This window comes from Terrabacter terrae (assembly GCF_039529575.1).
GTDB lineage: Bacteria > Actinomycetota > Actinomycetes > Actinomycetales > Dermatophilaceae > Terrabacter > Terrabacter terrae.
Genome location: NZ_BAAANB010000003.1, coordinates 172,336 through 228,461, shown reverse-complemented (window position 1 = coordinate 228,461; position 56,126 = coordinate 172,336). Strand labels below are relative to the sequence as shown.

At 71.6% G+C, this 56,126-nt stretch carries 56 protein-coding genes, 3 tRNA genes and 1 riboswitch (2 of these 60 only partly in view); of the genes, 42 read left to right on the top strand and 17 right to left on the bottom strand.

The genetic code is table 11. The annotated features are described in order from the left end of the window. Nucleotides 1-2,220, bottom strand: the 5' portion of a protein-coding gene (gene pepN / locus ABD194_RS06420; protein WP_343989193.1) for an aminopeptidase N. It extends 360 nt beyond the left edge of the window; the window shows 2,220 of its 2,580 coding nt (coding positions 1-2,220); it begins with the start codon at nt 2,218-2,220; its stop codon lies off the left edge, out of view. A gap of 149 nt (nt 2,221-2,369) precedes the next feature. On the opposite strand from pepN, the gene ABD194_RS06415 reads away from it, so the two are divergent. The 4 genes from ABD194_RS06415 to trmB are packed head-to-tail and all read left to right on the top strand — an operon-like array spanning nt 2,370 to nt 5,531. Then, nucleotides 2,370-3,017, top strand: a complete 648-nt coding sequence (locus ABD194_RS06415; RefSeq protein WP_343989191.1) for a mycothiol-dependent nitroreductase Rv2466c family protein — start codon at nt 2,370-2,372, stop codon at nt 3,015-3,017. Between the two features lie 44 nt (nt 3,018-3,061). Beyond that, nucleotides 3,062-3,547 carry a ribose-5-phosphate isomerase gene (locus ABD194_RS06410; RefSeq protein WP_343989189.1) on the top strand — a complete coding sequence of 162 codons (486 nt, stop codon included), beginning with the start codon at nt 3,062-3,064 and terminating at the stop codon, nt 3,545-3,547. Between the two features lie 41 nt (nt 3,548-3,588). Continuing rightward, nucleotides 3,589-4,704 (top strand): PP2C family protein-serine/threonine phosphatase, encoded by a 1,116-nt coding sequence (locus ABD194_RS06405; protein ID WP_343989187.1) that lies wholly within the window; start codon nt 3,589-3,591, stop codon nt 4,702-4,704. A 59-nt stretch (nt 4,705-4,763) separates the two neighbouring features. Further along, complete coding sequence (trmB, locus tag ABD194_RS06400) at nt 4,764-5,531, top strand: tRNA (guanosine(46)-N7)-methyltransferase TrmB (protein WP_343989185.1); 768 nt, start codon at nt 4,764-4,766, stop codon at nt 5,529-5,531. A 67-nt stretch (nt 5,532-5,598) separates the two neighbouring features. Here the strand turns inward: trmB and ABD194_RS06395 are convergent. Continuing rightward, a tRNA-Pro gene (locus ABD194_RS06395) sits at nt 5,599-5,675 on the bottom strand. Nucleotides 5,676-5,823: 148 nt separating this feature from the next. On the opposite strand from ABD194_RS06395, the gene ABD194_RS06390 reads away from it, so the two are divergent. Next, nucleotides 5,824-5,894, top strand: a tRNA-Gly gene (locus ABD194_RS06390). Between the two features lie 105 nt (nt 5,895-5,999). Here ABD194_RS06390 and ABD194_RS06385 read toward each other — a convergent pair. Next, entirely contained in the window at nt 6,000-6,950 is a 951-nt protein-coding gene (locus ABD194_RS06385; RefSeq protein ID WP_343989183.1) for a DUF1996 domain-containing protein, read from the bottom strand. Between the two features lie 117 nt (nt 6,951-7,067). On the opposite strand from ABD194_RS06385, the gene ABD194_RS06380 reads away from it, so the two are divergent. Next, nucleotides 7,068-7,364, top strand: coding sequence for a DUF2087 domain-containing protein (locus ABD194_RS06380; protein ID WP_343989181.1), 297 nt, complete (start codon nt 7,068-7,070; stop codon nt 7,362-7,364). Between the two features lie 38 nt (nt 7,365-7,402). Here the strand turns inward: ABD194_RS06380 and ABD194_RS06375 are convergent, their stop codons facing one another. Beyond that, nucleotides 7,403-7,918: a hypothetical protein gene (locus ABD194_RS06375; protein WP_343989179.1), complete on the bottom strand. Its 516-nt coding sequence runs from the start codon at nt 7,916-7,918 to the stop codon at nt 7,403-7,405. Nucleotides 7,919-8,057: 139 nt separating this feature from the next. On the opposite strand from ABD194_RS06375, the gene tig reads away from it, so the two are divergent. From tig to ABD194_RS06335, 8 genes are all read left to right on the top strand, one after another. Then, nucleotides 8,058-9,407: a trigger factor gene (gene tig / locus ABD194_RS06370; protein ID WP_343989177.1), complete on the top strand. Its 1,350-nt coding sequence runs from the start codon at nt 8,058-8,060 to the stop codon at nt 9,405-9,407. A gap of 166 nt (nt 9,408-9,573) precedes the next feature. After that, nucleotides 9,574-9,870 (top strand): hypothetical protein, encoded by a 297-nt coding sequence (locus ABD194_RS06365; RefSeq protein WP_343989175.1) that lies wholly within the window; start codon nt 9,574-9,576, stop codon nt 9,868-9,870. 218 nt (nt 9,871-10,088) lie between these two features. After that, complete coding sequence (locus ABD194_RS06360) at nt 10,089-10,727, top strand: ATP-dependent Clp protease proteolytic subunit (protein ID WP_343989173.1); 639 nt, start codon at nt 10,089-10,091, stop codon at nt 10,725-10,727. A 33-nt stretch (nt 10,728-10,760) separates the two neighbouring features. Continuing rightward, nucleotides 10,761-11,414: an ATP-dependent Clp protease proteolytic subunit gene (locus ABD194_RS06355; RefSeq protein WP_343989171.1), complete on the top strand. Its 654-nt coding sequence runs from the start codon at nt 10,761-10,763 to the stop codon at nt 11,412-11,414. A 115-nt stretch (nt 11,415-11,529) separates the two neighbouring features. After that, complete coding sequence (locus ABD194_RS06350) at nt 11,530-11,784, top strand: acyl-CoA-binding protein (protein WP_343989169.1); 255 nt, start codon at nt 11,530-11,532, stop codon at nt 11,782-11,784. Between the two features lie 402 nt (nt 11,785-12,186). Continuing rightward, nucleotides 12,187-12,594, top strand: a complete 408-nt coding sequence (locus ABD194_RS06345) for a hypothetical protein (RefSeq protein ID WP_343989167.1) — start codon at nt 12,187-12,189, stop codon at nt 12,592-12,594. A 171-nt stretch (nt 12,595-12,765) separates the two neighbouring features. Further along, nucleotides 12,766-14,043 (top strand): ATP-dependent Clp protease ATP-binding subunit ClpX, encoded by a 1,278-nt coding sequence (gene clpX, locus ABD194_RS06340; RefSeq protein ID WP_343989165.1) that lies wholly within the window; start codon nt 12,766-12,768, stop codon nt 14,041-14,043. A 99-nt stretch (nt 14,044-14,142) separates the two neighbouring features. After that, complete coding sequence (locus ABD194_RS06335) at nt 14,143-14,739, top strand: hypothetical protein (RefSeq protein WP_343989163.1); 597 nt, start codon at nt 14,143-14,145, stop codon at nt 14,737-14,739. A gap of 29 nt (nt 14,740-14,768) precedes the next feature. Here ABD194_RS06335 and ABD194_RS06330 read toward each other — a convergent pair whose 3' ends face one another. The 7 genes from ABD194_RS06330 to ABD194_RS06300 form a co-directional block, all read right to left on the bottom strand. Then, nucleotides 14,769-15,359 (bottom strand): hypothetical protein, encoded by a 591-nt coding sequence (locus ABD194_RS06330; protein WP_343989161.1) that lies wholly within the window; start codon nt 15,357-15,359, stop codon nt 14,769-14,771. 2 nt (nt 15,360-15,361) lie between these two features. Then, a complete protein-coding gene (locus ABD194_RS06325; RefSeq protein WP_343989159.1) occupies nt 15,362-16,675 on the bottom strand; it encodes a DUF58 domain-containing protein in 1,314 nt (437 codons plus the stop codon). 6 nt (nt 16,676-16,681) lie between these two features. Next, the gene (locus tag ABD194_RS06320) at nt 16,682-17,683 is read right to left on the bottom strand and encodes an AAA family ATPase (RefSeq protein ID WP_343989157.1); all 1,002 of its coding nucleotides are present in this window, start codon (nt 17,681-17,683) and stop codon (nt 16,682-16,684) included. A gap of 3 nt (nt 17,684-17,686) precedes the next feature. Further along, nucleotides 17,687-18,280: a hypothetical protein gene (locus ABD194_RS06315; protein ID WP_343989155.1), complete on the bottom strand. Its 594-nt coding sequence runs from the start codon at nt 18,278-18,280 to the stop codon at nt 17,687-17,689. Continuing rightward, nucleotides 18,277-19,077, bottom strand: coding sequence for a DUF4129 domain-containing protein (locus ABD194_RS06310; RefSeq protein ID WP_343989153.1), 801 nt, complete (start codon nt 19,075-19,077; stop codon nt 18,277-18,279). The genes ABD194_RS06315 and ABD194_RS06310 overlap by 4 nt, the downstream gene beginning before the upstream one ends. A 101-nt stretch (nt 19,078-19,178) precedes the next feature. Next, nucleotides 19,179-21,833: a valine--tRNA ligase gene (gene valS, locus ABD194_RS06305; protein WP_343989151.1), complete on the bottom strand. Its 2,655-nt coding sequence runs from the start codon at nt 21,831-21,833 to the stop codon at nt 19,179-19,181. Nucleotides 21,834-21,950: 117 nt separating this feature from the next. Next, nucleotides 21,951-23,225 carry a DUF2207 family protein gene (locus ABD194_RS06300; RefSeq protein WP_343989149.1) on the bottom strand — a complete coding sequence of 425 codons (1,275 nt, stop codon included), beginning with the start codon at nt 23,223-23,225 and terminating at the stop codon, nt 21,951-21,953. Between the two features lie 78 nt (nt 23,226-23,303). Between ABD194_RS06300 and ABD194_RS06295 the strand changes: the two genes are divergently transcribed. The 13 genes from ABD194_RS06295 (at nt 23,304) to ABD194_RS06235 (ending at nt 37,689) form a co-directional block, all read left to right on the top strand. After that, a complete protein-coding gene (locus tag ABD194_RS06295) occupies nt 23,304-24,077 on the top strand; it encodes a lysophospholipid acyltransferase family protein (protein ID WP_343989147.1) in 774 nt (257 codons plus the stop codon). Nucleotides 24,078-24,171: 94 nt separating this feature from the next. After that, nucleotides 24,172-24,945 (top strand): TIGR03936 family radical SAM-associated protein, encoded by a 774-nt coding sequence (locus ABD194_RS06290; RefSeq protein WP_343989145.1) that lies wholly within the window; start codon nt 24,172-24,174, stop codon nt 24,943-24,945. A gap of 209 nt (nt 24,946-25,154) precedes the next feature. Then, on the top strand, nt 25,155-28,538 hold the full coding sequence (locus ABD194_RS06285) for an Rne/Rng family ribonuclease (RefSeq protein WP_343989143.1): 3,384 nt from the start codon (nt 25,155-25,157) through the stop codon (nt 28,536-28,538). A 142-nt stretch (nt 28,539-28,680) separates the two neighbouring features. Continuing rightward, on the top strand, nt 28,681-28,989 hold the full coding sequence (gene rplU / locus ABD194_RS06280; protein WP_045190103.1) for a 50S ribosomal protein L21: 309 nt from the start codon (nt 28,681-28,683) through the stop codon (nt 28,987-28,989). Between the two features lie 47 nt (nt 28,990-29,036). Continuing rightward, nucleotides 29,037-29,306: a 50S ribosomal protein L27 gene (gene rpmA / locus ABD194_RS06275; protein ID WP_030200289.1), complete on the top strand. Its 270-nt coding sequence runs from the start codon at nt 29,037-29,039 to the stop codon at nt 29,304-29,306. Between the two features lie 134 nt (nt 29,307-29,440). Further along, nucleotides 29,441-30,970 (top strand): GTPase ObgE, encoded by a 1,530-nt coding sequence (obgE, locus tag ABD194_RS06270; protein WP_343989135.1) that lies wholly within the window; start codon nt 29,441-29,443, stop codon nt 30,968-30,970. Nucleotides 30,971-31,098: 128 nt separating this feature from the next. Continuing rightward, entirely contained in the window at nt 31,099-32,223 is a 1,125-nt protein-coding gene (locus ABD194_RS06265; RefSeq protein WP_343989134.1) for a sensor histidine kinase, read from the top strand. A gap of 53 nt (nt 32,224-32,276) precedes the next feature. Beyond that, nucleotides 32,277-33,035: a LytR/AlgR family response regulator transcription factor gene (locus tag ABD194_RS06260; RefSeq protein ID WP_343989644.1), complete on the top strand. Its 759-nt coding sequence runs from the start codon at nt 32,277-32,279 to the stop codon at nt 33,033-33,035. After that, nucleotides 33,032-33,499 carry a hypothetical protein gene (locus ABD194_RS06255; protein ID WP_343989132.1) on the top strand — a complete coding sequence of 156 codons (468 nt, stop codon included), beginning with the start codon at nt 33,032-33,034 and terminating at the stop codon, nt 33,497-33,499. Before ABD194_RS06260 ends, ABD194_RS06255 begins: the two co-directional genes overlap by 4 nt. A 16-nt stretch (nt 33,500-33,515) precedes the next feature. After that, the gene (locus tag ABD194_RS06250) at nt 33,516-35,045 is read left to right on the top strand and encodes a sodium/solute symporter (protein WP_343989130.1); all 1,530 of its coding nucleotides are present in this window, start codon (nt 33,516-33,518) and stop codon (nt 35,043-35,045) included. A gap of 333 nt (nt 35,046-35,378) precedes the next feature. Continuing rightward, complete coding sequence (locus tag ABD194_RS06245; RefSeq protein WP_343989642.1) at nt 35,379-35,666, top strand: DUF485 domain-containing protein; 288 nt, start codon at nt 35,379-35,381, stop codon at nt 35,664-35,666. Continuing rightward, entirely contained in the window at nt 35,663-37,312 is a 1,650-nt protein-coding gene (locus ABD194_RS06240) for a solute symporter family protein (protein ID WP_343989128.1), read from the top strand. Before ABD194_RS06245 ends, ABD194_RS06240 begins: the two co-directional genes overlap by 4 nt. 92 nt (nt 37,313-37,404) lie before the next feature. Continuing rightward, the gene (locus ABD194_RS06235; RefSeq protein WP_343989126.1) at nt 37,405-37,689 is read left to right on the top strand and encodes a hypothetical protein; all 285 of its coding nucleotides are present in this window, start codon (nt 37,405-37,407) and stop codon (nt 37,687-37,689) included. A gap of 34 nt (nt 37,690-37,723) precedes the next feature. Here ABD194_RS06235 and proB read toward each other — a convergent pair whose 3' ends face one another. Continuing rightward, entirely contained in the window at nt 37,724-38,836 is a 1,113-nt protein-coding gene (proB, locus tag ABD194_RS06230) for a glutamate 5-kinase (protein WP_343989124.1), read from the bottom strand. Between the two features lie 118 nt (nt 38,837-38,954). Between proB and ABD194_RS06225 the strand changes: the two genes are divergently transcribed. The 4 genes from ABD194_RS06225 to ABD194_RS06210 all read left to right on the top strand — a co-directional run bounded on the left by ABD194_RS06225 (nt 38,955) and on the right by ABD194_RS06210 (nt 42,807). Then, complete coding sequence (locus tag ABD194_RS06225) at nt 38,955-39,623, top strand: GntR family transcriptional regulator (protein ID WP_343989122.1); 669 nt, start codon at nt 38,955-38,957, stop codon at nt 39,621-39,623. 72 nt (nt 39,624-39,695) lie between these two features. After that, entirely contained in the window at nt 39,696-40,715 is a 1,020-nt protein-coding gene (locus ABD194_RS06220) for a 1-aminocyclopropane-1-carboxylate deaminase (protein ID WP_343989120.1), read from the top strand. A 60-nt stretch (nt 40,716-40,775) separates the two neighbouring features. Next, nucleotides 40,776-42,059 carry a glutamate-5-semialdehyde dehydrogenase gene (locus ABD194_RS06215; protein ID WP_343989118.1) on the top strand — a complete coding sequence of 428 codons (1,284 nt, stop codon included), beginning with the start codon at nt 40,776-40,778 and terminating at the stop codon, nt 42,057-42,059. Nucleotides 42,060-42,105: 46 nt separating this feature from the next. Continuing rightward, entirely contained in the window at nt 42,106-42,807 is a 702-nt protein-coding gene (locus ABD194_RS06210) for a class I SAM-dependent methyltransferase (RefSeq protein WP_343989116.1), read from the top strand. Nucleotides 42,808-42,925: 118 nt separating this feature from the next. Here the strand turns inward: ABD194_RS06210 and ABD194_RS06205 are convergent, their stop codons facing one another. After that, a complete protein-coding gene (locus ABD194_RS06205; protein WP_343989114.1) occupies nt 42,926-43,999 on the bottom strand; it encodes a glycosyltransferase family 2 protein in 1,074 nt (357 codons plus the stop codon). Between the two features lie 168 nt (nt 44,000-44,167). On the opposite strand from ABD194_RS06205, the gene ABD194_RS06200 reads away from it, so the two are divergent. The 5 genes from ABD194_RS06200 to ABD194_RS06180 all read left to right on the top strand — a co-directional run bounded on the left by ABD194_RS06200 (nt 44,168) and on the right by ABD194_RS06180 (nt 46,347). Next, nucleotides 44,168-44,419 (top strand): hypothetical protein, encoded by a 252-nt coding sequence (locus ABD194_RS06200; RefSeq protein ID WP_343989112.1) that lies wholly within the window; start codon nt 44,168-44,170, stop codon nt 44,417-44,419. A gap of 17 nt (nt 44,420-44,436) precedes the next feature. Beyond that, nucleotides 44,437-45,096 (top strand): nicotinate-nucleotide adenylyltransferase, encoded by a 660-nt coding sequence (nadD, locus tag ABD194_RS06195; protein ID WP_343989640.1) that lies wholly within the window; start codon nt 44,437-44,439, stop codon nt 45,094-45,096. A gap of 8 nt (nt 45,097-45,104) precedes the next feature. After that, nucleotides 45,105-45,512: a ribosome silencing factor gene (gene rsfS, locus ABD194_RS06190; protein ID WP_343989110.1), complete on the top strand. Its 408-nt coding sequence runs from the start codon at nt 45,105-45,107 to the stop codon at nt 45,510-45,512. A 28-nt stretch (nt 45,513-45,540) separates the two neighbouring features. Further along, nucleotides 45,541-46,191 carry a histidine phosphatase family protein gene (locus ABD194_RS06185; RefSeq protein ID WP_343989108.1) on the top strand — a complete coding sequence of 217 codons (651 nt, stop codon included), beginning with the start codon at nt 45,541-45,543 and terminating at the stop codon, nt 46,189-46,191. 83 nt (nt 46,192-46,274) lie between these two features. Further along, a tRNA-Ala gene (locus ABD194_RS06180) sits at nt 46,275-46,347 on the top strand. A 62-nt stretch (nt 46,348-46,409) separates the two neighbouring features. Here the strand turns inward: ABD194_RS06180 and ABD194_RS06175 are convergent. Further along, nucleotides 46,410-47,564, bottom strand: a complete 1,155-nt coding sequence (locus ABD194_RS06175; protein WP_343989106.1) for a glycosyltransferase family 4 protein — start codon at nt 47,562-47,564, stop codon at nt 46,410-46,412. 107 nt (nt 47,565-47,671) lie between these two features. Then, on the bottom strand, nt 47,672-49,849 hold the full coding sequence (locus ABD194_RS06170; protein ID WP_343989104.1) for an amylo-alpha-1,6-glucosidase: 2,178 nt from the start codon (nt 49,847-49,849) through the stop codon (nt 47,672-47,674). 125 nt (nt 49,850-49,974) lie between these two features. Further along, nucleotides 49,975-50,039, top strand: a riboswitch (guanidine-III (ykkC-III) riboswitch). Nucleotides 50,040-50,049: 10 nt separating this feature from the next. Here ABD194_RS06170 and ABD194_RS06165 point away from each other — a divergent pair. From ABD194_RS06165 to ABD194_RS06145, 5 genes are all read left to right on the top strand, one after another. Next, complete coding sequence (locus ABD194_RS06165; RefSeq protein WP_343989102.1) at nt 50,050-50,364, top strand: DMT family transporter; 315 nt, start codon at nt 50,050-50,052, stop codon at nt 50,362-50,364. Beyond that, nucleotides 50,364-50,696 carry a DMT family transporter gene (locus tag ABD194_RS06160; protein ID WP_343989638.1) on the top strand — a complete coding sequence of 111 codons (333 nt, stop codon included), beginning with the start codon at nt 50,364-50,366 and terminating at the stop codon, nt 50,694-50,696. Before ABD194_RS06165 ends, ABD194_RS06160 begins: the two co-directional genes overlap by 1 nt. Nucleotides 50,697-50,864: 168 nt before the next feature. Continuing rightward, nucleotides 50,865-52,052, top strand: coding sequence for a neutral zinc metallopeptidase (locus ABD194_RS06155; RefSeq protein WP_343989100.1), 1,188 nt, complete (start codon nt 50,865-50,867; stop codon nt 52,050-52,052). An 83-nt stretch (nt 52,053-52,135) separates the two neighbouring features. Beyond that, entirely contained in the window at nt 52,136-52,747 is a 612-nt protein-coding gene (locus ABD194_RS06150) for a hypothetical protein (protein ID WP_343989098.1), read from the top strand. 165 nt (nt 52,748-52,912) lie between these two features. Next, nucleotides 52,913-53,245: a 2TM domain-containing protein gene (locus ABD194_RS06145; RefSeq protein ID WP_343989096.1), complete on the top strand. Its 333-nt coding sequence runs from the start codon at nt 52,913-52,915 to the stop codon at nt 53,243-53,245. A 7-nt stretch (nt 53,246-53,252) separates the two neighbouring features. On the opposite strand, the gene ABD194_RS06140 is transcribed toward ABD194_RS06145, so the two are convergent. Together ABD194_RS06140 and ABD194_RS06135 are read right to left on the bottom strand one after the other, a co-directional pair. Continuing rightward, nucleotides 53,253-54,161, bottom strand: a complete 909-nt coding sequence (locus ABD194_RS06140) for a hypothetical protein (RefSeq protein WP_343989094.1) — start codon at nt 54,159-54,161, stop codon at nt 53,253-53,255. A gap of 79 nt (nt 54,162-54,240) precedes the next feature. Then, nucleotides 54,241-54,615: a thioesterase family protein gene (locus tag ABD194_RS06135; RefSeq protein WP_343989092.1), complete on the bottom strand. Its 375-nt coding sequence runs from the start codon at nt 54,613-54,615 to the stop codon at nt 54,241-54,243. Nucleotides 54,616-54,867: 252 nt separating this feature from the next. Here ABD194_RS06135 and leuS point away from each other — a divergent pair, with 252 nt between their 5' ends. Beyond that, nucleotides 54,868-56,126: the start of a leucine--tRNA ligase gene (leuS, locus tag ABD194_RS06130; RefSeq protein ID WP_343989091.1), read on the top strand. It continues 1,681 nt past the right edge of the window; 1,259 of the gene's 2,940 nt are visible here — the first part of the coding sequence; its start codon is at nt 54,868-54,870; its stop codon lies off the right edge, out of view.

Here is a 56,126-nt window from a genome sequence, read left to right as displayed (position 1 = left end):
GGCGGTGGGCCGGGCGGCCAGCGCCTCGGCGGCACGCTCCCGGCCCGTGGAGGTCGGGTCGCGGTCGAGCTCGGCGGCGATCTCCAGCTCGTCCGCCGCGCCCAGGGCCGCCAGGGCCTTCGTGAAGGTCCAGCGCAGCTCCGTGTCGACGCTGAGGCCCGGGAGGGACTCCTCGCCCGTGAGCAGCGCCCGCAGCCGGCCCTCGTCGGCCGGGTCGGCGGTGCTGCCGGCCCACGCCTCGACGAGCTGGAACTGGGCGTCGCTGCCGGCCTCGGCGGACTCGGCGAGCGAGCGCAGCGACGACGACAGCAGCGCCGAGACCTCGGAGCGGTGCTCCGGGGCGGTGTAGAGCCGTGCGGCCGTGGACGCCTGGCCCAGCAGGACGCGCAGGAGGGTGGAGTCGGTCTCGCCCGGCAGCGACTCGAGCACGAAGCGCACGAAGTCACGCGCCGGCATCTCGGCGTCGCGGGTCATGTCCCAGGTCGCACCGAGGACGAGGGAGCGCGGCAGCGAGTCGGGAAAGCCCCGCGGGAGCGACAGCGCCGTCGCGAGGGAGCGCTCGTCGAGGCGGATCTTGCCGTAGGCGAGGTCGTCGTCGTTGAGCAGCAGCAGGTCGGGCTGCTCCTGGCCGACCAGCTCGGCGATGTCGCTGCGCTCACCGGCGATGTCGACCTCGTCGTAGCCGATGCGCTCCAGCACGTCGCCCTCGGCGCCGGTCGCGCTCCGGACGGCATACCGCCCGATGCCGATGCGGTGCGGACGCAGCGTCGGGTGCTCGGCGGTCGCGGACTGCGTGATGGCGAACGAGCTGTAGCGGCCCTCGCCGTCGACCTCGAAGACGGGGCGCAGGGTGTTGACGCCGGCCGTCTCGAGCCAGAGCTTGCTCCACTCGGTCAGCTCGCGGCCCGAGGACTTCTCGAGCTCGCCGAGCAGGTCGGCGAGGGTCGTGTTGCCCCAGGCGTGCTTCTTGAAGTACTCGCGCAGCGCGGCGACGAAGGGCTCCCGGCCGACGTACGCGACGAGCTGCTTGAGCACGGACGCGCCCTTCGCGTACGTGATGCCGTCGAAGTTGACCTCGACGTCCTCGAGGTGGCGCATGTCGGCGGCGATCGGGTGCGTCGAGGAGAGCTGGTCCTGCGTGTAGGCCCACGCCTTCTCGGCAGTGCCGAAGGTCGTCCACGCGCTCGTCCACTCGGTCGCCTCGGCCTGGCACGTCGTCGACGCCCACTCGGCGAAGGATTCGTTGAGCCAGAGGTCGTCCCACCACTTCATCGTCACGAGGTTGCCGAACCACATGTGGGCCAGCTCGTGCAGGATCGTCAGGGCGCGGCGCTCGATCTTGGCCTCGGAGACCTTGGAGCGGAAGACGTAGACCTCGACGAAGGTCACGGCGCCGGCGTTCTCCATCGCGCCCATGTTGTACTCGGGCGTGAAGATCTGGTCGTACTTCTCGAAGGGGTAGGGCTGGTCGAACTCCTCCTCGAAGAAGGCGAAGCCCTTCTTGGTGCAGTCGAAGATGTTGTCGGCATCGAGGTACTGGGTCAGCGACCTGCGGCAGAAGACACCGAGGGGCACGACGCCCTTGCGCGTCTGCACCTCGTCGCGGACCTCGTCGTACGGGCCGGCGATGAGGGCCGTGATGTACGAGGAGATGCGCTGCGTGGGCTCGAAGGACCAGGTGGCGCGCTCGACGCCGTCGGCGACGCCCGCCGGCTGCGGCTCGGGGGTGGGGGAGTTGGAGATGACCTTCCAGTGCGCGGGCGCAGTCACGGTGAAGCGGAAGGAGGCCTTGAGGTCGGGCTGCTCGAAGACCGCATACATGCGCCGGGAGTCCGGGACCTCGAACTGCGTGTAGAGGTAGACCTCGTTGTCGACGGGGTCGACGAAGCGGTGCAGGCCCTCACCGGTGTTGGTGTAGCGGCCGGTGGCATCGACGGTCAGCTCGTTGACGGCCGCGAGGCCAGGGAGCGCGATGCGGGAGTCCGCGAAGACCTGCGCCGGGTCGAGGTCGACACCGTTGAGCGTGACCCGCTCGACGGAGTCGGCGATGAGGTCGATGAAGGAGTCGGCGCCCTCCTCGGAGCAGCTGAACCGCACGGTGGTGACCGTGTGGAAGTTCTCCGGACCCGTCGTGAGGTCGAGGCGGACGTCGTAGGAGTCGACGCGCAGGATGCTGGCGCGGGCCGCCGCCTCGTCGCGGGTCAGGTTCTTGCCGGGCACGTGGAGACCTCCTGGGAAGGGTGCTGGGGCGCGACGCAGCATCGCTCGGACGGCGTCGTCGCGGGCCATCCTCGCACGGAAGCCCGGGCGGTCCACCACCGGATTTGCCCCCTCTTCGCCACTTCGGTGACAGTGCCATGATGGGCGACATGGCCGATGCGAACGACACCACCGACACCACCCGCGACACCGACCGCGACGCCGTCGAGATGTGGTTCGACCCGATGTGCCCGTGGGCGTGGATGACCTCGCGCTGGCTCATGGAGGTCGAGAAGCTGCGCGACATCGAGGTCACCTGGTCGGTCATGAGCCTCGCCGTCCTCAACGAGCACCGCCACGACCTCGACGCCGCCTACCGCGCCCGCATGGACGAGGCGTGGGGCCCGGTGCGGGTGATCATCGCCGCGGCGGAGGCCCACGGCCCGTCGGTCGTCAAGCCGCTCTACGACGCCATGGGCACCCGCATCCACCTGCGCCGGATGAACGACTTCGACCAGGTCGTCCGCGAGTCCCTCGAGGAGGTCGGCCTCCCGGCGACCTTGGCCAAGGAGGCCCACCACAAGAAGTTCGACGCCGCGCTGCACCGCAGCCACAAGCGGGGGATCAGCCTCGTCGGCACCGACGTCGGTACCCCGATCATCGCGGTCAACGGCGTGGCGTTCTTCGGTCCGGTGGTGACGCCCGCCCCGAAGGGCGAGGATGCGGCCCGCCTGTGGGACGGCTGCGTGCTCGTGGCCGGGACCCCCGGCTTCTTCGAGCTCAAGCGCAGCCGCACCGAGGGCCCCATCTTCGACTGACACCAGCCACCCACCACCAACCCACCACCCGACCAAGGACGGACATGCGCATCCACATCGGCGGCGACCACGCGGCATACGACCTCCACCAGACTCTCGTCACGCACCTGCGCGAGGCCGGGCACGAGGTCGTCGACCACGGCCCCTTCGCCTACGACGCGCAGGACGACTACCCGGTCTTCGTCCTGCGCGCCGCCGAGGCCGTGGCGGCGGATGAGGGCTCTCTCGGCGTCGTCCTCGGCGGGTCCGGCAACGGCGAGCAGATCGCCGCCAACAAGGTCACCGGCATCCGGGCGGCGCTGGCCTACAGCGCAGAGCTCGCGAGCCTCGCCCGCGAGCACAACAACGCGCACGTCGTCTCGATCGGCGCCCGCTTCACGACCGACGAGGTCGCCAAGCAGATCGTCGACACGTTCGTGTCGACGGAGTTCAGCGACGAGGCGCGGCACTCCCGGCGTCTGGGTATGGTCAGCGCGTACGAGAGCACCGGAGAACTGCCGTCCCTGCCCGAGTCGGACGAGGCGCGCTGACGCGTCCCTTCCGCCCGTCCCGATCTGCGCAAGGGAGGCACGTGGTCCTCGACGACAGCATCGTGTCCCGCCGTCGGCGCATCGCGCCCGGGCCGCTGCGCCGGGTCCGCCGGCTGGGAGCATGGCTCACGCGCGCGCCGTGGACCATGGTCGGCGGTTTCGTGCTGCTGATCGCGCTCGCCACCGCCGCGATCCTCGCGTGGCCCAACACGGTCCCGTGGGGCATCTACGGGTTGGTCGTCGTGGCCGCGGGGCTCTTCCTCGAGCCCCGCTTCCTGCTCGTGGTCTACATCGCGCTCTTCCTCGCCCTAGCCGTCACGGGGGCCTACCTCGGCGGATCGAAGAGCGCCACCCTCGGCGCCCAGGTCGTCACCGTCGTGATGATGCTGCTGATGATCTGGCTCTCGCACGCGCGCGCCCAGGTGGGCGTGGTCGGTGTCAGCGGCGAGTCGATGCTCGTCGACATGCGTGACCGGCTCAGGGCGCAGGGTGAGCTGCCGCCGCTGCCGCCGTCGTGGCAGGCGGAGGTCGCGCTCGAGTCGGCCTACGGCGACGGCTTCGCGGGTGACTTCGTCGTGGCGAGCCGGTCCACCGACGGCCGCATGCTCGAGGTGGCGCTCGTCGACGTCTCGGGGAAGGGCCGCGAGGCCGGCACCCGTTCGCTCCTGCTCTCCGGGGCCCTCGGCGGCCTGCTGGGGGAGATGAGCGAGGAGAGCTTCCTGTCCTCGGCCAACAACCACCTGCTCCGCCTGCGGTGGGACGAGGGCTTCGCCACCGCCGTCCACGTGGCGGTCGACCTCGAGACCGGCCGGTTCACGATCGGCTACGCCGGCCACCCTGCCGCAGCACAGTTCGCCGCGGGCTCCGGCCGGTGGCGGATGCTGTCCGGCGGGCGCGGCCCGTTGCTCGGGATCATCGACAGCGCCGTCTACCCGCGAGAGGTCGGGACGCTGCGCCGCGGCGACGCGCTCGTGCTCTACAGCGACGGCGTCATCGAGGCCCGCGACAAGACGCTCGTCGACGGCATCGACCGCATGCTGGGGCGGGCCGAGTCGTTCATCCGCACCGGGTTCGAGGGGCTGGCCCAACGGCTGTGCGACCAGGCGGCCGCCGGACTCGGGGACGACCGGGCCGTCGTCACCATCTGGCGCACCTGACACGTCGGTGGCGTATGCCTGCGGCGAGGCGGGCGCCGGCCGCTCACTACGATGCCGGGGTGAGTGACCAGCCAGACCCAGCCGACTCGGCGCCCACCCCGACTCCCCAGACCACCGCCCGGACCCACGGACCCGACCGCAGGCAGCACGTGGTGCCCGACCTGCCGCCGGGCGTGACGCCGGCGCGCGTGCGCTCGTTCGTGCGCCGGGGCCGGCTCTCCTCGCTGACCAGGGACCGGGTCGAGCGCCTCGCGCCGACGCGTGCGCTGCCCGAGGGGCGCTTCGACGCCGCAACGACATTCGGTCGCAGCGCCCCGGTGGTCCTCGAGATCGGATGCGGCCACGGACACGCGGCCATCGCGTATGCCGCTGCCTTCCCCGAGCACGACATCGTCGCCATGGACGTGCACACCCCCGGGCTGGCCCGCATGCTCGCGAACGCCGACGAGGCGGGCGTGCCGAACCTGCGTGTCGAGATCGGTGACGCCGTGCTGTTCCTCGAGGAACGCGTCGACGACGCCACGTTCGACGCCGTCCACCTCTTCTTCCCCGACCCGTGGCGCAAGAAGAAGCACACCAAGCGACGCTTCGTCAGCCCCGCCAACCTCGACCTGCTCGCGCGGGTGCTGAAGCCCGGCGGTCACGTGCTCGTCGCCACCGACCAGGACTTCTACGCCCAGCACGTTCTCGCCGAGGTGGGTGCGCACCCCCGGTTCGAGGTGCGCCGGACCGAGCGGCCGCAGTGGCGGCCGCGCAACGGCTTCGAGGCCAAGGGGATCGCCGCGGGGCGCACCATCAACGAGCTGCGCCTCGACCGGTTGCCCTGAGCCCACGGCACGAGGGGGAGACGCGCCGGCACCCGGTGCCGACCGGTCTCCCCCCCTCATGTCTCGGTGGTCGGGGTGACAGGATTTGAACCTGCGGCCCTTGCGTCCCAAACGCAATGCGCTACCAAGCTGCGCCACACCCCGCGGTCGTCGAATCGTAGCGGACGAGCGGCACTGCGACCGCGCCGTTGCCCGCACGCCGCCGGCGTCCGCCCGCTCGAGGGTGTCGATTTCGAAGGACCGGACGCGACCCAGTAGGGTGGCGCGCAGGCCATCGGATGACCGAGGCCCTGCGGGCGTAGCTCAATGGTAGAGCCTCAGTCTTCCAAACTGATTACGCGAGTTCGATTCTCGTCGCCCGCTCCGGATCCCGAGCGCTGCTCCGCCGCGCCGAACCGATCACGCGTCGCAGACGACGAGAGCCCCGCCCACCGATGGTGAGCGGGGCTCTCGTGGCAACAGGTCAGGTCACGGGTCGCACTTGGAGGTGCTGTAGGCGCTCGTCTGGGAGACGACGCACGTCTTGAGGAAGTCCCCGAACTCCTTGTCCCGCCACGTCTGCCAGAAGTCGGCGTGCAGCGACCGGCCGTCGCTCGTGCCCATCATCTTGTCCGAGGACAGGGCCACGTCCGTGCCGTTGCCGACGTAGGGGAACTGGATGGTCTCCCGCAGCTCCGCCACGCCGATGGGGTGCGTCGCCGGGCACTTCTTGTTCACCGTGTACGCGTAGTGCGCGTTGTCCCGGGTGTCGCCGTTCTGGGTGGCCGTGTGGTTCGGCCTCACGCCGTCCCAGCAGGAGGGGAAGTCGATGTGTGCGGTGAGCGTGAGGCCGGGCTTGCCGGACAGGCCGGTGCAGTCCGGGATGCTCTGCACGGGCGCCGACCTGGCGCCGGACTTCATCCCGCACGACCAGTTGTAGCGAGTGCCGACCAGGCGGGTGTCGGCCGGGATGGGCTGTGCCGCACCGAAGGTCGTGCCCGCCGCGCTGCGGTAGTAGGCGGTGAACTGCTGGGCCGGCACGAGCTGGCCGGCCTTAGGCCCGGAGACGTAGCGGAGCGTGGGCGTCCAGTAGCCGGCCGAGTCGGCGCTGTAGGACAGGCCGAGGACCTTGCGGCAGTTGTTGGCCTTGCCGACGAGGTCGCCGTAGTTCGCGGCGTTGGGGTTGGCGAGGGAGTGCCAGGCGATGTTGCCGAAGAACTGGTGCTCGTGCATCGACGGGCCGGTGGCGTTGTGGTTGACGATCGGGTCGTAGTAGCCGATCGCCACGGCCGGTTGCCCCGAGACGTCGCACTTGACCTTGCCCAGGGCGGACGCCCCGGTGGCCGGCAGGAGGAGCGCCACGAGGAGGCCCAGGACGACGGCGACCGGCAGGAGCAGGCGCCGCCGGGTCGGGGTGGTGGGAGGGGTTGCATCGGTCATGCGGCCGAAGGCTACCCGACAACGTGTGATATGTACGACTTGTGCCGACGAGGTATGACGCGGTATCGGCACCAAAACGGCTGGACCTCCTGGGCGGTGCGTTCCTACCGTGGCTGCATGTTCCGGCCCGACCTGCACGATGCCCTGCGCGACCGCGACGCGGTGCTGCGCGCGTTCCTGGCTCCCGACGGCTCCCTGACGAGCATCCCCACGAAGATCCGCAAGCGCTTGGTCGTCCTCGACCTGCTGGCGCAGCAGTTCGAGCCGGGGGAGCGGTACGACGAGACAGAGGTCAACAACCGCCTGCGTGCCTTCCACCCCGACGTCGCGGCCCTGCGCCGCTACCTCGTCGAGGAGGGCTTCCTCGACCGCGCCGACGGTCGCTACTGGCGTGCGGGCGGCACGGTCGGCTGACCCGGCGATGTCGCACCGGGCAGACGCCCCTGCAGCGGTCAGCGGAAGCCGAGGGACTCGCTGAGCCAGCTCTCGGCGCCGTCGGCCTCGAGGCCGGCTTCGATGGCCGCGGCCGTGCGCGGGGACGGCCACCCGTGCACCCAGTAGAGGGCGAGGCCACCGGGCAGCGCGATGAGCAGCGGCAGCCACGAGTGCGGCTCGAACACGAACGAGCACGCGAAGGCCACGAGGACCGGGGCCTCGGCCAGAGCGGTGCGCAACGTCGTGGTCGAGGTGAAGTAGCGCAGGCTGGTGGCCTCGGCGTTCTCGCGCGGCAGGCCGTGCGGGAGGGACGGGACGGCATACCCGACCCAGCGGATGAGCGCCGCCGAGCCGACGAGCGTCGCCAGCACCAGCACGACGGCCCACACGGACGGCACCGCCACCGAGGGATCCACGACGATGCGCACCGCGCTGAGCATCAGCGCCCCCATGCCGACCGCGACGGACACGAGCTGGATCGGCCGCAGGGTGGCGTGCTCGGGCGAGGCGAAGGGGCCCGGAAGGCTGCTCATGGCCCCCGAGCATAGGCGGCGGCCACCCGTGGACCGTCCGCGCATTTAGCCATGGGGCGCGCGGCCTATAACATGGTGCGCTGGCCCGTCCGTTCACCGTCGACGACCACGTCGGCACCACCCAATGGAGTAACCCGCAGTGAAGAGTGCGCTCGAGACCCTCAGCCCGACCCGGGTCAAGATGACCGTCGAGGTCCCGTTCGAGGAGCTCAAGCCGAGCCTCGATGCGGCCATCAAGCACATCGGTGAGCACATCCAGGTGCCCGGCTTCCGCAAGGGCAAGGTGCCCGCCCGCATCATCGAGCAGCGCGTCGGTCGCGCCGCCGTCCTCGAGGAGGCCGTCAACAACGCCCTCCCGACCTTCTACGGCCAGGCCCTCGAGGAGAACGAGGTCCGCCCGCTCGGCCAGCCCGAGATCACCGACCTCAAGGTCCCGGCCACCGACGGCGAGGACTTCGTCTTCACCGCCGAGGTCGACCGTCGCCCCGAGATCGAGCTGCCCGACTTCAGCGGCATCGAGCTGACCGTCGACGAGGCCAAGGTCGAGGACGAGGCCGTCGAGCAGCGCCTCACCGACCTCCGCGCCCGCTTCGGCACCCTCAAGGGCGTCGACCGCGCCGTGCAGGACGGCGACTTCGTCTCCATCGACCTGTCCGCCGAGATCGACGGCGAGCAGATCGACGAGGTGACCGGCGTCTCCTACGAGGTCGGCAGCAAGAACATGCTCGAGGGCCTCGACGAGGCGCTCGTCGGCATGACGGCCGACGAGACCAAGCATTTCACCGCGCCCCTGGCCGGTGGCGAGCAGGAGGGCCGGGAGGCCAGCTGCACCGTCACCGTGACCGCCGTCAAGGAGCGCGAGCTGCCCGAGCTCGACGACGAGTTCGCCCAGCTGGCCTCCGAGTTCGACACGCTGGACGAGCTCAAGGCCGACCTCACCGCGAAGGCCGAGGTCGACGCCAAGTTCGCCCAGGGCGTCGCCGCCCGCGACAAGCTCCTCGAGGCCATCCTCGAGAAGGTCGAGGTGCCGATCCCCGAGAGCATCGTCGAGGCCGAGGTGCACAGCCACCTCGAGGGCGAGGGTCGCCTCGAGGACGACGAGCACCGTGCCGAGGTCGACGAGAGCACCCGCAAGGGTCTCAAGACCCAGCTGGTCCTCGACGCCATCGCCGAGAAGGAAGAGGTCAAGGTCGAGCAGCAGGAGCTCATCGAGTTCCTCGTCATGAGCTCGCAGCAGTACGGCATGGACCCCAACCAGTTCGCCCAGTCGCTCGACCAGGAGGGCCAGATCCCCGCCATGGTCGCCGAGGTCGCCCGCCGCAAGGCGTTGGCCACCGTCCTCGAGAAGGTTGCGGTGAAGGACACGGCGGGCAACGTCGTCGACCTCAACCAGGCCGTCCCCGGCACCGAGGGCGACGAGGACGAGGACGTCCAGGACGTCGCCGAGGGCACCGACGAGGCGGCTGCGGAGGAGAAGGCCGACGCCTGACCGTCTCCGCAGAGACTGCGAATGCCGCTGGGCCGGCTCCCGTTCGGGAGCCGGCCCTCGCGCGTCCCCGGAGGCGGGTGGGCCGGGGTTGCCGGCGGCGTCACCCGGGTAGGTGACGGGAGTCGTCGGCGCGACGACGTCCAGCACGACGAGCGAGGAGCCACGGATGAGCAACATCGACGAGTCGGGCGCCGGCATGGCGGACTCCGACATCAACAGCACTCACCCCGACGGCTCGGGCAGCGTCGACACGCAGAGCGCGGTGGAGGGGGCCTCGGGTGACGACGCGGGTCGCGGCAACCTCGACGGCAGCACCCCGGTGGCCGAGCCCCGCGGCCGCTCCCTCGACCAGGCCGGGTCCGAAGCGGGGGGCAACGGCTCCTTCGACGAGGCGGCGCCGGAGGAGAACGGCGCCGAGTCCGACGCCGTGGACGCGGGGCAGGACAACGGCCTGAACGAGTGACCGCCCGCTTCCACGGACCCCGCCCGGCGGCATACGCAGGCGGGGTCCGCCCTGCGCGGGCCCCTGTGGTTGCGTCGGACCGGCTCAGGTTTGTGCGCTCACGGCGAACACGGCGCGGTTCGGGAAATCTGCCCGAGGGGTCGGGCGTTAGGGTCAGTGACGAGCCAGCCGGCGCCACCTCCCGTGGGCAGAGGCTGGATTACTTCGACGATGGAGACATGGTGATTTCGGAGACCTCCGCCAACGGCAACGGCATGCCGGGTGGTCTGGACGACCACATCTACAACCGCCTGCTCAAGGAGCGGATCATCTTCCTCGGGTCGGACGTCCGCGACGACAACGCGAACGCCATCGCCGCGCAGCTGCTGCTGCTCTCGGCCGAGGACCCCGAGAAGGACATCTGGCTCTACATCAACAGCCCCGGCGGGTCGATCTCGGCCGGCATGGCCATCTTCGACACGATGAACTGGATCCCCAACGACGTCGCCACCGTCGCGATGGGCATGGCCGCCTCGATGGGCCAGTTCCTTCTCTCGGCCGGCACGAAGGGCAAGCGCTACGCCACGCCCCACGCCCGCGTCATGATGCACCAGCCCTCGGGCGGCATCGGCGGCACGGCCACCGACATCAAGATCCAGGCCGAGCAGATGCTCTACGTCAAGAAGCAGATGGCCCAGCTCATCGCCGAGCACACCGGCCAGACGCGCGACCAGATCGAGAAGGACTCCGACCGGGACCGCTGGTTCAGCGCGGAGGAGGCCAAGGACTACGGCTTCGTCGACCACGTCTTCAGCCGGTCCGACCAGGCGGTCGAGGGCAAGGGGGTCGGCCAGGCCGACGCCAAGGGCGAGAACTGACCGCGGCCTGACCAGGACTTGGAGAGCACAGACATGAACATCGAACCCACCAACCGCCTCGCGGTCGCCGCTCCGTCGAGCCGCTACATCCTGCCGCAGTTCGAGGAGCGCACCTCCTACGGCATGAAGCGGTCCGACCCCTACAACAAGCTCTTCGAGGACCGCATCATCTTCCTCGGCGTGCAGGTCGACGACGCGTCGGCCGACGACATCATCGCCCAGCTGCTCGTGCTGGAGTCGCTCGACCCCGACCGCGACATCCTCATGTACATCAACAGCCCCGGCGGCTCGTTCACCGCGATGACCGCGATCTACGACACGATGCAGTTCGTCCGGCCCGACATCCAGACGTTCGTCATCGGCCAGGCCGCATCGGCCGCAGCGGTGCTCCTCGGCGCCGGCGCGCCGGGCAAGCGCTTCGCCCTGCCCAACTCGCGCATCCTCATCCACCAGCCGGCGCTCTCGGGCGGCGACTACGGCCAGGCCTCCGACATCGAGATCCAGGCCAACGAGGTGCTGCGCATGCGCACCTGGCTCGAGGACACGCTGGCCAACCACACCGGCCGCACCTCCGAGCAGGTACGCAACGACATCGAGCGCGACAAGATCCTCTCCGCCGAGGACGCCAAGGACTACGGCCTCATCGACCAGGTCCTCGCCTCGCGCAAGGCGTCGCTGGAGGTCTGACCTGCCGCTCGCCTGTCGAGCGCGTATGCCGCAGGGCCGGGTTCCGCTGGAACCCGGCCCTGCGGCATACCTGCTTGGATGGGTCGAACCCGACATCGAGCATGGAGGCCCCGTCATGGCAAGTGCGGAGTTCGACCAGGCGGCCCAGGCCGTCAAGGAGCTCACGACCGACCCCGGCAACGAGGTGAAGCTGCGGCTCTACGGCCTGTTCAAGCAGGCCACGGAGGGTGACGTGACCGGCTCGCGGCCGGGCTTCACCAACCCGGTCGGGCGCCAGAAGTACGACGCCTGGGCCAAGCTGTCGGGCACCTCGCAAGAGGCGGCGCAGGAGCAGTACGTCGCGATCGTCCGCGACCTCACCTCCCCCTGACGCACTCCTCGAAGGCCCGTCGCCCGCCCAGCACCGCGCCATCTGGCGCGATGTCGTGCCCAGACCACGTCGACCGCCACATCAACGGACTACATGGCGGCGTGACGTCGCGTCCCCAAGCCGCCTAGCGGTGTCTCGGCCTGGGAGCTGCGCTCGGGGCGATACCGCCGGCTGGTGCGCGGCGTCTACGTCGCCACGGAGGTGCCGGAGACGCCCTTGGTGATGGCGGAAGCCGGCCTGCTCGTGGCCGGCGCGGGCAGTGTCGCCTCGCACCAGACGGCCGCCAGGGTTTGGGGTGGCGTAGTGCCGGACGACGGGCTGACCCACGTCACGTCGCCAAGGCGTCCACGCGGCAGCGGGATGACGGCCCACCGGCCGAAGCCGGGTCAGCGAGGATCGGTGGTGCGTGGCATCCCCCTCACGACCCCGACGTCGACGTTCCTCGACCTCAGCGACGAGCTCGGGCTCGCGGAGCCGGTGGTGCTGGGGGACTCGCTCGTCCGCGCAGGCCACGCCACTCCCCAGCGGCTGGTCGCGGCGGCCTCCGGCTACCGAGGCAAGGCGCGCCGCCACGCACGAAGGGCGGCGGCGCTGGTCAGGGCGGACGTCGACCCTCCCATGGAGACCCGCGCGCGGCTCCTCATGGTGCTCGCCGGTCTGCCGGAGCCCGTGGTCAACCACAAGGTCCGGGTGGCCCGACGGTGCCATCTGGTCGGGTGGCGAGGAGGACCATGCCCTGCCAGCGCAACGGCTCGCCAGGTGGCGTCACGCGGTGGTGCTGCGTGGAGAAGCGGTTGCCCGCGGGGCTGATTCGAGTGGATCGGTGTTCGAGTGACACGGCCGTCGTTTGTCCGCCATCAGCGGACAAACGGCGTTGCGCGAGCGGGGCTGCCCCTGGCCGTCGTCTAATAGGAGTCGGCCCCAGTCGGGGCCGGCCGGGTGCACCCCAGCGTTCGGCGCCGACGAACCAGGAGCAAATCGGTGGCACGCATCGGAGAAGGCGGAGACCTCCTCAAGTGCTCTTTCTGCGGGAAGAGCCAGAAGCAGGTCAAGAAGCTCATCGCCGGCCCGGGCGTCTACATCTGCGACGAGTGCATCGACCTCTGCAACGAGATCATCGAGGAGGAGCTCGCCGAGAGCAGCGAGCTGGGCCTCGACCACCTGCCCAAGCCGCGCGAGATCTTCGAGTTCCTCGAGAACTACGTCATCGGGCAGGACGTCGCGAAGAAGTCCCTGGCGGTCGCCGTCTACAACCACTACAAGCGCATCCAGGCCGGTGAGGGCGTCAAGCGCGACGACGACCACGTCGACATCGCCAAGTCCAACATCCTGCTCATCGGCCCCACCGGCTCCGGCAAGACGTACCTGGCGCAGACCCTCGCCAAGATGCTCAACGTCCCGTTCGCCATCGCGGACGCCACGGCCCTGACCGAGGCCGGCTACGTCGGCGAGGACGTCGAGAACATCCTGCTCAAGCTCATCCAGGCCGCCGACTACGACGTCAAGAAGGCCGAGACGGGCATCATCTACATCGACGAGGTCGACAAGATCGCCCGCAAGAGCGAGAACCCGTCCATCACGCGCGACGTGTCCGGTGAGGGCGTGCAGCAGGCGCTGCTCAAGATCCTCGAGGGCACGACGGCCTCGGTGCCTCCGCAGGGCGGCCGCAAGCACCCGCACCAGGAGTTCATCCAGATCGACACGACCAACGTGCTCTTCATCGTCGGTGGCGCCTTCGCCGGCCTCGAGAAGATCATCGAGTCGCGCTCCGGCCGCAAGGGCCTGGGCTTCGGCCAGCCGCTGCACAACCCCAAGGACCTCGTCGACAGCTTCTCCGACGTCATGCCGGAGGACCTGCTGAAGTTCGGCCTCATCCCCGAGTTCATCGGCCGCCTGCCGGTGCTGACGACGCTGGCCCCGCTCGACCAGCAGGCCCTCGTCAACATCCTCACCGTGCCGCGCAACGCGCTCGTCAAGCAGTACCAGAAGATGTTCGAGATCGACGGGGTCGACCTCGAGTTCACCGACGACGCCGTCACGGCCGTCGCCGACCAGGCCCTGCTGCGCGGCACCGGCGCCCGCGGCCTGCGCGCGATCATGGAGGAGGTCCTCCTCCCGGTGATGTTCGACGTGCCGAGCGACGACGAGATCGCTCGGGTGGTCGTGACGCGTGAGGTCGTCCTCGACAACGTCAACCCGACGATCGTGCGCCGTGAGGCCGAGCCGCGCGCTCGCCGCCCGCGCAAGGAGTCCGCCTGAGCGTGCGCGCCCTCGTCGCGGTGACCGCGTGGTCACAGGCGTGAGGCGGTCCTGACCGTGGCGGCTCCCTTCCGGCTCGTGGCGGGCCAGCAGGGACCCGTGCAGCAGACTGCGACCACCTGTGGCTCCGCGTCCCTCACGGTCGCCCGCATGCTCGCGGACCCGGCCTTCGCGCAGTGGGTCCGTGACGGCATACCCAGGCAGGCGAGCGACGGCGAGGCGCGCGACCGCCGCACCGCGGCCGAGCGCTTCGCCGCGTACGAACAGGTGGTCATGTCCCGGACCAACGCCCTCGTGGGCGCCGGGCGGCACCTGCAGCTTCCCTGGCCGCGTGCCCTCGGCACGCCGCCGTGGGGTGCCCAGGGTGAGCTCGAGCACGGCGCCGCCGAGCCGGGGGTCGACTACCACGTCACCTGGTTCCGCCACCGCGGCAGGCAGGGTCTCGAGCGTGCGTATGCCGCCCTCCGCGAGCGGGTGCGCGCCGGCCGTCCCGCGCTGCTCTACGTCGGCAACGCCTGGGCGCCGCGGCACGTCGTGCTCGTGCTGCCACCGACGGGTGAGCGCTCGTTCGACGTGTACGAACCGTCGGCTGGTGCCGTGGTCGACCTCCCGGAGCCCGCCTTCGTCGAGCGGCGGCTCGGCGTGGCCGGCTGGGACCTGCCCTGGGCCGCGGTCTGGCACCGTTCCCTCAGCTGACCCGGGTCACCCGTTCAGTCACTCCTCAGTCACTCGTGCTGGGCAGGTGGGCTCGTGCGGACCAGCCACAGGCCCACGGCGACGCCCCCGAGGCCGAGCACGTATGCCGCCGGGGCGATCCCCAGCGAGAACCCGGAGAGCACGCCGGCGAGGACCGCGACCGGCACGGCGGCCAGCAGGGCCACGGCCGTGTGGCGTGCCCACCTGCCCGCCGTCCGTGCAGTGAACGAGCCGGCGGGCGGCGACGACGCCGACAGCGCGGTCGCCGCGTGCGCGACGATGCACCCGGCCGCTGCCGGCAGGGACCACCAGGAGAAGCTGCCGGCCGGGCTCAGCGTGAACCACCCGTAGAGCAGCAGCGCCCAGTAGACCAGGGGTGCGGCCGAGCCGGCCCAGGCCATGGTCAGCAGGGGCAGCAGGACGAGGGCCCACCAGAGGCTGTCGAAGCCGCCGGCGGCGAGGTGGAGGCTGGCGAGGTAGACGAGCACGCCGCCCATCGCGGCCGCCGTCGCGCCGAGCTGGCTGATCGACCACTCGGGACCTGCGCCGAAGTGCAACGTGCGCCGGACGGGCGGTACGACGGCCGGCGTCGCGTGGGGCAGCGATTCGGCTGCGCCCATGGTCACCGCCTCGCCATCCGCGGCGCAGATGCCCGTCGCGCGATGTCACGCAGCACGAGGTCGAGGGAGCCCGGTCCCCGCCAGGGCACCACCGGGACGCCGCGCTGGCGCAGGCTGTGCACCTCCGCGTCGCGCGAGAGCAGCCGCATCCGCCAGGCGAGCGACTGGTAGACGTTGCCCGGGTCGGTGACGAGGTGCTCGGGGAAGGTGTCCACCACGACGACGGTCATGCCCCGCGCGGCGAGCCGGTGGGCAAGGCCCACCATCGTCGGGTCGATGAGCGGGGAGAGGACGAGGCACAGCGCCATGGGGTCGATGCCGCGCACGGCCTGCTCGCCGGTGTCGCGGCGCTCCGTGGCGGGGGAGATGGCCGCGAGGGTGTCGAGCACCCGCCTCAGGTGGTTCGTGCCGGAGCCGACGCCGAGGACGGGCACCTCGGCGGCGCCGACGGTGCGCAGCGTGAGCCGGTCGTTGCTGCGCAGGAAGTGCTCGCTGATGGCGCCGGCCGCCCGCACGGTGACGTCGAGGCTCGTGGGGCGGCCGTCGATGCCCTCGCGCGGGCCGAGGTCGCTGAAGCAGTCGACGAGCAGGAAGACGTGCGCGTCCTCGTCGGTGAAGGTGGAGGTGACGTGCAGTGCACCCGTGCGCATGGAGATCGGCCAGTGGATCCGGCGGAGGCGGTCGCCGGGATGGAAGGGCCGGACGGTGTTGAACTCCGAGCCGGATCCCGGCCGGTTGGAGCGGTTGAGGCCGACGATGCCTCTGGGGTGCGGCGTCGGCGCGCTCGCGTCGAAGGCAGCCGGCAGGGGCAGCGTGGCGGACTCGAGGTCAGGCAGGTCGACCGGCCCGGTGCGGAAGGCGCCCCACGTGCTGGCCAGGGCGATGCTCACCGTGCCGACGCGCCGGCGACCCCACCGCGTGGACCGCAGCCCCAGCGCGGCGACGCCGTCCTCGAGCTCCACGATCCCGCTCGAGGGCTTGCGCTCGACCCAGGGCGCCTGGGCCACGGTGACGACCCCGTGCACGTCCGCCAGCGCCGGCTCGGTGGTGACGCGGAGTCCCGTGGCGGTGCCCTCCCGGAGCGTCGTGTCGCCGAGCCGGGCGGTGCCGGTGACCTCCGTGCCGGGCCGGGCCAGGTGCCCCCACACCGCGGCGACGACGAGCGGCGTGACGATGACGAGCAGGTCCGCGCGTCGCCCGAGGACGGCCGCGATGGCGCCGGCCGCAGCCAGGATGACCGCGCGCTGGTGGGCAGCCGTGGGCTCCCACCCGCCGAGACGACGGGTGGCGACCTGTCGCGGACGCCAGGCGGGCACGAGCGGTCAGCCCGCCGCCGGGCGCTGGGTGGCGCCCTGGGCCAGGTGCTCGCGGGCGGACGGGGCCGCGACCGTTCGCAGCAGGCTCTCGACGACGCTGCGCCCTGACGCGTTGCTCATCCACAGCTCGGGCTTGACCGTGATCCGGTGGGCGAGGACGGGCACGGCGACGGCCTTGACGTCCTCGGGGGTGACGTAGTCGCGGCCGTCGACCACGGCATACGCCCGCGAGCAGAGCAGCAGGCCCAGGGCACCACGCGGCGAGGCGCCCATCAGCACGTCACCGTGGGTGCGGCTGGCGGCGGCGAGGGCCACGCAGTAGCGACCGACCGACTCGTCCACGGCGGTCGCCTCGACGGCGGCCTGCATCGCCAACAGCTGTCCGCCGTCGACGATGCGCTGCAGCTCCTGCTCCTCCCGTCGGCGCGCCATCCGGTTGGACAGGATCTCCCACTCCTCGTCGAGGGTGGGGTAGCCGAACGAGACGCGCATGAGGAAGCGGTCGAGCTGGGCCTCGGGCAGCGGGTAGGTGCCTTCGTACTCGACCGGGTTGGCGGTGGCGAGCACGTGGAAGGGCTGCGGCAGCGGGAACGTGCGCCCCTCGACGGTCACCTGCTTCTCCTGCATGGCCTCGAGCAGGGCGGCCTGCGTCTTGGGCGGCGTGCGGTTGATCTCGTCGGCGAGCAGCAGCCCGGTGAAGAGGGGGCCGGCCCGGAACGCGAACTCGCCGACCCGCTGGTCGTAGATGAACGAGCCGGTGATGTCACCGGGCAGCAGGTCGGGGGTGAACTGGGCGCGCTTGAAGTCCAGGCCGAGCGTCTGCGCGAAGCTGCGCGCGGCCAGCGTCTTGCCGAGGCCGGGGAAGTCCTCCATGAGGACGTGGCCGCCCGCGAGGATCCCGGACAGCACGAGCCGCAGCGACTCGCGCTTGCCCACGACGGCGCGGTCGACCTCGTCGAGGACGGCGCTGCTCAGCTCGCTCACCTGGCGAAGGCTCATCTCGGTCATGGGCTACCACTGCTCGATTCGTCGGAGGATGGGGTCGAGGACCTGGGGGCGGTAGAGGTCCGGTGGCGGGAGCCCGACGAGCAGGTCCCAGAGCTCCGGCGGCGTCACCGACTGGGCCCACCTGGGCTCCTCCTCGGCGACGATGCCGTACTTGGTGAAGAGCCGTTCGCGGACGAGCACCTGCAGCTGCAGGTGGAGGTCGTGCACGATGCTCTCGCGTCCCTCCCGGCGGGTGTCGGCGGCCTCGAGGCGGCCGGCGAGGTTGGTGACGCGGAAGTCGTTGCCGCGGCTGTGGCCGCTGAAGTCGCCGTCGACGAGCGGCCACAGGGTCAGGTGCTGCGGCGCCGTGTGGTCGATGACGTGCCACAGCAGCAGCGCGACGGCCAGCAGGATCGCCAGGAGCACGGGCACGTCGGGGGCCAGGCCCAGGGCTGCGGTGAGCACCGACAGGCCGACCCACGTCAGCACCAGGCCGACGAGGCGCCGGCGCCACGGCCGCAGCGTGGCCCGGAGCGCGTCCAGCCGCGTCGGCTCGGGGCGCACGATCCCGGAGGGGAGCGGCTCCCGAGGACGTATGCCGTCCGGCCGGCTGGTCATGCGCCCTCGTTCCCTGCGTGGCCGGCTCTCCGGCCGGTCGCCTGGCCGTCGGCGGGGGCGCCGGTGGTGCCGCCGGCGTGGGCGGCCGCCTCGGCCGCGCGTTGTTCGGCCTGCCGGGCGGCGACGTGCTCGAGGTCCGCGATCAGCACGCCGAGATCGGCCACGGCGCGCTCGCGGTGGCTCTCGCCGAGTGGGTGGACCGAGAAGCGGGCCTCGCGGTAGAGGGCGGCGAGGTCGTCGAGGCGCTCGGAGTCGACGGGCCACACGCGGATGACCCGCTCGGTGTACTCCCTCGAGGTCTCGGCCGCCAGGCGAGGCAGGCCGGTGGCAGCGGCGGAGGTCTCGAGGCCGATCCACGCGGCGACGATCGCGTTGCGCGGCTCCCCGGTCTCAAGCCCACGCAGGTGGTCCCGGGCGGCGCGGAGCAGCTCGGACGGCACGAGGGGGATGGCGAAGTCAGGCTCCGCGTGGCGTTCGAGCTGGGGGCGACGGCGCAGCAGCGAGCGCACCAGCTGGACGAGGGCCAGGAGGATGACCACCGCCACGAAGACGAGGACGACCTGCAGGAGGACGACCAGCAGCGGCGAGGGGTCGAACGGCGTCGGCTGGCCCGCCGACGTCGGCGCCTGCGTGCTCGTCGACGTCGCCAGCGTCGTGAAGGTCGGGATGGGGGCGCGCGTCTCGGGGTCCACCGGCCGGGAGAGCAGCGGGACGGGTTGCCCCATGGCCGCCACGACGAGCGCGGCCATGACGACGGCACCGCCCGCGATGGTCGCGCCAAGCCCCCGTCTCGACATGCGAGGACCCTAGTGCAGTGTGGCTGCCCGCAGCGGTATTGCCTGCCGATCGTTGCCGTCCCGGGACATCGGGCGGCAACGACCGGCGGGCGGACGTCGCATCAGGCCTGGGCGGGCGCCTTCTCGACGGGGACGAGCTCGGCGTCACGGACCTCGACGGCCTCGCCCTCGGCATACGCCAGCTCGCTGATGCGTCCGGTGGCGCGCAGGTCCGCCTCGGCCGACTGCACGTGGGCGAGGGAGGCCGCCGGGGCGAGCAGCGTCATGCTGCGCACCTCGGCGCGCATGCCGACCTTGGCCTCGGACTTGACCTTGCGAACCCCCGCGAGGGCGGCGCCGACGGAGGCGAGCAGAGCAGGGTCGCCGCCGGACGGAAGGTCCTCGCGCGTCGGCCACGCCTGGCGGTGCACCGAGCCCGCGCCGAACCAGGACCAGACCTCCTCGGTGGCGTAGGGCAGGAACGGAGCGAGCAGGCGCAGCAGCGTCTCGAGCGCGAGGCGCAGGGCGGCGCGGGCGCTGGCCGCGCCTTCAGGGCCCTGGCCGCCGTAGGCGCGGTCCTTGACGAGCTCGAGGTAGTCGTCGCAGAAGGTCCAGAAGAAGCTCTCGGTGGCCTCGAGCGAGCGGGTGTAGTCCCACGCCTCGAAGCCGGCGGTCGCCTTGTCGACGACGTCACCGAGGGCGGCGAGCATCGCCAGGTCGAGTGGGTTGGTCACGGCGGCGTGCAGGTCGCCGTCGACGTCGCCGAAGGAGAGGGCGAACTTGCTCGCGTTGAGCACCTTGATCGCCAGGCGTCGCCCGACCTTCATCTGGCCGGTGTCGTAGGCGGCGTCGGTGCCGAGGCGGCCGGAGGCCGCCCAGTAGCGCACGGCGTCGGCGCCGTTGGCCTTGACGACGTCCTCGGGCGTCTCGGCGTTGCCCTTGGACTTGCTCATCTTCTTGCGGTCGGGGTCGAGGATCCAGCCGCTGATGGCGGCGTTGGTCCACGGCACCGAGCCGTGCTCGTAGTGGGCGCGCACGACCGTGGCGAAGAGCCACGTGCGGATGATGTCGTGGGCCTGCGGGCGCAGGTCCATCGGGAAGACGGCCTTGAACAGCTCGGGGTCGTTGCGCAGGACCGCGCCCTCGCCGACCGGCCAGCCGGCGGCGATCTGCGGCGAGAGCGACGACGTCGCCCACGTGTCCATCACGTCGGGGTCGGCGACGAACCCGCCGGGGACGCCCCGCTGGTCCTCGGTGTAGCCCTCCGGCACGTCGACCTGCGGGTCGACCGGGAGCGCCGAGGTCGGGGGAGTGATCGGGTGGTCGTGGTCGGCCTCGCCGTCGGCGTCGACGGGGTACCAGACCGGGAAGGGCACGCCGAAGAAGCGCTGGCGCGAGATGAGCCAGTCGCCGTTGAGCCCGTCGACCCAGTTGGTGTAGCGCGATCGCATGAACGCCGGGTGGAAGTCGACCTCACCGCCGCGCGCCACGAGGTCGGCCCGCAGGTCGGCGTCACGGCCACCGTTGCGGATGTACCACTGCCGCGAGGTCACGATCTCGAGCGGCTTGTCGCCCTTCTCGTAGAAGTTGGCCTTGCGCTGGGTCTTCTGCGGCTCGCCGTCGAGGTCGCCGGACTCGCGCAGGGCGGCGACGACGGCCTCGCGGGCGCTGAACGTCGTCTTGGTGGCGAGCGACCCGGCATACAGCTCCTCGCCCGGCCCGCCGGCGATCCACTCTGGCGTCTCTGCCTGGAGCCGGCCGTTGCGGGTGATGAGCGAGCGGATCGGCAGCTGCAGCTCGCGCCACCAGATCACGTCGGTGAGGTCTCCGAAGGTGCAGCACATGGCGATGCCGGCGCCCTTGTCCATCTCGGCGCCGCGGTGCGCGAGCACCGGCACCTCGACGTCGAAGAGGGGTGAGCGGACCGTCGAGCCGAAGAGGGGCCGGTAGCGCTCGTCGTCGGGGTGCGCGATGAGCGCGACGACCGACGGGATGAGCTCGGGACGCGTGGTCTCGATGTAGACGGGGTCAGCGCCGTCGCGGTGGAAGGCGACGCGGTGGTAGGCGCCGGGGTAGTCACGAGCCTCGAGCTCGGCCTGGGCGACGGCCGTCTGGAACGTCACGTCCCAGAGGCCGGGGGCCTCGCTCTGGTAGGCCTCGCCGCGCTCGAGGTTGTGCAGGAACGCCTGCTGCGCCACGGCGCGCGAGCGCGCGTCGATGGTGCGGTAGGAGATGTTCCAGTCGAGGCTGAAGCCCAGACGGCGGAAGAGCGACTCGAAGGTCACCTCGTCCTTGACCGTGAGCACGTCGCACAGCTCGATGAAGTTCTTGCGGCTGATCGGGCGCTGGTCGGCTGCCTTGATCGCCTTGCCCTTGGCGTCGACGCCCTCCTCGAACGGCGGCGTGAAACCCTCCTCGTAGGGCAGGCTCGCATCGCCGCGCACGCCGTAGTAGTTCTGCACGCGGCGCTCGGTCGGCAGGCCGTTGTCGTCCCAGCCGATGGGGTAGAAGACCTCGAGGCCCTGCATGCGCTTGTAGCGGGCCATGCAGTCGGTGTGCGTGTAGCTGAAGACGTGGCCCACGTGCAGGCTGCCGCTCGCCGTCGGGGGAGGGGTGTCGATGGCGAAGATCTGCTCGCGCGGGAGCGTCAGGGCCCTCTCGCGGTCGAAGGCGTAGGTGCCCTGCTCGGCCCATACCTGCATCCACTTCTCCTCGAGGCCGTCGAGCGATGGCCGCTCGGGGATCCGCGAGGTCGTGGTGTCAGGTGCGTCAGTCATGCGCCAATCCTTCCATGCGTCGCGGGGTGCCCTCGACCGGCTTTCCGGGGGACGACGGCCCGTCGAAGCGGGCGTATGCCGTGTCGCCGGCTCCATGCGCCGCCTCCGGCGTCGACCTCAGAAGTCGCACCCCGGCAGGTCGCAGCCCGGCAGGTCGCAGCCCGGCGCGTCGCAGCCGTCGCCACAGCCGGGCAGCCCATGGAAGGAGAAGAGCCCGTCGCTCGCGTCGACGAAGCCGTCCACCCCGTCGAGGACGTCGCCCGGGTCGGTGAACCAGGAGGACGCGTCGGTGATGTCTCCGAGCGCGTCCCCCAGTGAGAGGTCGCCGCCGTCCGGACCCGAGCCGCCGAAGTCGTACCAGTCCAGACCGTCGACGTAGTCGGACCAGTGGCTGTCCTTGGCGAGCTCGCGCAGCAGGTCGGCGAAGTGGGCCGTCAGGCCGAACGCCACGGCATACGGCAGGTAGCTCGACAGCAGTGCCCGCTTCTCCTCGAAGCGCAGGCGGTCCGCCTCCGCCGTGGCGAGGTACTCCCGGAAGCCGAGGGCCTCGATGCGCAGGGCGGTGCCCTCCGCGGTCCGCGGCGTGCGTGCCCCGCCCCAGCGGGCGAGGACCACCAGGGCGGCCACCAGCCCGACGAGAACCGGCGTCAGCGACCAGTCGTGCGCCTCGGCCAGGCCGGCGACGACGAGGACGGCGGTGACGAGCACGAGCGGCACGAGGACGGCGAGACCCACCGCGCGGGTCCGGCCGTTGCGGGCCCGCGGGTGACGGGAGTACCAGCCGCGCTCGACCACCTCCCGGTAGAGCCCGATCTGCGCCTCGCGCATCGTCATCGCGAACGAGCCCTTCAGTGCTGAGAGGCGCACGCGGTCGCGACCCTCGAAGACCCGGTCGAGGAGCAGCTGCTCGAACGCGGTGGGCATCTCCTCCGGAGCGGAGGCCGCTCGCCGCAGCTCCCAGTCGCGTGCCCGGGGCTCCTCTCGACCGTCCGTCTCGACGATGTGGAACCAGCCGCGCACGGCCAGGTCCAGCAGGGTCGCGCTGACGTCGTGGGGGTCTGCCACACCGTCGACGACCGTGCCGACCACTCCCGGTCGCACGTCCCGCGGCGGGGCGAAGGCGGGCGCGACCGTGCCCGACCACTCACCGCCGACCACGCGGTGGCGCGGGGCGTTCGCCGGGTCCGGAGGCAACAACCCCGGTGTCACGTCGTCGAACATCTCGTCACGCGCCCGCCACCACTTGACGAGAACCACGAGCCCGGCGAGCAGCAACGGGACGAGGCCGAGCAGGCAGGCCCCGACGAAGGTGTCCCGGTCCACGAGGGCCCGCGTGACGGCATACGGCATGGCGAAGGCGTGCGGCATGGCCGCTGCGACGGTCGCGACCACGTGCCCCCCTGTCCGTCGGCACGGCCCATCCGCCGCATCGATGTGCCGAAGCGTAGCGACGCAGGGCAGAGTGTCCCCATGGAGCCCGTCTACTCGTCCGTCATCGGATTCGCCCGCGCGGTGTTCGCGATGCAGGGGCTGAAGTTCACCATCGTCGGCGACGAGAACGTCCCGCGCGCCGGCGGAGCGGTGATGACGGTCAACCACACCGGCTACATGGACTTCGCCTACGCCGGTCTCGCGGCCCAGCCGTCGGGCCGGCTGGTGCGGTTCATGGCCAAGGACGGCGTCTTCGCCCACCCCGTCAGCGGCCCCCTCATGCGAGGGATGCACCACATCCCGGTCGACCGGACGGCCGGGGCCGCGTCGTACGCCGCCGCCGTCGACGCGTTGCGAGCGGGCGAGATCGTCGGGGTCTTCCCCGAGGCGACGATCTCGCGCTCGTTCGAGCTCAAGGAGTTCAAGACGGGCGCTGCCCGCATGGCCATCGAGGCCGGCGTGCCGATCCTGCCGGTCGTCCTCTGGGGCTCGCAGCGGGTCTGGACCAAGGGACACCCGCGGCACCTGGGCCGCACCAACGTCCCGATCATCATCCACGTCGGGGAGCCGATCCCCGTGGCGCCGGACGCCGACCCGGACGAGGTGACCCGGCAGTACAAGGGCGTCATGGCGGACCTGCTGGCGGTGGCCCGGGCGGCCTACGAACCACTCACCGGCGCCAACCTGAGATACCTCCCCGCGAGCATGGGTGGCACGGCGCCGAGCCTGGCCGAGGCGACCCGCCTCGACGAGGCCGAGGCCGCAGAGCGCCGGCGCCGGGCCGACGAGAGCCGCAGCGCTCCGGGTCGCTGAGGTCGGCCCGGTCGGGTCGGTCCGGTCGGTCCGGTCGCCCGCTCGTCCGGTCGGGGGTGCGAGCGGCCGCCCGCGTCGCCGGTAGCCTTCCCGCATGGCTCGTCAGGCACGTCAGCGCGTTCCCGAGGGTCCGGCGCCGGACCCCGCGGTCCAGAAGCTCCGGATCCGCTACACCAAACGGGGCCGGCTCCGCTTCACCTCGAGCCGGGACTTCCAGCGCGCGCTCGAGCGTGCTCTCCGACGGGCCGACGTGCCGATGGCCTTCTCGGCGGGCTTCCACCCGCACCCGAAGATCAGCTACGCGAACGCGGCGGCGACGGGAACGGCGAGCGAGGCGGAGTACTTCGAGATCTCCGTGACCCAGCGCGTCGACCCCGAGTCGGTCCGGGTGGCCCTCGACCAGGCACTGCCCGGGGGCATCGACATCCTCCAGGTCGTCGAGGCCGCGTCCGGCGCGCTCGCCGACCGGCTCGAGGCCAGCGACTGGGTCCTCGAGTTCGGGGAGCTGCCGCCGGAGGTCCTCGAGAGGGCCGTCGCGGCGCTCCTCGAGCGCGAGACGGCGGAGGTGACGCGCCTGACGAAGAGCGGGCCGCGCACCTTCGACGTCCGAGGCGCCATCGCCTCTGCCCGCGTGCTGGGACCCGGCGAGGAACGGCCGCTCGTGGGCGCGTCCGACGCGAGCGCACCGGACTGTGCGATACTGCGCATGGTCGTACGGCACACCACACCTGCTGTACGCCCCGACGACATCCTGACCGCGCTGCGTGAGATCGGCGACCTGCAGCCTCCGCGCCCACCACTGGTGACGCGACTGGCGCAGGGACCGCTCGACACCGCAAACGTGAGGGTGACCGACCCGTTGGAATGACCTGCCAGGTCATGACGACGAAACGGTTGCCGACCAGGAAGCCGACGGCACTCGAGAACGGGGCCGCGCCCAGCGCGAACCGTCTTCGGGTGTAGCGAGACGACTTCCGTCCCGCCGCACACGCGGCGCGACGACTGCTACCGCACTCGTGCGGTGTCGACGGCCCCGGCCGCGTGTGGGTCGCACCGCACCTGACGGGAGGTTGCCTGATGGCACCCAACGACGACACCAACCCAGGCCAGGACGCCACCCTGTTCGCCGGCGAGCAGGGCATGGCCCCGGAGAGCTCCGACGGCACCACCACGAACGGCACCACCGCCTCGGGCGCCCTGAACAGTGAGGCCCTGAACAGCGAGGCCCCTGCACCGCGCCGCCGTGCCAGCAGGCGGGTCACCAAGAAGGCGTCCGCACCGGCGCCCTCGACCGACTCCTCGGCCGAGCCCTCCGCCCAGCCCTCCGCCGACGCCACGCCGACCGACGAGCCCGCTCCCGCCCCGAGTGCCGGGACGAGCGAGCCCGCCACTGCCTCGCACAGCGCTTCGGCGGCCACGGACGGCGAGCCCCAGCAGCTCCAGGAACCGCAGGAGGCGAAGCGGCCGGCGCGCAAGCGCGCGACGCGCAAGAAGGCCGAGCCGGCCGAGGGCGCCGCACCCGCGGCCCGGACCACGAAGCGCGGCTCACGCGCCAAGGCCGACCGAGCCAGCGCGGCCGTCGAGGAGCTCGTCGCCGACGTGCTCTCCGGCGAGCCGGTCCTCCCGTCACACGGCGGGGACGGCGACCGGTCGCTCCCAGAGCCTGCGGGGGCCGACACCGTCGACCGCAGTGCTCCCGCCGACGTGGAGACGCTCGCGGAGGACGCCGAGACGGACGTGACGCCGGAGGTCGACGCCGAGGCCGAGACGGACGAGGAGCAGACCACGCACGAGACCGAGGCCGAGGCGCCGCGGGCGGTCGTGCCCAGCTTCAGCGTCCTCTTCCAGGCGCCTGACGCGAGCAAGGCCGTGCCCACGCGCCGCCGCCGCGGCGCTCCCGTGCCGGAGGCCGAGGAGCAGGCCCACGAGGCAGCCGTCCCCGAGGAGGAGGAGCTGCACCGGGAGCGCGAGGAGGAGCCGAGGAACGCCGACGGCCGCCCGGACCAGGGGGACGAGCTCGACGAGGAGAGCAGCCCGCGCCGCTCGCGCCGCCGTCGCGGCGGCAAGGGCCGACGCGGGCGTGCCTCCGACGAGGACGACCTGCAGGAGCAGGGCTCCGACTCGGTCGAGCACGAGGACTCGGACGACGAGCGCCAGTCGCGCCAGTCGCGCCGGTCCCGGGACTCCGGTGAGTCGGCAGAGGCTGCCTCCGCGAGCGAGGCGGACGCGGATGGCGACAACGAGTCCGAGGACGCGAACGGCTCGAGCCGTCGCCGTCGTCGCCGCCGCCGGGCCGGCTCCGCGGCCGAGGCAGCCGACGAGACGCCCAACGTCTCCCTACGGGTGCGGCAGCCGCGCGCCCAGAGCGACGAGCCTGTGGCCGTCAAGGGCTCCACGCGCCTCGAGGCCAAGAAACAGCGCCGACGTGAGGGCCGCGAGGCCGGCCGCCGACGCACCATCATCACCGAGGCCGAGTTCCTCGCCCGCCGTGAGGCGGTCGACCGCGTCATGGTCGTGCGCAACAAGGACGGCCGCACCCAGATGGGCGTCCTCGAGGACGGCGTGCTCGTCGAGCACTACATCGACCAGGCCACCAACGTGTCGATGGCCGGCAACATCTACCTCGGCCGGGTCCAGAACGTCCTCCCCTCGATGGAGGCCGCGTTCGTCGACATCGGCAAGGGCCGCAACGCGGTGCTCTACGCCGGTGAGGTGAACTGGGACGCCGCGGGCCTCGAGGCCAACCAGCCCAAGCGCATCGAGCACGCGCTCAGCTCGGGCCAGACGGTCCTCGTCCAGGTCACCAAGGACCCCATCGGCCACAAGGGTGCACGCCTGACCTCGCAGATCTCACTGCCGGGGCGCTACCTCGTCTACGTGCCCAACAGCTCCATGACCGGCATCAGCCGCAAGCTTCCCGACACCGAGCGTGCCCGCCTCAAGAAGATCCTGCGCGAGGTCGTGCCCGAGTCCGCCGGTGTCATCGTGCGCACGGCTGCCGAAGGCGCGAGCGAGGAGGAGCTGCGCGCCGACGTCGAGCGCCTCACCCGCACGTGGGAGGACATCCAGGCCAAGGCGGAAGCGGCGTCGTCCCCCCGCGCCGGCAAGAGCAAGGGCAAGAAGAAGAACGGTGGCTCCGGGTCGGCGAACGCCGGCCAGGCGCCGATGCTGCTGCACGGCGAGCCCGACCTGACCGTCCGGGTCATCCGCGATGTGTTCAACGAGGACTTCAAGCAGCTCGTCGTCGCCGGCGAGCAGGCCTGGAACGAGATCCACCCCTACATCTCGTCGGTCGCGCCCGATCTCGCCGACCGCGTCACGAAGTGGTCGTCCGAGGAGGACCTCTTCACCCACCACCGCGTCGACGAGCAGCTCTCCAAGGCCATGGACCGCAAGGTGTGGCTGCCGAGCGGCGGCTCGCTGGTCATCGACCGCACCGAGGCGATGACGGTCGTCGACGTCAACACCGGCAAGTTCGTCGGCTCGGGCGGCAACCTCGAGGAGACGGTCACCAAGAACAACATCGAGGCCGCCGAGGAGATCGTGCGCCAGCTGCGGCTGCGCGACATCGGCGGCATCATCGTCATCGACTTCATCGACATGGTGCTCGAGAGCAACCGCGAGCTCGTTGTGCGTCGCCTGCTCGAGTGCCTGGGTCGCGACCGCACCAAGCACCAGGTCGCCGAGGTCACCTCGCTGGGTCTCGTCCAGATGACGCGCAAACGTGTCGGGTCGGGCCTGATCGAGGTCTTCTCCGAGACGTGCGAGCACTGCAACGGGCGCGGCTTCATCATCCACACGGACCCCGTCGACAAGGGCGCGCACCCGCACGAGGCGAGCCAGCCGGAGAGCAGCGGCGGCAGCCGTCGTCGTGGCCGCGGCCAAGGCGCCAACGGCAACGGCAACGGCAACGCCGGTGTCAACGGCGGCCAGTCGGCGCCGGCCGTCCAGGCGACCAGCGAAGCCAAGGGCGGCCCCACCGCGGCGCAGATCGCCGCGGCGGCCCACGCAGCCGCCCTCAAGAGCGCGTCCGGCCAGCCCGCAGGGGAGGCCGCCGCGGATGCGGTCGCCGAGGTCCAGGCGCAGGCCAGCGCCGACTCCCAGCCCGAGTCCGAGTCCGTGCCCGAGGCGCAGCCGAAGACCGGCGCCGCCTTCCCCGAGGACGCCGGTCCGTGGTCGGGAGACGACGCCCACGCGAGCGACTCGGGCGACGGCCAGGCCACACAGGGCGGCACGCACGTCGAGCTCGAGTCGGACGACGCCGCGCCTGCCGGCGCCACCACCGAGACCGCGCCCGAGGTGGCTGTCGAGACGACGGGCAGTGCCCCGGTCCAGGCCGCCGTCGACGTCCAGCCCGCCGCCCGCGGTCGGCGTCGTCGCGGCCGTGTGGTGGCCCCGGCGGGCCCGCCGCGTGCCCACGCGGAGTCCGGTGCCGACGAGGAGGGGTCCCACCAGGCCTGACCGGGCCTGACCTGGCCCGACCTCGGTTTGGAGCTGGGAGCTCCCAGCCGGTAATCTTGCTCCTTGGTGCGCCCACCGGGCCCGTGTTGACGGGCCGGTGCCGAAAGCGGCGTCTCCAACCCTGATGAAAGTGAGTTTCACTGTGTACGCGATTGTTCGCGCTGGCGGTCGCCAGGAGAAGGTGTCGGTGGGCGATGTCCTGCTCGTCGACAAGGTGACGGGTCAGCCCGGCGATGCCATCGAGCTCACGCCGCTGCTCCTCGTGGACGGGACCACGGTCACGTCCGACGCCGACAAGCTGTCGAAGGTGTCGGTCAAGGCCGAGGTCGTCAAGGCCGCCAAGGGCCCCAAGATCGTCATCATGAAGTACAAGAACAAGACCGGCTACCGCAAGCGTCAGGGCCACCGTCAGCCGCTGACCCAGGTCAAGATCACTGACATCACCGCGTGATCGACGCCTGACGGCTCGGCACAGAACGTCCTCAAGGAGTAACTGACATGGCACACAAGAAGGGTGCGTCCTCGACCCGCAACGGTCGCGACTCGAACGCACAGTTCCTCGGCGTCAAGCGTTTCGGTGGCCAGAAGGTCAACGCGGGCGAGATCCTCGTCCGTCAGCGCGGCACGCACTTCCACCCGGGTGAGGGTGTGGGTCGCGGTGGCGACGACACGCTGTTCGCCCTCGTCGCCGGCGCCGTGAAGTTCGGCACCAAGCGTGGCCGCAAGACGGTCAACATCGAGCAGCCGGAGACCGCGGCCGCTGAGTGATCGCGTGATCACGCACTGAGCTTTTTCCGGAAGGGCGGGCCCGCGCGGCCCGCCCTTCCGCCTTTCCCGGGCGACCCGGCCTATGCCATCTTGCGTATGCCGTGAGCCCACCTGATCTGGAAGAGTGACCCCCCATGGCAGTGACCTTCGTCGACCGCGTGGTGCTGCACCTCAGCGCCGGAGCCGGCGGCCACGGCGTCGCCTCCGTCAAGCGCGAGAAGTTCAAGCCGCTCGGCGGCCCCGACGGTGGCAACGGCGGGCGCGGTGGCTCCGTCATCCTGCGCGTCGACCCGTCGGCCACGACGCTGCTCGACTACCACCGCCACCCGCACCGCAAGGCCGGCAACGGCGCGCCCGGCGCCGGCGACGAGCGCAACGGCGCCGACGGCGAGGACCTCGTGCTGGCCGTGCCGCAGGGCACCGTCGTCAAGGACCGGTCCGGGCAGATCATCGTCGACCTCGTCGCGATGGGCACCGAGCACGTCATCGCCGCCGGCGGTCGCGGGGGCCTCGGCAACAAGGCCCTCTCCAGCGCGCGGCGCAAGGCACCCGGCTTCGCCCTGCTCGGTGAGCCGGGCGAGGACGTGGAGGTCGTGCTCGAGCTGAAGTCGCTCGCCGACGTCGCCCTCATCGGCTTCCCGAGCGCGGGCAAGTCCTCGCTCGTCTCGGTGCTGTCGGCCGCCAAGCCCAAGATCGCCGACTACCCGTTCACGACCCTCGTGCCCAATCTCGGCGTGGTGACGGCCGGCTCCAGCCGCTTCACGATCGCGGACGTGCCGGGCCTCATCCCGGGGGCCCACGAGGGCAAGGGGCTCGGCCTCGAGTTCCTGCGCCACGTCGAGCGCTGCTCGGTGCTGGTCCACGTCATCGACTGCGCGACGCTCGAGCCGGGCCGCGACCCGATGAGCGACCTCGACGTCATCGAGAACGAGCTGTCCCTCTACGTCCCCGACGCGGACCTCGGCGGGCGACCGCTCGCCGAGCGCACGCGGATCGTCGTGCTCAACAAGGCCGACGTGCCGGAGGCGCGCGAGCTGGCCGAGATGGTCAAGCCCGACCTGGAGGCTCGCGGACTAGAGGTCTTCATCGTCTCAGCCGTGGCCCACCAGGGCCTGCGCGAGCTCACCTTCGCCATGGCCCGCCACGTGGAGGACGCACGCAAGGAGATCGAGGCCGAGGCTGCGATGCCCAAGCGGGTCGTCCTGCGGCCGCGCTCCGTCGACGACAAGGGCTTCACCGTCACGCGCGAGGAAGGCCCCGAGGGCGTCTTCTACCGCGTCACGGGCGACCGGCCCGTGCGCTGGGTGCGCCAGACCGACTTCAGCAACGACGAGGCCGTCGGCTACCTCGCCGACCGCCTGGGTCGTCTCGGCGTCGAGGAGGAGCTGTTCAAGGTGGGCGCCGTCGCCGGCGACACCGTGGTCATCGGCGCGACCGACGACGCCGTCGTCTTCGACTGGGAGCCGACGCTGCAGGCCGGCGCCGAGCTGCTCGGCTCGAGGGGGACCGACCTGCGACTGTCCGAGTCCGCGCGACCGACGCGTGACGAGAAGCGCGAGGCCCAGAAGGACCGCTACGCCGCGCGCGCGGCGACGCAGGAGGAGCTCGAGTCGGAGCGCCGGTCCGGGCTGTGGCACCTCGCCGCCGACGAGGACGACGCCTGACCGCACGCTTCTACGACGTTCCGCATTCCTGGGCCGCCGCCAGCGCTTCGGCGCGCGGGCGACGGCATACGGAAACGGCGTGCAACACGTGCCCACGCGACGTTCCGGGCGCCCTCTAGGGTGTGGCCATGAGCTCGTGGGGCGCGCTGCTGCGTCGCGGTCACCTCGGCACCGAGGCCGACCGCGCCACCTACCGCACCCTGCACACGGCGCTGCTGGCCTCGCCGCCCCTGCGCAGGGGCCTGAGCGCCGCCGCGGCCGAGAAGTCCCTCAAGCACCTGCGCGCCCTGCTGGGTGCCCCGGCCGTGGCGATGACCGACACGTCGGGCCTGCTCGCCTGGGACGGTGGCCGCTCACACCATGCGAGCCAGCCGGCCGTCATCGCCGCCGGCACCCTCGAACACGGTCGCACCACGGTCGTCGACGGGGCCGACGTGGCGTGCGCGGAGTCGTCGTGCGTGGTGCGCCAGGCGATCGTCGCGCCGCTCGGCATCGACGAGAAGGTCGTCGGCACGCTGCAGGTCTTCACCGGCCTGGCGTCGGCGAGCCTGGTGCGGGCGACCGACGAGGTCGCCCGGTGGGTCTCGGGGCAGCTCGAGCTCGCCGAGCTCGACGCCTCACGCAACCGCCTGATGGAGGCCGAGGTGCGCGCCCTCCGCGCCCAGATCAGCCCGCACTTCGTCTACAACTCGCTGACGGCGATCGCGTCGTTCACGCGGACCGACCCCGAGCGGGCCCGCGAGCTGCTCCTCGACCTCGCCGAGTTCACCCGCTACTCCTTCCGTCGGCACGGCGAGTTCACGACCCTGGCCGAGGAGCTGCGCTCGATCGAGGCCTACCTGGTCATCGAGAAGGCTCGTTTCGGCGACCGGCTGCGGGTGACGGTGCGGGTGGCGCCGGAGGTGCTCCCCGTCGTCGTGCCGTTCCTGTGCCTGCAGCCACTCGTCGAGAACGCCGTGCAGCACGGCATCGAGGGCCGCGCGGGTGACGGCGAGGTGAGCATCACCGCCCAGGACGCCGACCACGAGTGCGTCGTCACGATCGAGGACGACGGCGTGGGGGAGGACCCGGAGAGGGTCCGCCGAGTGCTGGCCGGCGACCCGAGCAGCGGGTCGGTGGGACTGGCCAACGTCGACGAGCGCCTCCGCACGGCTTTCGGCGACGACTACGGCCTGGTGGTGGAGACGGCGCCGGGCGCGGGCACGAAGGTGGTCGTGCGGCTGCCCAAGTTCCGGCCGGGGGTGCACCTGTGACCTCCTCCTCCGCCGTGCCACCCTCACCAGCCGGCGCACCGGCCCCGCCGGCGCTGCCCAACGGGGCGCCGCCGCTCCGAGTGCTGGCGGTCGACGACGAGGCGCCGGCGCTCGACGAGCTGGCGTGGATGCTCGGCCGTCACGAGTGCGTGGGGCACGTCGTGCCCGCCGGCTCCGGCGAGGCGGCGCTGCGCGTGCTCCACGAGGAGCAGGTCGACGCGGTCTTCCTCGACGTGCAGATGCCGGGCCTGAGCGGTCTGGACCTGGCGCGTGTCCTCTCCCGCTTCACGACCCAGCCCCCGATCGTCTTCGTGACGGCCCACGAGCAGCACGCGGTCGACGCCTTCGAGCTCAACGTCGTCGACTACGTCCTCAAACCGGTCCGGGACGAGCGGCTCGACCGGGCGGTGCGACGGGTCGTGCGCCAGCTGCACGGGCGCGAGCCCGCCGCGTCGCCTGCCGACGAGAGCATCGTCGTCGAGCTCGGGGGAGTCAGCCGGCTGGTGCCGCGCTCCGAGGTGCTCTTCGTCGAGGCGCAGGGTGACTACGCCCGGCTGCACACGGCCACCGGCAGCCACCTCGTGCGAGTGCCGTTGACGGCCCTGGCGGACCAGTGGCGTGAGGCCGGCTTCGTGCGGATCCACCGTTCGTCGCTGGTGGCGCTCGGGCACATCACCGAGTGGCGCACCGAGGGCGGACGCACGACCGTCGTCGCCGGAGGCCACGAGCTGGTGGTGAGCCGTCGGCACGCCCGCGAGCTGCGTGACCTGCTCGTCGGGCGCACCCAGCCGCTCGGCCGGTCCACGACATGAGCGCTCGCGACCCGTCGCGGCCCGACGGGCCCACCCGACGTATGCCGCCGGCTGCCGACGAGAGGCAGGTCCGGGCTGCCCCAGCCGAGGCCCGCGCGCCCGCACGGTCGCGCGTGCGAGTCACGAGCCCTCGTGCGTCCGCGGCGCGCACCCGCAGGCTGTCGGTCGCGTCGGAGATCGACGAGCAGACGCGAGTGGGCGAGGTCTACATCTCCTCGCTCATGCGCAGCCAGCTGAGGCTCGCGCTCGTGGTCCTGGTCGTGCTGGCCGCGACGCTGGGCCTGCTGCCCCTGGTCTTCCTGACCGTTCCGGCGGTCGCCGAGGTGCAGCTGCTCGGCGTGCCGCTGCCCTGGCTCCTGCTGACGGTCGCAGCCTTCGGGGAGATCATCCTCCTCGGGTGGTTCTACGTTCGGCGGTCCGAGCGCAACGAGGCCACCTTCAGCGACCTGCTCGCCGGCCGGTGAGGCGAAGGGGTCACCGGTGAGCAACTCGGCGAGCGTTGCCGCCCTCGTCCTCGTCTCGATCACGTCGCTGGTGGTCGGCGCGTTCGGGCTGCGCCTCTCACGCACGATGAGCGACTTCTACGTCGCGTCCCGAGGTGTCGGCCCGGTGCTCAACGCCTCGGCGATCAGCGGCGAGTACCTCTCGGCCGCGTCCTTCCTCGGCGTCGCCGGTCTCGTGCTCGCCCGGGGCGTCGACATGCTCTGGCTCCCGGTGGGCTGGACCGCGGGCTACCTGTTGCTGCTCGTCTTCGTGGCCGCCCCACTGCGTCGCTCCGGTGCCTACACCCTTCCCGACTTCGCGCAGCTGCGCCTCGAGTCGGTCGTCGCGCGCCGGATCTCGAGCCTGCTGGTCGTGGCGATCGGCCTGCTCTACCTCATCCCGCAGTTCCAGGGCGCGGGTCTGACCCTGCACACCCTCACGGGCGCGCCGAGCTGGGTGGGCCAGCTCGCGGTGGCGGTGGTCGTCGGCCTCAACGTCCTGCCGGGAGGCATGCGCAGTGTCACGCTCGTCCAGGCCTTCCACTACTGGCTCAAGCTCGTCGCGCTGCTGACGCCGCTCTTCTTCCTGCTCGGCACGGTGGGCGTCCGGGCCGCCAACCCGGAGGTGGGCGCCGTCTTCGTCTCCGACTGGGTCGAGCCGTTGCGGGGCGACAACGCCCTCTACCTGACGTACTCGCTGGTCCTCGCCACCTTCTTCGGCACGATGGGCCTGCCGCACGTCGTCGTGCGCTTCTACACCAACCGCGACGGCCGGGCCGCGCGGCGGGCGACCCTGGTCGTGCTCGTGCTCCTGTCCGGCTTCTACCTGCTGCCTGTGGCCTACGGCGTCCTCGGACGCTACGTCGCCTCCGACCTCGTGGCTGCCGGCAGGGCCGACTCGGTGGTGCTCGAGCTGCCGAGCCGGGTCTTCGACGGGCCGGTCGCCGAGGGACTCACCGCCCTGCTAGCCGCGGGCGCCTTCGCGGCGTTCCTGTCCACGTCGACCGGGCTCGTGGTGTCGGTGGCCGGCGTGTTGAGCCAGGACCTGGTGAGCTGGGGCGCCGGCCATCGCCAGGGGATCCGGGCCTTCCGGCTCTCCACGGTGGTGGCCGTGGTCGTCTCACTCCTGCTGACGGTCGTGTCGGCCGGCGTCCCGGTCGCCCATGCGGTGGAGCTGACGTTCGCCGTGGCGGCGTCGACGTTCTGCCCGATGCTGCTCCTCGGGATCTGGTGGCGCGGCCTGACGTCCGTCGGCGCCGTCGCCGGGATGGCCGTGGGCGGCGGCCTGTCCATGGGAGCCGTCGTGACGACGACCTTCGGCATCGCGACGGGCGGGTGGTTCGGCGTCGTCATGACCCAACCGGCCGCCGTGAGCGTCCCGCTGGCCTTCGCCACGATGGTGGCGGCCTCGCTCGCGACGCGCTCGCGCACCCCCGAGCACGTGGCCCGCACGATGGTCAGGCTGCACGCGCCGGAGGACGTCGCCCTCAACCGCGGCTCCTTCCACCCCGAACGGCGCCACACCTGAGCGGCCCACCGGGGAACGGGACCCGTCGACCACGGGACGCGACCGGCGCACGGCGCGACGGAGACGGCATACGACAGCCCCATTCCCTCCGCTCGTCGCTCGGACACGACCGCTCGTCGCGGCTGAGCCGGCGCACGGCGAGCGGTCGGCGCCGCTGGGCGATGGCCGGCGCGCTGCGGCTGACGGCGCTGCGCCGGCGCTCCTACCTTTGCTGGCGCCGGCCGCAGCACTGCGCTGTCCGTCCCGGCACGGCAGTCATGACCCGAACCGCCCCGGAGGTGGCCCGTGAGCAAGGAAGCTCCAGACCGCGTCGCCGTCGACGCCAACGTCGCCATGCAGGACTCGCCCGAGTTCGCACAGCTGCGCAGCAAGTTCCGCCGCTTCGTCTTCCCCCTGACCGCGCTGTTCCTCGCGTGGTACTTCCTCTACGTCCTGCTCTCCGTCTTCGCCAAGGACTTCATGGGCACGCGGGTCGCCGGCAACGTCACGTGGGGCCTCGTCCTGGGCCTGCTCCAGTTCGTCTCCACGTTCGTCATCACGATGGTCTACGCCCGCTGGGCCGACCGCGTCTTCGACCCCGAGGCCGAAGCCCTCGCCCGCAAGATGGGAGACGACCAGTGAGCGCCCTGCTGACCTCGGCCCCCGTACTGGTCCCGGCGGCCGGCACGACCGTGGGCAACCCGGCGATCAACATCGGGATCTTCGCCCTGTTCGTCGTCGTGACGCTGGCCATCGTGATCCGGGCCTCGCGCAACAACCGGAGCGCTGCTGAGTACTACGCCGGTGGCCGCGCCTTCACCGGCCGGCAGAACGGCATCGCGATCGCCGGTGACTACCTCTCGGCGGCCAGCTTCCTCGGCATCGCCGGCGCCATCGCGATCAACGGCTACGACGGCTTCCTCTACTCCATCGGCTTCCTCGTCGCCTGGCTCGTGGCGCTGCTGCTCGTGGCCGAGCTGCTGCGCAACGTCGGCAAGTACACCATGGCCGACGTGCTGAGCTTCCGGCTGAGGCAGCGGCCGGTGCGCATCGCCGCCGCGATCTCGACGCTCGTCGTCTCGTTCTTCTACCTGCTGGCCCAGATGGCCGGTGCGGGAGGCCTCGTCGCCCTGCTGCTCGGCATCGAGGGTGCCGTCGGCCAGCGCATCGTCATCCTGGTCGTCGGCCTGATCATGATCTTCTACGTCATCTACGGCGGCATGAAGGGCACGACCTGGGTGCAGATCATCAAGGCCGTGCTCCTCATCATCGGCGCCGCTCTCATGACCGTCTGGGTCCTCGGCAAGTTCGGGTTCAACCTCTCGACGCTGCTCGGGGACGCGACGACCGCCTCCCAGAGCGCCGGCGGCAAGGACCTGCTCCAGCCGGGCCTGCAGTACAAGAACCCCGTCGACTTCATCTCGCTGGCGATGGCACTGGTGCTCGGCACCGCCGGCCTGCCGCACGTCCTCATGCGGTTCTACACCGTGCCCACCTCGCGCGAGGCCCGCCGTTCGGTCGTCTGGGCCATCTGGCTGATCGGCATCTTCTACCTGCTGACGTTGGTCCTCGGCTTCGGCGCGGCTGAGCTCGTCGGCGCCGATGCCATCAAGAAGGCCCCGGGCGGTGTGAACTCCGCGGCCCCGCTGCTGGCGTTCGAGCTGGGCGGCGAGATCCTCCTCGGCATCATCTCGGCCGTCGCCTTCGCCACGATTCTCGCGGTCGTCGCGGGCCTGACCATCACGGCCAGCGCGTCCCTGTCGCACGACATCTACAACACCGTCGTCAAGGCCGGGAAGGCCACCCCGGAGGAGGAGGTCAAGGTCGCGCGCATCGCCGCGCTGGTGCTGGGCGCCATCGCCATCGTCGGCGGCATCTTCGCCCTCGGACAGAACATCGCCTTCCTGGTCGCCCTCGCCTTCGCCATCGCGGCGAGTGCGAACCTGCCGACGATCCTCTACTCGCTCTTCTGGAAGCGGTTCAACACGCGCGGCGCGCTGTGGAGCATCTACGGCGGACTGGTCAGCGCCATCACGCTGATCATCTTCAGCCCGGTCGTGTCCGGCAAGGCCGTCGACCCGGCGACCGGCAAGAGCCCGTCGATGCTCCAGGGGGTCGACTTCCACTGGTTCCCGCTGGACAACCCGGGAATCATCTCGATCCCGCTCGGCTTCCTGCTGGGCTACATCGGCACGGTGACGAGCACGGAGTACAACGCGGCCAAGTACGCCGAGATGGAGGTCCGCTCCCTGACCGGTCACGGCGCCGAGGCCGCCACGCACCACTGAGAGGACAGGACCGGGCCCAGGACCGGGCCCAGGGAGGCCGCGCACGCCAGGGGTGTGCGCGGCCTCCGGCTCGTCCGGCAGGTTCTTCGCCCGTGGATTCTCGGGCCGCGTGGCAACCTTCGGGCACCGCGTCGGGCTGGGGCCTGGGCCTGCTCGCCGTCGTCGCCGGCGAGCAGGTCGGCACGTTGACCATGGCGGTCCCGGTCCCCACGCTCGTGGGTGGGGCCGTGCGCTCGTCCCGCCTGACGGTGATCGGGGCGTATGCCGCTGCCGCCGTCGTCGCTCGCGTGCTCGTGGGCCGCTGGTCGAGTTCGCGGTCGGGTCCGCGGCGGCGGCGAGCGGCGCCGGACGCTCGCCACCTCTCCGGAGGCCCGTGAGCGGCAGGGCGGCCGGCAGAGCCTGCTGACCCGGCTAGAGGAGGACGAGGTCGTCCCGGTGGATGACCTCGCGCTCGTACTCGGGACCGAGGTCCCGGGCCAGCTCCCTGGTGGAACGTCCGAGCAGGGCCGGCAGCTCCGACGAGCTGTAGTTGACCAGCCCGCGTGCCAGGGGGGTGCCGTCGGGACGGCACACGTCGACGGGGTCGCCGTCGTGGAAGGTGCCCTCCACCGAGGTGATGCCGGCGGGAAGCAGGGACTTCTTGCGGTGCACGAGGGCGGCGACGGCGCCGTCGTCGACGATCAGCCGGCCGCGCGCCGTGGTGGCGTGCTCCAGCCACAGGCGCCGCGAGCGGCCCCGGACGCCGACGGGCAGGAAGACGGTGCCGACGTCCTCGCCGGCGAGGACCGAGAGCACCCGGTCGGCGGCCGTGACGACCGTGACCACCCCGGCCGCCGTGGCGATGCGGGCCGCCTCGAGCTTCGTCGCCATCCCGCCCGTGCCGACCTTGGAGCCACTGCCGCCGACCTCGACGCCGGCGAGGTCCTGCGGCCCCCGCACGATGGGTATGCGGCGGGCCCCGGGGCGGTGCGGCGGCGCGTCGTAGAGGGCGTCGACGTCGGAGAGCAGGACGAGTGCGTCGGCGTCGATCAGGTGGGCGACGAGGGCCGCCAGGCGGTCGTTGTCCCCGAAGCGGATCTCGCTCGTGGCCACCGTGTCGTTCTCGTTGACGATGGGCAGCACGCCGAGGTCGAGCAGGCGGTCGAGGGTGCGGCGGGCGTTGGCGTAGTGGGTGCGGCGCGTCATGTCGTCGGCTGTGAGCAGCACCTGACCCACCGTGATGTGGTGCAGACCGAAGGCGTGCGTGTAGGCGGCGAGCAGGGCGCCCTGCCCCACCGAGGCGGCGGCCTGCTGGGTGGCGAGGTCGTGCGGTCGCGACGCCAGCTCGAGCGGGTGCAGCCCGGCGGCGATCGCCCCCGAGCTGACGAGCACGACCTGGGTGCCATCGAGGTGCCGCCGGGCCAGCGCGTTGGACAGGGCCACGAGGCGGGCGACGTCGATGCCGCCGTCGACGCCCGTCAGCGAGCTGGAGCCCACCTTGACGACGAGGCGCCGAGCGCTGCGGATGACCGAGTGGGGCGACACACCCGGAACTCTAGTGATGGGGCACGGCGCTCGCAGATGCGTCCAGACCGGGTCGCCACGCTGCGAATCACCTGCGGGGTGTTGACGGCGGCGACGCATTCGATGTGCAATATATTGCATGCCGGTCCCTCTCGAGTCGCTCGCGCCGCGCCCCCTGCTGCGCGACGACGTGCACCTGCGACTGCGCGACGCCATCGTCGCCGGCACGTTGGCACCGGGAGAGCGGCTCCGTGACCAGGAGCTCGCGGCGTGGCTCGGCGTGAGCCGCACGCCCGTGCGCGAGGCCCTGCTCCGGCTCGCGCAGGCAGGTCTCGTGCACGCAGCGCCCGGCCGGTCGACCACGGTCGCCACTCTGGACGCACGGGCGATCCGCGACGCGCAGGCCGTCGTCGCCTCCATGCACCGCCTCGCGGTCGAGCAGGCGGTGCCCCAGCTGGGCCCGGCCGACCTCGATGCCATGCGGTCCGCGAACGAGCGGTTCGCCGACGCCTTGCGTCGTGACGACCCCGAGGCGGCCGTGGCGGCCGACGACGCGTTCCACGCCGTCGCCGTCCGCGCTGCTGCCAACGCCGCGATCGAGAGCGTCCTCGACCAGTTCACACCGGTTCTGCGCCGACTCGAACGGCTCCGCTTCAGCTCCCTGTCAGGCCGCGCATCGGTCGCGCTGCACGAGCGCATCGTCGAGCTGTGCGCGGCGGGTGACCCCGCGGCCGCCGCAGACGTCGCCCACGAGACCTGGCAGACGTTGCGGCCACTCATCGAGACCCTCGAGTCCGAGAGCGACTGAAGAAGCCTCTGCTGCTCAGGCACCACATCCTCATCCGAGCCCGACCATGTCTGCCCCGCAAGGAGATCCACCATGTCGATTCACGACTTCGAGCGATACCCGCTGACCTTCGGCCCGAGCCCGGTGCACCGGCTCGACCGGCTCACCGAGCACCTGGGTGGTGCGGATGTCTGGGCCAAGCGAGAGGACGTGAACAGCGGTCTCGCATTCGGCGGCAACAAGACCCGCAAGCTGGAGTACATCGTCCCCGACGTACTCGCCAGCGGCGCGGACACGCTGGTGTCCATCGGCGGGTACCAGAGCAACCACACCCGCCAGGTCGCGGCAGTTGCTGCGAAGCTCGGCCTGAAGTGCCGCCTGGTGCAGGAGAAGTGGGTCGACTGGGACGACCCGGTCAACGACACGGTCGGCAACATCCTGCTGTCGCGCATCATGGGCGCCGACGTGCGGCTCGACCCGAACGGCTTCGACATCGGCCTTCGCCCCTCGTGGGAGGAAGCCATCGCCGAGGTGGAGGCTGCGGGAGGGCGGCCGTACGCCATCCCCGCGGGCGCCTCCGAGCACCGTCTGGGCGGCCTCGGCTTCGCGAGCTGGGCCTACGAGGTGGCCGAGCAGGAGCGGGCCCTCGGCGTCTTCTTCGACACCATCGTCGTGTGCACCGTGACCGGGTCGACGCATGCCGGGATGATCGCCGGGTTCGCCGCCCTCGAGGACGCCGGTGGTCGCCCCCGCCGGGTGATCGGCATCGACGCGTCGGCGACGATCGACAAGACGAGGGGCCAGGTCGGACGCATCGCCCGGAACACGGCCGCGCTCATCGGCCTGGAGCGCGAGCTGCGCGACGAGGAGATCACGGTCCTCGAGGGCTGGGCCGGCGACCTCTACGGAGTGCCTGTCGCGTCGACGGTCGAGGCGATCCGGCTCTCCGGCCGCCTCGAGGGGATGATCCTGGACCCCGTCTACGAAGGGAAGTCGATGGCCGGACTCGTCGAGCTGGTCGGCTCCGGCGCCATCCCCAAGGACTCGACGGTCCTCTACGCCCACCTCGGTGGCCAGCCCGCCCTCAACGCCTACAGCGGCGTCTTCGCCTGAGCCGGACCAGGACCCGGAAGCCGCGGATCGGAACGGCCGTCCGCAACCTAGGCTGGAGGCATGTCCCAGACGATCGACCCCACCGTCGTCGAGCAGGTGACGGCACTGGCCCGACGCGCGCGGACGGCCTCGCGCCACCTCGCCCTGATGTCGCGCGCCGAGAAGGACGCAGCCCTGCTCCTGCTGGCCGACGCCGTGGACGCCGCCGCCACCGCCGTCGTCGAGGCCAACGCCGAGGACCTCGAGCGCGGCAGGGCCGCCGGCATGAGCGCGAGCCTGCAGGACCGGCTGCGCCTCGACGAGACCCGGGTGGCGGCCGTCGCGCAGGCGCTGCGCGACGTCGCGGCACTGCCTGACCCCGTCGGCGAGATCGTGCGCGGGTCGACCCTGGCCAACGGCCTGCAGATCCGGCAGGTACGCGTGCCCATGGGCGTCATCGGGATGATCTACGAGGCGCGCCCGAACGTCACGGTCGACGCGGCGGGCCTCGCCCTCAAGTCGGGCAACGCGGTGCTGCTGCGCGGAGGGTCGGCGGCGGCCAGCAGCAACCACGCGCTGGTCACCGTGCTGCGCGAGTCGCTCGCGGCGCAGGGGCTGCCGGCCGATGCCATCACGCTCCTCGAGGAGGGTGGCAGAGACGCTGCCCGCGCGCTGATGACCGCCCGCGGCCACGTCGACCTCGTCATCCCCCGGGGCGGCGCCGACCTGATCCAGACGGTGGTGCGTGAGTCCACCGTTCCCGTCATCGAGACCGGCGTCGGAGTGTGCCACGTCTACGTCGACCGCGCGGCGGACCTCGACAAGGCACAGGCGGTCACGGTCAACGCCAAGACCCAGCGGCCGAGCGTCTGCAACGCCGCCGAGTCACTCCTCGTGCACCGCGACGTCGCCGCCGACTTCCTCCCGAAGGTGCTGACGGACCTGGCAGGGGCCGGTGTGCGACTGCACGTGGCACCCGAGGTCACCGAGTACGCCGAGGCGGCGGGGGCGGCATACGAGCTCGCGAGCGAGGAGGACTTCGGCACCGAGTGGCACGGACTGGAGCTGAGCGTCGCCGTCGTGGACGACGTCGACGAGGCGATGGAGCGCATCCGGAAGTACGGCACCGGGCACACCGAGGCGATCGTGACGGAGGACCGCGGGGCCGCCCGCCGGTTCACCGCCGAGGTCGACGCCGCCGTGGTCATGGTCAACGCCAGCACCCGCTTCACCGACGGCGGCGAGTTCGGGTTCGGCGCCGAGATCGGCATCTCGACCCAGAAGCTGCACGCCCGCGGACCCATGGCGCTGCCGGAGCTGACGACCACGAAGTGGGTCGTGGAGGGTGACGGACACACCCGCTGACGACCGTGTGCTGCGCCCGCCCTGCCGGATGGCATGATGGCGCACCATGGAAGGCACTGAGGTCCGCAAGCTCGCGCAGCTGGAGGACGACCACTGGTGGTACCGCGAGCGGCGCCACCTCCTCGCCAAGGCGATAGCGGACCTGACGCCCGGTCACGCGTTGGACATCGGCGCCGCGGGCGGGGGTAACACCCGGGTCCTGCGCGAGCACGGTTGGGACGCAGTCGCGCTCGAGTACGGCCAGGACGGCGCGGAGGTCGCCCACGAGCGCGGGCTGGCGACGGTGCGCGCCGACGCGACGCGTCTGCCGTTCTCCGACGACGCCCTCGACCTCGTCGTCGCCTTCGACTTGCTCGAGCACCTGCCCGACGACGACACCGCGGTCGCGGAGGTGCGACGCGTGCTCAAGCCGACCGGCACCTACCTCGTGGCCGTCCCGGCCGATCCCCGGCTCTGGTCGAGTCACGACGAGGCCGTCGACCACGTGCGCCGCTACACCCGCGCGGGACTGGTGGACCTGCTGCAACGCGGCGGCTTCGAGGTCGCCGACGTGCGGTCGTGGAACGTGCTGCTGCGTCCGGTCGTCGCGATGCACCGTCGTCGCAGCTCCGGCTCGGACCTGGAGAACGTGCACCCCGCCGTCAACTTCGGACTGCGCACCGTCATCACGGCCGAGCGCTACCTGCCGGTCAGCAGCCTCCCGGGCGTCAGCCTGCTCGTCACGGCTCGACCGCGCCGCCAGGCGTGAGCCGCATCTGGGTGTGACCGAGCCGGTGAGAGCCGGCCCGACGTCACACCCGGCTCCGTCTCGATCAGGCTCGATCGGGCTCGGTCCGGTCTCCCGCCCCGGTCGACACGGCTCGGCGTCAGCCTCGCAGCCGGCTCGGCTGTGGGCTGGTGACGCGGGCGGCGTGGGTGGCTGCGTCGGGCGCCTCGTCGGTGGCCTGGATCGTCTCGGGGTGCGGCGAGGCCGGCAGCGGCGTGTCGGTCGGCCCGTGGTCAGCGCCCTGCGCGGTCATCGAGTCGTAGGCGATGAAGTAGGTGGGGCGGCCCTGCATGTGGCCGTACATCCGGCCGATGTACTCGCCGAGGATGCCGACGCACACCAGCTGGACCGCTCCGACGCCGGCGACGATGGCCACGGTCGAGGTCCAACCGGCGACGGTGTGACCCTGCGAGCGCGAGATGAGGGTGTAGAGCACGAGCAGCACGGCCAGCACTGCGCCGCCGAAGCCGGCGAACGTCGCCAGGCGCAGCGGGGCCGTGGAGAAGCCGGTCAGCGAGTCGAGCGACAGCTTGACCATCTTCATGAGCGGGTACTTCGAGTCTCCGGCGGCCCGCTCCTCACGCTTGTACTCGACCGTGTCGGACGGGAAGTTGAGGGCCGGCACGATGAAGCGCAGCACCCGGTTGTGCTCGGGGAGGCTGTTGATGGCGTCGACCGTGGCACGGGACATGAGGCGGTAGTCACCGGCGTCGGCGTGGGCGGAGGTCTGCGACATGAGGCCGATGAGCTTGTAGAAGGCCTGCGCGGAGGCGCGCTTGAACCAGGTGTCGGTGGAGCGGTCGTTGCGCACGCCGTAGACGACGTCGACGCCGTCGTCCTTGGCGGCGGCCAGCATCTGGGGGATGATCTCCGGCGGGTCCTGCAGGTCCGCGTCGATCGTCACGACGTAGTCCCCGAGTGCGCTGGCGAGGCCGGCGGAGATCGCGGCCTGGTGGCCGGCGTTGGCGCGCAGGCGCAGGACTCGCAGGTTCGGCCACTCGCGGTGGTAGCGCTGGAGAAGCACGGCCGTCAGGTCCTTGCTGCCGTCGTCGACGGCGACGACCTCGTAGGGGACGTTCATCCCGTCGAGGATCGGGCGCAGGCGCTGCACGAGCAGCGGCAGGACCTCCTCCTCGTTGAACATCGGGATCACCACGGACAACTCAGGAACCATGCGTCCAAGGTTACTGCCCCCGGTGGAGGGCACCTGCCGCTGCGCTGAGCGCTGTCTGTGACGTCGCCGGTAGGGTGCGCCGCATGGGGCACACCACTGCAGGGCAGGCGTGGGACCCCGCGGACACGCGCTGCGTGCGTCGCGCCGCGTGGGCGCTAGGCTGGCGGCATGTCTGATCGCGCCGTCGCACTCGTCACGCAGGGGGAGGAAGCCGCACGCGAGCTTCCCATGCCGGTGATCGCCTACTTCCTCATCACCTTCGCGCTCTTCCTCGTGGCGCTCGCCGTGACGTGGAGCTTCCGCAACACCGCGTACAAGGTGCAGGCGCCGCGCCCGACGCGGCCGGCCGAGGCCGCGCACCAGGGCTCCCAGGGGGTCACCCGCGAAGGCACGAGCGGTTCCGGCGGAGCGCACCACTGACCATGCGCCTCGGCGTCATGGGCGGGACCTTCGACCCGATCCACCACGGGCACCTGGTGGCGGCCAGTGAGGTCCAGGCCCGCTTCGGCCTCGACGAGGTCGTCTTCGTCCCCACGGGCCAGCCGTGGCAGAAGGCCGACCGCCACGTCTCCTCGGCGGAGGACCGCTACCTCATGACCGTCATCGCGACGGCCTCCAACCCGCGGTTCACCGTCAGCAGGGTCGACATCGACCGGCCCGGACCCACGTTCACCATCGACACCCTGCGTGACATCCGGGACGAGCGACCCGACGACGAGCTGTTCTTCATCACCGGTGCCGACGCCCTCGCCGAGATCCTCTCCTGGAAGGACGTCGAGCACCTGTTCCAGCTGGCGCACTTCATCGGTGTCACGCGCCCCGGGCACGAGCTCTCCGACAAGGGCCTTCCCGAGGACCGCGTGACGCTGCAGGAGGTGCCCGCCATGGCGATCAGCTCCACCGACTGCCGGGCGCGCGTGGCGGGCGGGGAGCCGGTCTGGTACCTCGTGCCGGACGGCGTCGTCCAGTACATCAACAAGTACCACCTCTACGCCGACCCGCAGGCGACCCCGGTCCCTGTGCACCCCGCGAAGGACGCGGCAGGCGCGCGTCCCGACGACGCACGCAGCGACGGCGCCCGCAGTCTTTCGTCTTAAGGAGATCCGTGACCGCAGCAGACCATTCGATCCAGCTCGCGAAGGTGGCCGCCCTGGCAGCCGAGGAGAAGCTCGCCGAGAAGGTGCTCGCCATCGACGTGAGCGACCAGATGCCACTCACCGACGTCTTCGTCATCGCCTCCGCCCCATCGGAGCGGCAGGTCGGCGCCATCGTCGACGAGGTCGAGGACCGACTCCGTGAACTGGGCAGCAAGCCCGTCCGCCGCGAGGGCGAGCGCGAGGGACGTTGGGTGCTCATCGACTTCGGCGACATCATCGTGCACGTCCAGCACGAGGAGGAGCGCGAGTACTACGCCCTGGAGCGCCTCTGGAAGGACTGCCCGGAGGTCGACCTGACCGGCGTCACCGTCCCGGCGCGTCCGGGCGTGGACGACTCCGAGGTCACCGAGGCGTGAGCGCGTCCGGGCCCACGGGCCGGTGCGCGTGACCGGGTCCGGTGGGCCTCGCCGCATCGTGCTCGTGCGCCATGCCGAGACGGTCGACAACGCGGCCCGGGTCTGGCAGGGCCACAAGGACACCGAGCTGTCGGCGCGCGGCCACGAGCAGGTCGCGGCCGCCGCGCCCCACCTGGCGGCCTACGAGCCGGCGCTCATCGTCTCCAGCGACCTGCAGCGTGCTGCCACGACTGCCGAGGCCATCGCCGGTCTGACGGGGCTGACCGTGCGGCTCGACGAGCGCCTGCGTGAGGTGCACGTGGGCGAGTGGCAGGGCCTGCACGCCGACGACGTGCGCAGGCGCTACCCGGACCTCGTCGCTGCCCTCGACCGCGGCGAGGACGTCCCGCGGGGCGTCACGGGTGAGAGCCGTGCCCAGGTGGCCGAGCGAGCGGGCGCCGCCCTGCGCGACGTCGCCGGCGAGCTCCGGCCGGGGCAGACGGCCGTCGTCGTGGCCCACGGGGTCTCCGCGCGCGTGGCGGCCACCGACCTGGTGGGACTCGACCAGGACGTCTCCGACGCGGTGTTCCGAGGCCTGGGCAACTGCCACTGGATCGAGCTCGTCGAGAGCCGGAAGAGCTTCTCCGAGGTCGTCCGCTGGCGCATCGGAGGGTGGAACCTCGGGCCGTGGAACGTCTGACGCCGCAGGGCCGCCCCGATTTTGGCTCTCGGCGGCGGACCGGCTATGGTTACGCAGTCGCTTCGAGGAGGTGACACCCGCAAGGGGCTGTGGCGCAGCTGGTAGCGCACCTGCATGGCATGCAGGGGGTCAGGGGTTCGAGTCCCCTCAGCTCCACCGACACCAGAAGGACCGGACACGACTCGTGTCCGGTCCTTCTCTCGTCGCAGCTCGCGAGCTCAGCCCCCGGCACGTGCCTGCGGCAGCCGGCCGCCCGGCCGCTGCGCCAGCGGGTGCTCGAGCACCCGACGGTAGGTGCGCTCGTAGGCCGCGGCCATGGCGTCGAGGCTGAACCGCTCGCTGACGAGTCGACGACAGTCCGACGGCTCCAGCCGCTCGCAGTCGGTGATGGCACGAGCCAGCTGCTCCGGCCGCTCGACGACGAAGCCGGTGCGTGCTTGCGCCACCACCTCCCGCGCCGACCCCGCGGACAGGGCCACCACCGGCGTGCCGCAAGCCATGGCCTCGACCATGACGAGGCCGAACGGCTCCGCCCAGCAGATCGGGAAGAGCAGGCAGCGCGCCCCCGCGAGCAACCGACGCTTGAGGGCGCCGTCCGCGATGCCGACGTCTACGGCGTCCCGGCCGAGCAGGGGCGCCACCTTCGTGCGGTAGTACTCGTGCTCGACCGGCTCGGTGCACTTGCCGGCGAGGATGATGCGGACCCCGGCCCGTCGCGCGGCGTCGATGGCCAGGTGCGGTGCCTTCTGCGGGTGGAACCTTCCGATGAACAGGACGTAGTCGTCCTTGTGCGAGCGGTACGGGAAGCTGCGCACGTCGATGCCGTTGTGGACCGTCGCCACCCAGTTGAGGCCCGGCTCGCTGGCACGCTGTGCGTGAGAGATCGCCACCAGCGAGACCGTGCGCCCGAGCGGGCGGTAGACGTCCGCCAGCTCCGCCGCGGAGCCGTGCACGGTGACGAGCGTGGGGGCCGCCCGCCCGCTCGCCGTCAGTGCGCCGGCAATGGTGTGGTCGTGCACGATGTCCACCGGGCGCGAGCGCAGCTGGCCGAAGACCCGGGCCGCGTTGACCACCTCCGGGATCGCCTCGCCCAGCCGGCCGGACATCGTGCGCTCGCTCGTGCGGACGAACTCCTGCGCCCCCGTGCCGCGAGCACCGGCCGCGAACAGCGTCACCTGGTGCCCGCGTGCGACGAGCCGGTCGACGAGGCCGGCGACGACCGCCTCGATGCCGCCGTAGCCGTCAGGAGGCACGGTGTAGTACGGCGGTGCCACCATCGCGATGCGAAGCACTCGGGGCCGCATCATCGGGTGGTGTGTCCCTCCGGACACGACTCGCGTCGACAGCTTCATCACCCCCAGGAGCCGCTCCACCGCGACTTCCTGATCCGCCCCCGACACTCCAGTATCACCACGGGAGGGTCGTGCCGGGCGGCGAACCGGCCGCATACGGCCCGTGACCTCCCGCACTCGGTGCGGGGTCAGCGCTTCGCGGCCTCCGGCCACATTGCCGCGGGCTGCAGGCCCTCCGTCGTCGGCCCGCTCACCCCCGGCTCGACGCGCAGCGGTGGCGTGAGGCCCGTTGTGCGCCAGCCCGCCTGCTCGACCTGGACGCCGAGGAGCTGGCCACCCACGTGGAGCTGCTCGACCGAGAGCGGCAGCAGCGACTCGGGCACCTTGGGGTCCACGTGCACGACGCCGGCCGGCGCGTCGACCTCCAGCCCGAGGAGGGTGCGCAGCAGCAGGAGCGGAGCCGCGGCCGCCCACGCCTGCGGTGAGCACGACGTCGGGTAGGGCACGGGGACCTCGAACTCGTCTCGGCCGAAACCGCAGAACAGCTCCGGGAGGTGTCCCTCGAAGCTGTCGGCGGCATCGAGCAGTGCGAGGGCCACCCGGTTGGCCTCGGAGGCGAAACCGTAGCGTCGCAGGCCTGCGGCGACGATGGCGTTGTCGTGAGGCCACACCGAACCGTTGTGGTAGCTCATCGGGTTGTAGGCCCCCGCCTTGGACGACAGGCTCCGGATGCCGAAGCCGCTGAACATCTCCGGGGACATCAGTGCTGACGCGGTCTGGCCCGCGTGCTCCTCGTCGACGATGCCGGTCCACAGGCAGTGCCCCATGTTGGAGGCGAGCGAGTCGACCGGCCGCTTGTCGGCGTCGAGGGCGAGGGCGTAGTGGCCCCGGTCGGGCAGCCAGAAACGGTCGTTGAAGCGGCGCTTGAGGTCCGCTGCCCGCGACCGAAGCTCGCGCGCCCGTTCCCCGTCGCGGGCGGTGTCGGCGATCCGGGCCCCGGCGACCAGCGCCGCGTAGACGTAACCCTGCACCTCGGCCAGCGCCAGCGGAGTCTCGGCGATCGCACCCGAGTCGAAGGTGATCCCGTCGAAGGAGTCCTTCCAGCCCTGGTTGACCAGGCCCCGGTCGGTGGCACGTTCGTACTCGACGAAGCCGTCGCCGTCCGCGTCGCCGTAGTCCTCGATCCAGCTCAGGGCCCGGTCCACGTGGCGACGCAGCGCCCTCATGTCCGTCTCGGGGCCGCCCCAGCGCAGCAGCTCACCGGCGAGCATCACGAAGAGGGGAGTGGCGTCGACGGTGCCGTAGTAGACGGTGTCCTCCTCGCCACCCGGCTCCTCGGTGAGGCCCGAGCGCACCTCGTGCAGGATGCGCCCCGGCTCCTCCTCGGTGCGGGGGTCGACGAGCCGTCCCTGGTCCTGCGCCAGGACCTCCAGGGTGCTGCGCGCCACCCGCGGGTCGAGGGGCAGCAGCATCCAGCTGGTCAGGAGCGAGTCCCGGCCGAAGACCGTCATGAACCACGGGGCGCCGGCCGCGAGGAGTACTCGTCTCGGGTGCTTCGGGTCCTCGATCCGCAGACCGGCCAGGTCGCCCGTGCTGTTGACGACGAGGGCGTCGAGCCGGGGATCGCCGGAGCGCACCACGGGGCTGCGCTCACGCCAGCGACGGTGCTCCTTGGCCGGTTCGCTCTCGAGGCGAGCCACGCCGTGGTGGTAGGGGGTCGGCAGGGGGATGTTGCGGAAGGACGGGACCACGCGGACCGTGACGGTCGTCGTGCCCCTCGCGGCGAGGGACAGGCGCCACACCATGCCGTGCTGGAAGACGGTGTAGGCGCCCGTGCCGCTGATCTCGAGGCCCCGCGGGTCTGCTCCCTCGACGTGCAGTCGCAGGGCCGTCTGGTCCATGCTGACCGTGATGTCCTGGGCGCGCAGGCGGTCGAGATGGCCCTCCTTGACGTCGAAGAGGCCCGCGAAGTCGGTGTCGGCGGTCAGGGTGAGCGTCACGTCCACGGCGTCGCTGCTGAGGTTCTCCAGCGTGATGTCCTCGACCATCCCGCCGCCCACGTAGCGACGGCGCACGACGAGCAGCGTGCTGTCTGCCAGCCCGTGCCGGGGTGGACGGCGGGTGACGAAGGTGGCGGCGTGCGGGCCGAGCGACTGCACCGCCATGGGCTCGAGCGACTCGCCGTCCACGCGCAGCTCGAGGTGGTCGAGGAACCGGGTGTCCTTGACCACCAGCCCCTGGCCCGCGCCGGCCCCGATGTCGCCGGAGGAGCCCGAGACGCAGAAGGAACGCCCTTCGACGAGGGACACCTGGGACACGATGCCGGCGCTCGGTGGTCCGCCCGTGAACGCCCAGCCCTCGCTCATGACTCAAGCCGACGCCGCAACCGGCCGTACTGTCAAGAACGAGCACAGCACCGTGCCCTTCCAGTGACCCGGCCTGTGACCGGGAGCGTGACCCTGAGCGCTACCCGGCGCCGGTAGGCTGCTCCAGGGCGCACCAGCAGGCGCCCGCGGACGAGGGAGCCGTACCCGCCTCGCGACAAGACGGCCAGATCGGAACTGTCGTGCACTGGCTCGTCCTCGTCCTCTCGGGCGCCATGGAGGCCGTCTGGGCGACGGCCCTGGCCGCCTCTGACCGCTTCCGTCGGCCCCGGCCGACCCTCGTGTTCGCCGTGTCGCTCGCACTCAGCATGGCCGGGCTGGCGTGGGCGATGACCGCGCTCCCCGCCGGCACGGCGTATGCCGTCTGGGTGGGCATCGGCGCGGTCGGCACCGTCCTGCTCGCCGTCCTTCGCCGGGAGGAGCGACTCGATGCCGCGCGCGCCGTGCTGCTGCTCGTGCTCGTCGGGTGCGTCGCCGGCCTCAAGGCGGTGGCGTGATGCCGTGGGTGGTGCTGCTCGGCAGCGCCGTCCTGGAGGCGGTGTGGGCCTCGGCGCTGGCTGCCTCCGAGGGCCTGTCGCGCCCGTTCCCCGCCGTGGTCTTCCTCGTGGCCGGCACCGTGAGCATGATCGGACTGGCGCACGCCGTGCGCTCGATCCCCATCGGGACCGCGTATGCCGTGTGGACCGGCCTCGGAGCCGCGCTGACGGTGGCGTGGGCGATGACGACGGGCGCGGAGGGGTTCTCCGTCGCCAAGGTTCTGCTGCTCACCGGGATCGTCGGGTCCGTCATCGGCCTCAAGCTGGTCGGCGAGGAGCGCCACGCATGGTGACCGCGCTGCCGCAGCTCCCGGGGTCCTCCGGCAGAGGTACGGATGGCCCGCCGGAGGTGTCCGGATACGGGCGGTTTTCCCGTTCGGGGTGTCATTGTCACCGGTGCCGGTGATGATGGGCTCGCCCACGGCACTCGGTCGCGGGGCACGAACACGAAGGAGCACCACGTGCGCAGGACCACGACCGGGACGATCGCGCTCGTCGCGTCGCTGGCCATCTCGGGAGCAACCGGAGCGGTCGCCGCCTCCGCGGCGCCCGTCACCTCGGCAGCCTCGTCCCAGACGGCCTCGGCCACCGACTCCGGTGCGCTGCTCGCCGCAGCCCGCGCCCACCTGCCCTCGGACTGGGACGTCCGCCGCGCCGCGGCCGGGAAGCGGTTCGGCATCGAGCCGTCCGCCGCCCAGGAGGCCCTCGGCCGAGCCATCGACCCGACGCAGTACCAGTGCGCCCCGACCCGACTCGACGCCTACGTCGACGGCATCCTCGCGCACGTCGACCGGTCGACGCTCTCGCTCGTGATCTCGCTGGGCGGTCTCGACATGCCGACGTACGACACGCTGGTCTTCGGCTCCAGCGCCGACCCGCACTACGCACTGACGAAGGCTTCGCGCAACGAGCTGACGACCGCCTTCCGTGCCGCCCAGAAGTTCTGGGACACCGACGGCTCCGACATCTCGCTCATGGCCATGCACGGCGACGTCCTGCGCGACCCGGCTCGGATCGCCAGGGTCTACCGCGTCGTCTACGGGCTGCCCGACGCCCAGGCCGCGCAGCTCGCCGCCATCCTCAGCCAGGCCGTGGCGAGCGACCCGGGGCTCTCGGGCGGTGACAACCCGATCTTCACCCTCAACGCCTTCGCCTTCAGCGGCGAGGGGGACCCCGACCCGATGGTCGCTTCCCTGCCCGACAAGCTCGTCTTCGGCGACGGCATGCTCGACGCCCTGGGCGCCATCGGGGTCGGCGACGTCGGTCCCCGCGCCGTCATCGGCCACGAGTACGGCCACCACGTGCAGTACGACAAGCACCTGTTCGCCTCGCCGCTGACCGGTCCGGAGGCGACGCGTCGCACCGAGCTCATGGCCGACGCGTTCGGCACGTACTTCGTCACGCACAAGCGCGGGCTCGCCCTCAACACCGCCCGGGTGCTCGAGGCGGAGCAGTCCTTCTACCAGGTCGGCGACTGCAGCTTCACGAGCGAGGGTCACCACGGCACCCCCAACCAGCGGCTGCGTGCCTCCACCTGGGGCGCCTCGGTCGCGGCAGAGGCACAGAAGCAGGGCCAGGTCCTGCCGTCGCTGACGCTCGACTCACAGTTCGAGTCGAACCTGCCGCAGTTCGTCGCACCCGACGCCTGACAGCCCCGATGGAGGTGGTCGCCGCGGCGGCGACCACCTCCATCCGGCCGGCTGGACCGCGTCCGAGCGCTAGGGTCGCGGTCATGGGTAGCTGGTGGCTCGAGGCGATCGGCTGGGCCGGCTCCGCGGTGCTGGTGTGGTCGCTGCTGCAGACGCAGCTGCACCGGCTTCGGCTGTTCAACCTCCTCGGCTGCGTCGTGCTCGTCGCCTACAACGCCGTCATCCACGTGTGGCCCATGGTGGGGCTCAATGTCGTGCTCGCGGGGATCAACGTCTTCCACCTCGTCCGGATGGCCCGGGAGAAGCACGACGCCGGCGCCTACGAGGTGCTCGAGGTCGCCGGCGACGACACGTACCTGCGGCACGTGCTCCGCGTGCATGAGAGCGACATCCGGCGCTACAACCCGCAGTTCGTCCACGACCCGTTCGCCGGCGCCCTGTCCTACCTCGTGCTGCGGGGCGACGAGACCGTCGGCGTGGTCCTCATGCGCGACCTCGGGCACGGCACCGCGCAGCTGCTGCTCGACTGGGTGACGCCTCGCCATCGCGACCTGACGCCGGGGGAGTTCATCTTCGGTCCGGCCGGCCCGTTCCGGTCCCGCGGCTTCCGCCGGGTCCTCACCCCGCCCGCCATGGTCGAGCCGTACTACGAGAAGCTCGGCTTCCGTCGGTCGGGCGACGCGTACGTCCTCTGACCCGTTGAGGTCTGCGCCCGGCATACGGCACGTCCCGGCACGGCCGCGGCAGGTCTCGTGATCCGGCGCACCCTTCGGCGCCGGCGGGGGAGCCGGTGCCTACGCTGGAGGTAGGGAGCCGTGTGGGCCCGCCGCACGGCGGCCCGTGAAGGAGCGGTGAGCACCATGACCGCGAACCAGGTCCCGACCGAACCCCGACACGACACACCGGACCCCACGGTCGACCGGGTCGTCCCGGAGGAGGACTTCCTCAGAGGCAGAGCGCTGGGTCGGCTGAAGAAGAAGGCCGACTTCCGGGTGCACCTGCTGATCTACGTGGTCGTCAACGGCATGTTCGTGCTGATCTGGGCCATGACGGGTTCGAGCTTCTTCTGGCCCGCCTTCATCCTCGCCGGATGGGGCATCGGCCTGGTGGCCAACGCCGTGGACGCCTACGTGGTGGACACACCCACCGAGAAGCAGGTCACGGAGGAGATGGAGCGGCTGCGGCGTCGCTGAGACGACGTCACGGCCAATCGGACACGTCGTGCGGCGCCGCCGTCGGGCCGGCGCTCCCGGGGGTTCCGGATGAGGCAGCCGGGTGCGCCGGCTCGGCCGGTTCCGCACGCCCCGCCAGTGTGATGCAGCCGCCGAGGGTGACGACGAACGCCACGGCGGCCAGCGGTTCACGCCCCGGCACGACGCGGTCACCGAGTGCCACCAGGCCCACCATCGCCGGCACGACCGTCTCGGTCGCGAACGTGAGTGCGGCGACCGTCGTGACCCGGCCCCGGCTGAGGGCGACGGCGTAGGCGACGGTCGCCAGGGCAGCGTGCGCCAGCAGGGCCCACGCCGTGCCGCTGGTGAGCAGGTGCCAGAGCGGCGACGGGATCTCCAGCAGCCGTGCTGCGACCCCGACACCACCGAAGCCCAGCCCTGCGGCGACGCTGAGCAGGACCGCGGCGAGACGCCGGTCGGGGGTGCGCAGGCCCAGCGCCATGAGGGCGGCGACGAGGAGAGCAGCAGCGAGTAGCCACCAGGCGGCGTTGGCGGGCGGCTGCACCGCGGGACCCGACGCCGCGGCGAGGGCGAGGCCCGCCAGGCCGGCCGCCACGGCGACCAGCGCGACGACCTCGACGGCGCCGAGGCGGACGTGGAGCACGAGCACCGACAGGACGGCGGTCACCGCGACCGACGAGGCGACCGCGGACTCGACGAGGAAGAGCGGCAGCGTCCGCAGCGCGGCCACGGAGGCGACGAAGCCGAGCCCGTCGAGGGCCAGGCCCACGGCATACGGCCAGGCCGTGCGAACGCGACGCCGGAGGGGCGCGCCGGACGGCAGACTGGTGGCCCGGCGCACGCCGATCGCCTGGAGCACGGTGGCCGCGCCGTAGGCGAGCGCCGCGAGGAGGGCGCCGAGCAGTCCCGGGCCCATGCGGCTCAGCCGGTCACGGAGACGGTGCCGGTCACGCTCGCGACGTCCCGGCCTGCGGAGCCCTCGTCGCGCAGGCGGGTCAGACGGTCCGCTGGCACTTGCTCATGAAGCGGTCGGGATCGACCACGGCGCGGTGGATCTCGCCCTTGGCGATCTCCTCGCCGTCCGCGTCCCGGACGGTGACGTGGCAGACGAGGCGGCGTCCGTCGTTGATCGGCTCGGCGCACAGCACGGTGACTTGCGAGCCCACCGCGCTACCCCGGACGTGCTCCATCCTCACCATCGTGCCGACCGTGGTGTGCTCGTCGTCGATGTTCTGCTTGCAGACCTGGAACGCGGCGTTCTCGCACCACGTGATCAGACGAGGGGTGGCGAGGACGTCGAGGTCGCCGCTGCCGACGCGGGCGGAGGTGTCGTCGGCGGAGACCGTGTGCTGGAACTTGCGCATGGGCATCTGACGAGTCTGGCAGAGATCCGCGCGGGCGCCGACTCGTCTCACCGCGGAGGTGAGCCGGGTCACGGGGCGACCCGGGCGGGCACGTCCACGAGCCTCGGAAGGCGCTGCGCTAACCTTGGCCGCATGGCTGGCCTGCTGCTCCTTCCGCAGCCGCGTTGACGAAGGTCGGGACTCCCGACATCAACGCGGCTCCCCTCCTGTGCGAGGGGTTTTCTTTTGCCCAGACGAGCAGCGACGAAAGAGAAGACGATGAGCGAGCAGACGAACGAGACCCCGTTCCGCTACACCGCCGCGATGGCGCAGCAGATCGAGACCGCCTGGCAGGACCGCTGGGAGGAGGAGGGCACGTTCAACGCCCCCAACCCCGCCGGGCCGTGGGCCGAGCCGGAGAAGGTCGCCGCCCGCGGTGAGAAGCTCGTCGTCCTCGACATGTTCCCCTACCCGTCCGGCGTCGGCCTGCACGTCGGCCACCCGCTCGGCTACATCGCGACCGACGTCTACAGCCGCTTCCACCGGATGCTCGGCAAGAACGTCCTGCACGCCCTGGGCTACGACGCCTTCGGCCTGCCGGCCGAGCAGTACGCCGTCCAGACCGGACAGCACCCTCGGAAGACCACCGAGGAGAACATGACGAACATGAAGCGCCAGCTGCGCCGGCTGGGGCTGGGCTTCGACAACCGCCGCACCTTCGCGACGATCGATGACGACTACTACCGCTGGACGCAGTGGATCTTCCTGCAGATCTGGGACGCGTGGTACGACCCCGAGGCGGTCCGCGAGGACGGCGGCCGTGGCAAGGCGCGCCCCATTCGCGAGCTCGTCGAGGAGTTCGAGTCCGGCCGCCGCGCGGTCGTCGACGCCGAGGGTCGCGGCTGGACCGACCTGTCGGCGACCGAGCGCGCCAAGGTCCTCGAGGGCCACCGGCTCGCCTACACCGACGAGGCCCCGGTCAACTGGTGTCCGGGCCTGGGGACGGTCCTGTCCAACGAGGAGGTCACCAACGAGGGCCGCTCCGAGCGGGGGAACTTCCCCGTCTTCCGGCGCAACCTGAGCCAGTGGAAGATGCGCATCACCGCGTATGCCGACCGCCTGGCCGACGACCTCGACGGCGTCGACTGGCCCGAGAAGGTCAAGCTCATGCAGCGCAACTGGATCGGTCGGTCCAAGGGTGCTCGCGTCACCTTCCCCGTCGTCACCGGCGCTGGTGAGGAGGACGGCATCGATGTCTTCACGACGCGCCCCGACACCATCTTCGGCGCGACCTTCATGGTCATCGCCCCCGAGCACCCGCTCGTCGACGCGCTCGTCCCGGCCGGCGGCTGGCCCGAGGGCACCAAGGACGCCTGGAAGGGGGCGGACGCCGACGCGGCCGGCTCCCCGAAGGAGGCCGTGGCGGCATACCAGCTCGCCGCCTCGCGCAAGGGTGACGTCGAGCGGCAGACGGAGGGCAAGGACAAGACCGGTGTCTTCACCGGCTCGTGGGCCACGAACCCCGTTACGGGAGAACG

Bases quoted from the DNA above. Each gene is read 5' to 3' on its own strand.
- ABD194_RS06145 (WP_343989096.1), top strand. From the start codon at position 52,913: ATGACCGCGAACCAGGTCCCGACCGAACCCCGACACGACACACCGGAC.
- rpmA (WP_030200289.1), top strand. From the start codon at position 29,037: ATGGCACACAAGAAGGGTGCGTCCTCGACCCGCAACGGTCGCGACTCG.
- ABD194_RS06410 (WP_343989189.1), top strand. From the start codon at position 3,062: ATGCGCATCCACATCGGCGGCGACCACGCGGCATACGACCTCCACCAG.
- ABD194_RS06360 (WP_343989173.1), top strand. From the start codon at position 10,089: ATGGTGATTTCGGAGACCTCCGCCAACGGCAACGGCATGCCGGGTGGT.
- ABD194_RS06350 (WP_343989169.1), top strand. From the start codon at position 11,530: ATGGCAAGTGCGGAGTTCGACCAGGCGGCCCAGGCCGTCAAGGAGCTC.
- ABD194_RS06200 (WP_343989112.1), top strand. From the start codon at position 44,168: ATGTCTGATCGCGCCGTCGCACTCGTCACGCAGGGGGAGGAAGCCGCA.
- ABD194_RS06385 (WP_343989183.1), bottom strand. From the start codon at position 6,950: ATGACCGATGCAACCCCTCCCACCACCCCGACCCGGCGGCGCCTGCTC.
- ABD194_RS06355 (WP_343989171.1), top strand. From the start codon at position 10,761: ATGAACATCGAACCCACCAACCGCCTCGCGGTCGCCGCTCCGTCGAGC.
- ABD194_RS06225 (WP_343989122.1), top strand. From the start codon at position 38,955: ATGCCGGTCCCTCTCGAGTCGCTCGCGCCGCGCCCCCTGCTGCGCGAC.
- ABD194_RS06215 (WP_343989118.1), top strand. From the start codon at position 40,776: ATGTCCCAGACGATCGACCCCACCGTCGTCGAGCAGGTGACGGCACTG.
- ABD194_RS06135 (WP_343989092.1), bottom strand. From the start codon at position 54,615: ATGCCCATGCGCAAGTTCCAGCACACGGTCTCCGCCGACGACACCTCC.
- valS (WP_343989151.1), bottom strand. From the start codon at position 21,833: ATGACTGACGCACCTGACACCACGACCTCGCGGATCCCCGAGCGGCCA.
- ABD194_RS06265 (WP_343989134.1), top strand. From the start codon at position 31,099: ATGAGCTCGTGGGGCGCGCTGCTGCGTCGCGGTCACCTCGGCACCGAG.
- ABD194_RS06310 (WP_343989153.1), bottom strand. From the start codon at position 19,077: ATGTCGAGACGGGGGCTTGGCGCGACCATCGCGGGCGGTGCCGTCGTC.
- ABD194_RS06160 (WP_343989638.1), top strand. From the start codon at position 50,364: ATGCCGTGGGTGGTGCTGCTCGGCAGCGCCGTCCTGGAGGCGGTGTGG.
- ABD194_RS06150 (WP_343989098.1), top strand. From the start codon at position 52,136: ATGGGTAGCTGGTGGCTCGAGGCGATCGGCTGGGCCGGCTCCGCGGTG.
- ABD194_RS06380 (WP_343989181.1), top strand. From the start codon at position 7,068: ATGTTCCGGCCCGACCTGCACGATGCCCTGCGCGACCGCGACGCGGTG.
- ABD194_RS06170 (WP_343989104.1), bottom strand. From the start codon at position 49,849: ATGAGCGAGGGCTGGGCGTTCACGGGCGGACCACCGAGCGCCGGCATC.
- ABD194_RS06245 (WP_343989642.1), top strand. From the start codon at position 35,379: ATGCAGGACTCGCCCGAGTTCGCACAGCTGCGCAGCAAGTTCCGCCGC.
- ABD194_RS06330 (WP_343989161.1), bottom strand. From the start codon at position 15,359: ATGGGCGCAGCCGAATCGCTGCCCCACGCGACGCCGGCCGTCGTACCG.
- ABD194_RS06320 (WP_343989157.1), bottom strand. From the start codon at position 17,683: ATGACCGAGATGAGCCTTCGCCAGGTGAGCGAGCTGAGCAGCGCCGTC.
- ABD194_RS06255 (WP_343989132.1), top strand. From the start codon at position 33,032: ATGAGCGCTCGCGACCCGTCGCGGCCCGACGGGCCCACCCGACGTATG.
- ABD194_RS06365 (WP_343989175.1), top strand. From the start codon at position 9,574: ATGAGCAACATCGACGAGTCGGGCGCCGGCATGGCGGACTCCGACATC.
- ABD194_RS06210 (WP_343989116.1), top strand. From the start codon at position 42,106: ATGGAAGGCACTGAGGTCCGCAAGCTCGCGCAGCTGGAGGACGACCAC.
- nadD (WP_343989640.1), top strand. From the start codon at position 44,437: ATGGGCGGGACCTTCGACCCGATCCACCACGGGCACCTGGTGGCGGCC.
- ABD194_RS06285 (WP_343989143.1), top strand. From the start codon at position 25,155: ATGGCACCCAACGACGACACCAACCCAGGCCAGGACGCCACCCTGTTC.
- ABD194_RS06315 (WP_343989155.1), bottom strand. From the start codon at position 18,280: ATGACCAGCCGGCCGGACGGCATACGTCCTCGGGAGCCGCTCCCCTCC.
- ABD194_RS06140 (WP_343989094.1), bottom strand. From the start codon at position 54,161: ATGGGCCCGGGACTGCTCGGCGCCCTCCTCGCGGCGCTCGCCTACGGC.
- ABD194_RS06375 (WP_343989179.1), bottom strand. From the start codon at position 7,918: ATGAGCAGCCTTCCGGGCCCCTTCGCCTCGCCCGAGCACGCCACCCTG.
- ABD194_RS06415 (WP_343989191.1), top strand. From the start codon at position 2,370: ATGGCCGATGCGAACGACACCACCGACACCACCCGCGACACCGACCGC.
- obgE (WP_343989135.1), top strand. From the start codon at position 29,441: ATGGCAGTGACCTTCGTCGACCGCGTGGTGCTGCACCTCAGCGCCGGA.
- ABD194_RS06220 (WP_343989120.1), top strand. From the start codon at position 39,696: ATGTCGATTCACGACTTCGAGCGATACCCGCTGACCTTCGGCCCGAGC.
- ABD194_RS06205 (WP_343989114.1), bottom strand. From the start codon at position 43,999: ATGGTTCCTGAGTTGTCCGTGGTGATCCCGATGTTCAACGAGGAGGAG.
- ABD194_RS06290 (WP_343989145.1), top strand. From the start codon at position 24,172: ATGGCTCGTCAGGCACGTCAGCGCGTTCCCGAGGGTCCGGCGCCGGAC.
- ABD194_RS06295 (WP_343989147.1), top strand. From the start codon at position 23,304: ATGGAGCCCGTCTACTCGTCCGTCATCGGATTCGCCCGCGCGGTGTTC.